Source organism: Streptomyces sp. NPDC107498, assembly GCF_055582805.1.
This window is the reverse complement of the sequence record NZ_JBVJPE010000025.1, coordinates 1-57124: the sequence shown is the minus strand read 5'-3', so window position 1 is coordinate 57124 and position 57124 is coordinate 1. Positions and strand designations below refer to the sequence as shown.

The window sequence follows — 57124 nt, the reverse complement described above, 5'->3', positions numbered from 1 at the left end:
ACCTCGGGTGACCAGTCCTCTTCGACGTCGGGTGACCAGTCGTCGTCCACCTCGGGCGATCAGTCCTCTTCGACGTCGGGTGACCAGTCGTCGTCCACGTCGGGTGACCAGTCGTCCTCGACGTCGGGCGATCAGTCGTCGTCCACCTCGGGTGACCAGTCCTCTTCGACGTCGGGTGACCAGTCGTCGTCCACCTCGGGCGATCAGTCCTCTTCGACGTCGGGTGACCAGTCGTCGTCCACCTCGGGCGATCAGTCGTCCTCGACGTCGGGTGACCAGTCGTCGTCCACCTCGGGTGACCAGTCGTCGTCCACGTCGGGTGACCAGTCCTCTTCGACCTCGGGTGACCAGTCCTCCTCGACCTCGGGTGACCAGTCGTCGTCCACGTCGGGCGACCAGTCCTCGTCCACCTCCGGTACGTCGGGCACGTCCGGCACGTCCGGCACGTCGGGCACGTCCGGCACGACCGGGAGCGGCTCCAACGGCACCGGCGGCTCCGACGGTGGCACCTGCACCGTCGACCTCGACGGCGCCGAGTGCGTGGACACCCCGAACAACACCGACCCCGACCAGGGCGGCTCGCAGCCGGTCCAGCAGGGTCAGGCGAAGGAGGAGCTCGCCGAGACCGGTGCGGCCGAGACCTCGTTCCTGGTCATCGGCGCCGCGACCATGATCGCCGGCGGCATCGGCTTCCGCATGCTGCCGCGTCTCGTCGGCGGTGGCCGCGCCGCCGTCTGAGGCATTCGCCCGGACGCGTGATGCATGACGAAGGGCCGGAGAGCGAGCTCTCCGGCCCTTCGTCATGCATCCGGCTCGGTCTACACCGTCTGAACGGCCGCGAGCAGCGCGATCGCCGCGAGCAGCGCGATCGCCAACGTCAGCAGCATCGCGGGGGACGGCCCCTGAGGGGTCAGACGCTCCCGGTTCGCGCGGCAGACGGGACAGCGGCCCTCGGCGACCGGGGCCGCGCAGTTGGCGCACACCAGTCGGTCGTAGGTCATGCGCTCTCCTCCTCCCGCACGGGGGTACACACCAGGACAACGCCCGGGGGGGTCGGGACGTTCCCCTACCACTGTGCCAGCTCCGCGGCGTTTCGGCGCGCCCCACCGGATTGCCCGGCTTCCGTCCGGAGGGGCGAAAAGGATAAACGTCGCAAGCCAGGACCGCGACTGCGCAGGCCATCCCCGGTCGCGTAAGGTCACGCACACCTACTCCCGGCCGACCGTGGTGCATCCGTGATCCGATTCGACAACGTCTCCAAGTCCTATCCGAAGCAGAGCCGCCCCGCGCTCCGGGACGTCTCCCTGGAGGTCGAGAAGGGCGAGTTCGTCTTCCTCGTCGGTTCCTCCGGCTCCGGAAAGTCGACTTTCCTGCGACTGCTCCTGCGCGAGGAGCGTGCCAGCCAGGGCCAGGTGCACGTCCTCGGCAAGGACCTGGCCCGGCTCTCCAACTGGAAGGTGCCGCAGATGCGGCGTCAGCTCGGCACCGTCTTCCAGGACTTCCGCCTGCTGCCCAACAAGACCGTGGCCGAGAACGTGGCCTTCGCCCAGGAGGTCATCGGCAAGCCGCGCGGCGAGATCCGCAAGGCCGTGCCGCAGGTGCTCGACCTGGTCGGACTCGGCGGCAAGGAGGACCGGATGCCGGGCGAGCTCTCCGGCGGTGAGCAGCAGCGCGTCGCCATCGCCCGGGCCTTCGTCAACCGGCCGATGCTGCTGATCGCCGACGAGCCCACCGGCAACCTCGACCCGCAGACCTCCGTCGGCATCATGAAGCTGCTCGACCGGATCAACAGGACAGGGACCACCGTCGTCATGGCGACCCACGACCAGAACATCGTCGACCAGATGCGCAAGCGCGTCATCGAGCTCGAGAAGGGCCGTCTCGTCCGTGACCAGGCGCGCGGCGTCTACGGATACCAGCACTGACGGCGGGGGAATCAGAACACCATGCGCGCTCAGTTCGTGCTCTCCGAGATCGGTGTCGGTCTCCGGCGCAATCTCACGATGACCTTCGCCGTCATCGTCTCCGTGGCCCTCTCGCTCGCCCTCTTCGGCGGCGCGCTGCTCATGCGCGAGCAGGTCAGCACGATGAAGGACTACTGGTACGACAAGGTCAACGTCTCCATCTTCCTCTGCAACAAGGCGGACGCGACCACGGCGGCCAAGTGCGCCAAGGGCGCGGTCACCGGCCAGCAGAAGGAGCAGATCGAGGCCGACCTCAGGAAGATGGACATCGTCGAGAACGTCCAGCACGAGTCGGCCGACCAGGCGTTCAAGCACTACAAGGAGCAGTACGGCGACACCGCCATCGCCTCCGTGGTGACGCCGGACCAGATGCAGGAGTCGTTCCGGGTCAAGCTCAAGGACCCGGAGAAGTACAAGGTCGTCGCCACGGCCTTCGCCGGCCGGGACGGCGTCGAGTCGGTCCAGGACCAGCGGAACATCCTGCAGAACCTCTTCGACCTGATGAACGGCATGAACATCGCCGCCCTCGGCGTCATGGGCCTGATGCTGATCATCGCGCTGATGCTGATCGTCAACACGGTCCGCGTCTCGGCCTTCAGCCGCCGCCGCGAGACCGGCATCATGCGGCTCGTCGGCGCGTCCAGCTTCTACATCCAGATGCCGTTCATCATGGAGGCCGCCTTCGCCGGACTCCTCGGAGGCGGCGTCGCCTGCGTGCTGCTGCTCGTCGGCCGGTACTTCCTGATCGACCACGGCATCGCGCTCGCCGAGAAGATGCAGCTGGTCAACTTCATCGGCTGGGACGCCGTCCTCGCCAAGCTGCCGCTGGTGATCGCCATCGGGCTCCTCATGCCCGCCGTGGCCGCCTTCATCGCGCTGCGCAAGTACCTGAAGGTGTGACAAGTCACCCCTGACAGCGGATGGCGTCGTACGGCCAAAGCCCGTGCGGCGCCATCGTCTTGTCCTAGAGTGGGCGACATGCCGGCCGGCACCGACGACCTCTGCACCCGGCCCCGCGGAGTGCTCCGTGGGGCCGTTCTGACGTTGGTCTTCACCGGCGTCCTCGCCACCGCCGCCGCCACCGGCGCGCTGCCCCGGCAGGAGCCCGCGGTGAAGGCGGCGCGCGCGTCCGGCGGTGACGAGGGGGCGGCCGCGGGCGGCACGACCGTCGACAGGGCCGCTCTCGCGCGGGCCGCCGCCGCGGCCATGGCCGACGGGAAGTCGGGGGAGAAGGCCGCCGAGGAGTTCGTCAGCCGCAGCGGGGACCGCTGGGGCGCGGTGTACGACAAGAGGGAGTACGCCGAGTTCGAGCAGGCCCTCGACGGCGCCTACACCGGCGTCGGCCTCTCCGCCGGACGGTCCGGGACGGGCGGCGTGCGGGTGACCCGGGTCCAGGCCGGCGGCCCCGCCGACCGGGCCGGGCTGCGGACCGGCGACCGGCTCGTCGCCGTCGACGGGCGCCCGGTCGACGGGCTCTCCGTCTCCGAGGCGGTCTCCCTGCTGCGCGGGGACGGCGTTCCCGGCTCGGCCGTCGTGCTGCGCGTCGAGCGCGGTCGCGCGGCCTGGACGCAGACCCTGCACAGGGCCCGGCTCGCGACGGACCCGGTCACCGTCCGCCGCCTCGACGACGGGGCCGTACTGATCCGGGTCGCCGCCTTCACCAAGGGCGCGGGCACGCGCGTGCGTGACGCGGTGCGGACCGCCCCGGCCGGCGCCGGGGTCCTCCTCGACCTGCGGGGCAACTCGGGCGGTCTGGTCACGGAGGCCGCCGTCGCCGCCTCCGCCTTCCTCGACGGCGGGCTCGTCGCCACGTACGACGTGGAGGGCGAGCAGCGGGCCGTGTACGCGGAGGGCGGCGGCGACACCGGCAGGCCCCTGGTGGCGCTGATCGACGGGGGCACGATGAGCGCGGCCGAGCTGCTCACCGGCGCGCTCCAGGACCGGGGCCGGGCGGTGACCGTCGGCTCGCGGACCTTCGGCAAGGGGTCGGTCCAGATGCCGAGCGCGCTGCCCGACGGCTCCGTCGCCGAGCTGACCGTCGGCCACTACCGCACCCCCGCCGGGCACGCCGTCGACGGCCGTGGCATCACTCCGGACCTGGCGGCGGGGGAGGGGGCCGAGGCGCGGGCGAGAACGGTATTGAGTGGCCTCGGAGGGGGCTCGTAGTGCGAAAATGACCGCACTATGGCAAAGGGACTCGTGAACGTGCAGGGCAAGCCTGCCAAGAAGAACCAGGACAAGGCGCCGGAGCGCAAGCTCATCGCGCAGAACAAGAAGGCGCGGCACGACTACCACATCATCGACACCTACGAGTGCGGTGTGGTGCTCATGGGCACCGAGGTGAAGTCGCTGCGCATGGGGCGGGCCTCGCTGGTCGACGGCTTCGTCCAGATCGACGGCCACGAGGCGTGGCTGCACAACATCCACGTGCCCGAGTACATGCAGGGCAGCTGGACCAACCACCACGCGAAGCGGAAGCGGAAGCTGCTGCTGCACCGGGCCGAGATCGACAAGCTGGAGTCGAAGTCGCAGGAGACGGGTCACACGATCGTGCCCCTCGCGCTGTACTTCCTGAACGGCCGGGTGAAGTGCGAGATCGCGCTGGCCAAGGGCAAGAAGGAGTACGACAAGCGCCAGACCCTGCGGGAGAAGCAGGACACGCGCGAGACGAACCGGGCGGTCGCGGCGGCGCGGCGGAAGCAGCGGGCCGCGCAGAGCGCGTAGTGCCCGGCGCCTCGCGCCGTCAATGCGCTGGCAACCGCACCCGTCGGTCACGTACCATGGGTGCTGCACCCCACCGAGGGTGCGTCTTTTGAAAAAACAACATGGGGATGATCGGTTTCGACAGCGGATGTCGAAGCAGTGGGAAGCGTGTCGAGGAAGCGGCAATGATCTCGTAAACCATATGTCGCAACCAATAATCGCCAACACCAAGAGCGATAACTCCCGCTTCGCCCTCGCTGCCTAATTTTAGGTAACGAACAGAAGCCTCTGTGAGGAGCGTCAGCCCGGGGGTGGTCCCGACCCGGATCCTGGCGTCATCTAGGGATCTAAACCTCCTGCCCCGGTCACGGGGGCAGGGGGGAAATCAAACAGTGACTGAGCCCGTTCCGGACTTGTCTGGGTGATCCGGAGGGCTGAGAAACTCGTACCAGACTGCACACGGAGAAGCCCTGATTCCGCACCGTTGGACGCGGGTTCGATTCCCGCCATCTCCACTCATCCCATGTGGGCAGAGGCCCGGTGGTCGTTCGCGACCGCCGGGCCTTCGTCATGCCCGTGCGCGGGAGTCCCGGCCCGCTCCGGTCGTCGTGCACAGGGTCAGGGCCACCGCCGCCGCCGTCACCGGGAGCAGGAACCCGAAGGACGCGAAGGGTGCGTGGTCGGCGGCCCAGCCGCCGGCGGCGGAGCCCGCCGCGACGCCCGCCAGGAGGGCCGTCACGGCCAGGGCCATGCCCTCGTTGAGCTGTGCCGTCGGGGCGAGGCGCTGGATCAGGCCCATGCCCGTCACCATCGTCGGGGCCGTCGCCATGCCCGCCAGGAGGAGGCCGCCGGCCAGGGCGAGCAGGGAGCCCGTCGAGGCGGCGAGCAGCGGCATCGCCATCAGGACGGTCATCGCGGCCAGACAGGTGCGCAGACGGGCGGTGCGCCGGGCGCGGCCGTAGAGGAGGCCCGCCGCGCAGGAGCCGGCCGCCTGGAGGGCGAGGACCGGTCCCGCGACGGGGCCGTCCACGTACGCCAGGGCGACCACCTCCATGGAGCCGAAGACGGCGCCCGTTGCGAGGAGGACCGCGAGCAGCGACGCCATGCCGGGGGCGCGCAGCGGGGAGCCCGCGGTCGTGCGCGGGGCGACCGGCGGCTCGGTGGAGCGCTGGGCGGCGAAGACCAGCACGCCGGAGAGGAAGAGGAGGCCCGCGGTGAGCGTGCCGGCCTCGGGGAAGAGCGCCGAGCACAGGACGGCGGCGAGCACCGGGCCGAGCATGTAGCAGAGCTCGTCGGCGGCCTGCTCGAAGGCGTTGGCGGTGTGCAGCGCGTCCGGGTCGTCGCGGAGGAGGTGCGCCCAGCGGGCCCGGGACATGCCGCCCGTGTTCGGGGTGGTGGCGGTGACGGCGGTCGTGAGGAAGAGCGCCCAGGCGGGGGCCCGCTCGTGGACGCAGAGCAGCAGCACCAAGTGGCCCAGGACCGCGTAGGCGGTGGCCGGGACCGCGATCCTGGCCTGGCCGTACCGGTCGACGAGCCGGGCGATCAGGGGGCCGGTGACGGAGCCGACGGCGAGGTTGGTGGCGGTGACCGCGCCGGCCAGGGCGTAGGAGCCGTACGCCGCGGCGATCATGATCACGGCGCTGACGCCGAACATGCCCATGGGCAGCCGGGCGATCAGGTTGCCGGCGGTGAAGGCGCGGGTGCCGGGGCGGGAGAAGAGGCGGAGGTAGGGGTCGACGGGCTTCGCGGGGGCGGCCGGTCGGTGGCGGGGGACGGGGACGGGGACGGGGACGGGCCGGTAGCGGGGGGCGAGGGCCGGGCCCGCCGGGGTGAGGGTGAGGTCCGGTTGCGGCATGGACCAAGGCTCCGTCGGTACGGCCCCGCCGGTCCAACACCTGATCGGTGGCCATTCACGCACCTGTGTTGTTGAATGCGGCGGTGGCGACCTCCTCCTACGACATCGACCCCCGTCTTCTGCGCGCCTTCACCGCCGTCGCCGAAGAACTGCACTTCACCCGGGCCGCCGCCCGTCTCTACGTCGCGCAGCAGGCGCTCAGCCGCGACATCCGGCGCCTGGAGCGGGAGTTGGGCGCGGAGCTGTTCGTGCGGACCACCCGGCAGGTCGCCCTCACCCCCGACGGCGAGCGCCTCCTCCCGCACGCCCGCCGGGTGCTGGCCGCCCACGACGAGCTGGGCGACGCCTTCCGGGCCGCGCCCCGGCCGCTCCTCGTCGACCTCAACAGCCCCGACCTCGTCCAGGAGCGCATCCTCCTGCGCGCCCGCGAACTCGCCCCGGAACACGAGCTGATGGCCCGCTACGAGAGCGGGCTCACCGGCGCCGCGCAGTCCATCCTCGCCGGCCGGCTCGACACCTCCTTCGGCCGGTACGGAGGACTCGACGCCCGGCTCAGGGCGCGGCTCGACTCCCAGTTCGTCCGGTACGAGCGGATGGCCGTCATCCTTCCCGAGGACCATCCGCTCGCCGGACTGCCCGAGGTGCCGCTCGGCCGGCTCGCCGGGGAGCGGGTCTACGCCGGCGCCGGGAACGACCGCACGTCCGAGTGGACCGACCTCGCCGCCCGTCTCTTCGCCGGCCGGGACATCGAGATCGCCCCGCCCGCGCCGCTCGCCGTCGGCAAGGAGGAGTTCCGCCGGCTCATGGCCAAGTACGGCAACGCGGTCCTCGCCGTCGTCGACTTCCCGCCCATGCCGGACTGCGTGACCCGGCCCCTCGTCGACCCCGTCCCCCTCTCGCCCGTGAGCCTGGTGTGGCGCAAGGGGCTCCGCCACCCCGGCCTGGACGCCCTGCGCCGGGCGGCGGCGGAGTTGGGCGGCCGGGAGGGATGGCTCACCCGGCCGCCCGGCGCCTGGCTGCCGGAGGGGGAGCCGGGGCTGCCCGCCCGGACCGGGGCGCTCACAGGGGGCCCGTCCACCGGGTGAGAGCAAGGTTCCGCCACCGTCACCTCACGGCACCGGACTGAAACGCGCCCTTCCTAGCGTCGGTCGCATCAGGGATCCGACTCCGTGGAGGTGCGAGATGGGTGGCCGCTGGATCGAACGCTGGGAACCGGAGGACGAGACCTTCTGGCGCGAGGGGGGAGAGCGGATCGCACGGCGCAACCTGCTCTTCTCCGTCCTCTCCGAGCACGTCGGCTTCTCGATCTGGAGCCTCTGGTCGGTCATGGTCCTCTTCATGGGCCCCCGGTACGGGGTGGACCCGGCCGGCAAGTTCTTCCTCATCGGCACCGCCACCTTCGTCGGCGCGCTCGTCCGCGTCCCGTACACCTTCGCCGTCGCCCGCTTCGGGGGCCGCAACTGGACGGTCTTCAGCGCCCTGCTGCTCCTGCTGCCCACCGGCCTCGCCTTCGCGGTGATGCACCCCGGCACCCCGTACGCCACCTTCGTCCTCGTCGCCGCGCTCACCGGCGTCGGCGGCGGCAACTTCGCCTCCTCGATGACCAACATCAACGCCTTCTTCCCGCTGCGGAGGAAGGGCTGGGCCCTCGGCCTCAACGCGGGCGGCGGCAACATCGGCGTTCCCGTCGTCCAGCTCGTCGGCCTCCTCGTCATCGGCACCGCCGGAGCGGTGCACCCGAGGATCGTGCTCGGCGTCTACCTGCCGCTGATCGTCGTCGCCGCCGTCTGCTCCGCGCTCTTCATGGACAACCTCGCCCCCGTGAGGAACGACACCGGGGCGGTCCGGGAGGCCGTGAAGGCCCGCCACACCTGGATCATGGCCTTCCTGTACGTCGGCACCTTCGGCTCCTTCATCGGCTACAGCTTCGCCTTCGGCCTCGTCCTGCAGACCCAGTTCGGCCGCACCCCGCTCCAGGCCGCCTCGCTCACCTTCGTCGGCCCGCTGCTCGGCTCGCTCGTCCGGCCGGTCGGCGGCTCCCTCGCCGACCGGTACGGCGGCGCCCGCATCACCCTGGGGACCTTCGCCGCGATGGCCGTCGCCACCGCCGTCGTGATCCACGCCTCCGTCGTCGAGTCCCTCGCCGTCTTCCTCGTCGGCTTCATCGCCCTCTTCGTCCTCAGCGGCCTGGGCAACGGCTCCACGTTCAAGATGATCCCGGCGATCTTCCTCGCCCAGGGCCACCGCGAGGGCCTCGCGGGCGGGGCCGCCGAGTCCTACGGACGACGGCTCTCCGGCGCCTCCATGGGGCTCATCGGCGCGGTCGGCGGGGTCGGGGGCCTCGGCATCAACCTCGCCTTCCGCCAGTCCTTCCAGACCGCCGGCACCGGCACCGCCGCCTTCGTCGCCTTCCTCGCCTTCTACGCGGCCTGCATGGTCGTCACCTGGGCGGTATACCTTCGGTCCCCCGCCACCGCCCCCGGGACCGCCGAGGCGGTCACGGATCCCGAGCCCCGGCCCGGCTACGCGCGGGTGTGATCCCCGATGCCCGGCGCGTACCGTAACGACCAGGAAATACGGGCGAACCCGGACCGTCACGCATCCCCGTCAGGCTCAGACCCCATGGACGAGCAAGAACACGGCCCCCTCGCCGGCTTCACGATCGGCGTCACCGCGGCACGACGCGCCGACGAGCTCATCGCGCTGCTGCGCCGGCGCGGCGCGGCCGTCGTCCACGGCCCCGCGCTGCGGATCGTGCCCCTCGCCGACGACACCGAACTCCTCGCCGCCACCAAGGAGCTCATCGGCCGTGCCCCGGACGTCGTCGTCGCCACCACGGCGATCGGCTTCCGGGGCTGGGTCGAGGCCGCCGAGGGCTGGGGACACGGGGAGGAACTCCTCGCCGTCCTGCGCGATGTCGAACTCCTCGCCCGCGGCCCCAAGGTCAAGGGGGCCGTACGGGCCGCCGGACTCACCGAGTCCTGGTCGCCCTCCTCCGAGTCGATGGCCGAGGTCCTCGACCGGCTCCTGGCGGAAGGCGTCGAGGGCCGGCGCATCGCGCTCCAGCTCCACGGGGAGCCGCTCCCCGGCTTCGTCGAGGCGCTCACGGCCGGCGGCGCCGAGGTCGTCGGCGTTCCCGTCTACCGCTGGATGCCCCCCGAGGACCTCGGACCGCTCGACCGGCTCCTCGACGCGACCCTCGCCGGCGGACTCGACGCGGTGACCTTCACCAGCGCGCCGGCCGCCGCCTCGTTGTTCTCCCGCGCGGCGGAGCGGGGCGTACGGGACGAACTCGTCGCCGCGCTCCGGCACGACGTGCTCGCGGTGTGCGTGGGGCCCGTCACGGCCCTGCCGCTCCAGGCGGAGGGGATCGACACCCACCAGCCGGAGCGCTTCCGGATCGGACCGCTCGTCCAGCTCCTCTGCAAGGAACTGCCCGCCCGCTCCCGGGTCCTGCCGGTCGCCGGGCGCCGGCTGGAGGTCCGGGGGCACGCGGTCCTCGTCGACGACGTCCTGCGGCCCGTCCCGCCCGCCGGAATGGCCCTCCTCGGGCTCCTCGCCCGCCGCCCCGGCTGGGTCGTCTCCCGCGCCGACCTCCTCCGGGCGCTGCCGGGGGCGGGGCGCGACGAGCACGCCGTGGAGACGGCGATGGCACGGCTCCGGGCGGCCCTCGGCACGCCGAAGCTGATCCAGACGGTGGTGAAGCGGGGGTACCGGCTGGCGCTGGATCCCGCGACGGAGGAGAAGTACGACGGCTGAGGGCGCGGGTGCGGGCCGGACGCCGGCCCGCACCCCCGTCCGCGGAGTGGTTCGCGGGCGGCCCGGTGCTCCGCCGTCCCGCGGCGCGGGCCTCCTCGGGTCAGGGCCGGGTGGCGGCTTCGCTGTCGGGGTGGAGGACGAAGACCTGGTCGAGGCCCACGACCTTCAGGACGCGGAGGGTGCGGGCGGGGACGGCGGCGAGGGCGATGTCCGCCCCGGCGGCGTGGGCGTGCGCGCGGGCGGCGAGCAGGGCGGTGATGCCGCTGGAGTCGCAGAACTCCATGTCCGCCAGGTCCAGCACGAGCCGCCCGCCCGGCCGGAGGGCGACGGTGGTGAGCGCCTCCTTCAGTCGGGCGGCGGTGGCGTAGTCGAGTTCACCGACGACCCCCAGGACGGGGCCGGTCGCGGCGTCGTGGGTGGTGATCCTCAGCGGTGTCATTCCGGGTTCTCGGTCGGGGGGACGCCGAGGGCGAGCAGCGCGGTGTCGTCGTCCAGGCCGTCGCCGAAGCCGTCCAACAGGACGGTCAGGGCCTCGACGACCTCGTGGGGCGGTCTCCCCGCGTGGCGGGCGGCGAAGGCGCGCAGGGCTTCGTCTCCGTACAGGTCGGTGCGGTCGTGGCCGGTCCGGGCCTCGGTGAGGCCGTCGGTGTACAGCAGGAGCGTGTCACCGGGGGCCAGGGTGGTGGTGGCGGTGGTGAAGGGGGCGGTGGGCAGGATGCCGACGAGGAGGCCGCCCGGGGTGGGGAGGAAGTCGGTGGTGCCGTCGGCCCGCAGGAGGAGGGCCGGCGGGTGGCCTCCCGAGGCGATGCGGACGGCGGCGTGCCCGGTGGCGGGGTCGGGTTCGACGACACCGAAGACGGCGGTGCAGTACCGCGGGTCGCCGCTGCTGTAGCGCTCGTGGAGCACGGTGTTGAGCGTCGTCAGCGCGGCCACCGGGTCGGGGTCGTGCAGTGCGGCGGTGCGCAGGGTGTAGCGGGTCAGCGAGGTGACGGCCGCCGCCTGGGGGCCCTTGCCGCACACGTCGCCCAGGAAGAAGGCGAAGCGTTCGCCGCCGAGGGGGATGACGTCGTAGAAGTCGCCGCCCAGGCGGTCGGGAGAGGCCGTGCGGTAGTGGGCGGCCGCCTCCATCCCCGGGATCGGCGGCAGGGTGTCGGGCAGCAGCGACGCCTGGAGCACGGCGAGGGCGTCCTGCAGCCGGGCGCGGTCGGCCTCCGCCTCCCGGCGGGCCTGTTCGGCGTCCTTCCGGGCCCGCAGGAGCTCCTCCTCGTAGGCGCGGCGGTCGCGGGCGTCGAAGACGGTGGTGCGGATCAGCAGCGGTTCGCCGGAATCGCCGTACTTGATCGCGGAGGAGACCAGCACCGGCAGGCGGGTGCCGTCGGCCTGTCTCATCTCCAGGGCGATGCCGCCGATCTCGCCCCGCATGCGCAGCAGCGGCGCGAAGTGGGTCTCGTGGTACAGCTTGCCGCCCACGGTCAGCAGGTCGGTGAACCGCATCCGGCCCGTCACCGCCTCCCGCTCCAGACCGAGCCAGCCCAGGAGGGTGGCGTTGACCTTCGCGACGGTGCCGTCCAGCAGGGTCGACAGGTACCCGCACGGAGCGCTCTCGTACAGTTCCTCGGCGCTGTCCTCGAGGAGCGCGGCGAACGCGACGTTCGCCGCCTGCTCGTCGTCGGCGCCGTGGGGCTCGGGCTGCTGCCCGACGCGGCACATCACCGCAGTTCCGCCAGGAAGCGGGTGATCGCCTCGTTGGTGGCCTCCGGCGCGGACAGGTGGGGGCAGTGGCCGGTGGCGTCCAGCGTGACCAGGGTCGAGCCGGGGATCGCCCGGTGGACGAAGGCGCCGACCTCCCGGGGGGCGATGACGTCCTGGACGCAGTCCAGGATCAGGGTCGGCACCTCCACGCCCTTCAGGTCGTCCCGCGAGTCCGACAGGAACGTGGTCCGGGCGAAGACGCGCGCCATCTCGGGGTCGGTGGCGCAGAAGCTGGTGGTCAGTTCCTCGCCGAGCTCGGGCCGCTCCGCGTTCCCCATGATCGCCGGCGCCATGGCCGCCGACCAGCCGAGGTAGTTCGACTCCAGGGACGCCAGCAGTTCGTCGATGTCCTCGGCGCTGAACCCGCCGCGGTACCCCTCGTCGTCGATGTACCGCGGCGAGGGGGCGACCATCACCAGCGCGCCGATCCGCTCCGGAGCCATGCCGACGGCCAGCACGCCGACCATCGCGCTGACCGAGTGCCCCACGAACACGGCGTCCCGCAGGTCGAGCGCCTCGCACACCTCCACCACGTCCCGGGCGTAGCCGTCCAGGGAGGAGTACCGCTCCGGGGAGAACGCGGTCGGATCCGACCGCCCCGAGCCCACGTAGTCGAACATCACCACCCGGTGGTCCGCCTCCAGGGCCGGCACCGTCAGCCGCCACATGTTCTGGTCGCAACCGAACCCATGGGCCAGTACCACCACGGGCCCGTCGGGATTCCCGGTCACCGTGATGTTGTTCCTGCGTTCGATATCCATACCTGCACCCTCTCAGACCCTCGCCTCCGCTCCTCCCTGCCCCGGATGGATCCCCCCATCCCCCACCCGGCGCCTCCACGTGCGATCCGGGCGGCCTCCGGCGGATCCCGCACGACGATCCCGCGGCCGGGAGCCGATCGAGCCTGACACGGTCCCTCCTCGTGGCGTACGCTCGACGGCTGCCCAGTGCACGTGAGAAGGGGGCCTTAGGTGGCCGCGCAGGAAGCCGTGGACACGGTCAGAGACCGTGAGATCGGTGTCGAGCAGGAACATCTGGATCAGGTCTACCGCCGTCTGGAGGAGAAGATCCACGAGGCGGAGTTCCTGATGAACGACGCCGCCCAGCGGGGCCAGGTCGGCACGCCCGGCGCGCTCGCCGAGCGCGACGCCCAGGTCTTCCGGGCCGGCATCCACCTCAACCGGCTCAACAACGAGTTCGAGGACTTCCTCTTCGGCCGGATCGACCTGCTGTACGGCAAGGACGGGAAGAAGGGCCCCGACGGCGCCTACACCTCCGTCGAACCCGCCGAGGACGCCGTACGCCCCGACAACACCGCCGACATCGGCGAGACCCTCCACATCGGACGGATCGGGGTGCTCGACTCCGACTACGCGCCGCTCGTCATCGACTGGCGCGCGCCCGCCGCCGCGCCCTTCTACCGGTCCACCCCCGTCGACCCCGGCCGGGTCGTGCGCCGCCGCGTCATCCGTTCCAAGGGCCGCCGGGTCCTCGGCGTCGAGGACGACCTCATGCGCCCCGAGCTGCGGGCCGCCCTCGACGGGCGCGAGCTGCCCGTGATCGGCGACGGCGCCCTGATGGCCGCCCTCGGCCAGGCCCGCAGCCACACCATGCGGGACATCGTGTCCAGCATCCAGGCCGAGCAGGACCTGGTCATCCGGGCACCCGCCGCCTCCGTGACGTACGTCGAGGGCGGGCCGGGGACGGGGAAGACGGCGGTCGCGCTGCACCGTGCCGCCTATCTGCTCTACCAGGACCGGCGGCGGTACGCGGGCGGCATCCTGATCGTCTCCCCGACCCCGCTCCTCGTCTCGTACACCGAGGGCGTCCTGCCGTCCCTCGGCGAGGAGGGCCAGGTCGCGATCCGCGCCGTCGGTTCGCTGGTCGACGGCGCCGAGGCCACCGCGTACGACGAACCGGCCGTCGCCCGGATCAAGGGTTCCTCCCGCATGGTGCACGTGCTGCGGAAGGCGGCCCGGGGCGCCCTGGAGAACCCCGGGGCACCGCAGCTGCTGCGCGTCGTCGCCTTCGGGCGGCGCCTCGAGCTGGAGGCCGACGAGCTGCGCCGCATCCGGCACAACGTCCTCGGCGGCACCGCCCCCGTCAACCTGCTCCGGCCGCGCGCCCGCCGGCTGCTCCTCGACGCGCTGTACGCCAAGTCCGGCGCCGTCGGCCGGCACAGCGACCCCGAGCTCGCCGCCGAGCTGCGCTCCTCCTTCGACGAGGACGTGTCGACCGAGGACTCCTTCCTCGGCTTCCTCGACGCCTGGTGGCCCGAGCTCGACCCCCGCCAGGTCCTCGACGCCATGGCCGACGAGCGGCGGCTCGGCCGCTGGGCCCGCCGCATCCTCAACCCGGGCGAGGTGCGGCGGCTCGCGCGCTCGCTGCGCCGCCGGGAGCCGTCCGTCCACGACGTCGCCCTCCTCGACGAGCTGGGCACGCTGCTCGGCGCCCCGGCCCGGCCCCGCAAGAAGCGGGAGTACGACCCGCTGGACCAGCTCACGGGGCTGGAGGAGCTGATGCCCGTACGGGAGGAGACCCAGTGGGAGCGGGCCGAGCGGCTCGCGGCGGAGCGCACCGAGTACGCGCACGTGATCGTCGACGAGGCCCAGGACCTGACGCCCATGCAGTGGCGGATGGTCGGGCGGCGCGGCCGGCACGCCACCTGGACGGTCGTCGGCGACCCGGCGCAGTCCTCCTGGTCGGACCCGGACGAGGCCGCGGAGGCCCGGGACGAGGCGCTCGGCTCGCGGCCGCGGCGCCGCTTCGAGCTCACCGTGAACTACCGGAACCCGGCGGAGATCGCCGAGCTGGCCGCCAAGGTGCTCGCGCTCGCCATGCCGGGCAAGGAATCGCCCCGGGCGGTCCGCTCGACGGGCGTCGAGCCCCGGTTCGTGGCCCTCGGTGAGGGGGCGGATCTGGCCGAAACCGTACGTTTCGAGGCCGAGCGGCTGCTCGGCGAGGTGGACGGGACGGTGGGCGTCGTCGTCGCCATGAACCGGCGCGCGGAGGCCGCCGGCTGGCTCGCGGGGCTCGGCGACCGGGTGGTGGCGCTCGGTTCCCTGGAGGCGAAGGGCCTGGAGTACGACGCGACGGTGGTCGTCTCGCCCGCGGAGATCGCGGACGAGTCCCCGGCCGGCCTGCGGGTGCTCTACGTGGCGCTGACCCGGTCGACGCAGGCCCTGACGGTGCTCTCGGGCGACCGGGACGTGCCGGACGGGGCCGGGGTGCCGGATCTGCTGCGGGACTGAGCGGTCGGCGCGGCGGGGGCCGGTCCGCTCCGCCGCCCGGGGCTGATTTCAGGTCAACCTGCGGTGCTGGAATCACCGAGCAGGGTGGTTTGTTAGCCTTGTCGTGGCACCGGCTCGATCCAAGCCCCCGGGCCCAACCTTCGTCCCTCAGAGGGACCACTTGCCGCGAGGCGAGCATGGCGGGTCGGTGCCACTTAGACGTACGTACGAAGTTGAGGCCCCTGTCACCCCAGGTGACGGGGGCCTCTTCTGTTTCCCCATGACTTCTCGTATGGTGGAAACTACTTTCCGAAAACAAAATGACCGTATTACCTGCTACCGGCAGGTAGGTGCGACCATCGGAGGGCGCCGCCAGGCAACCAGCCGGGGCGGCGTAGCAACGAAGCTCAGGGAAAGCAGAGGAACTCGGCCATGGCAACGGCGCCCAGCGTCTCGTACTCGATGACGGTCAGGCTGGAGGTTCCCGCCAGCGGGACCGCGGTCTCCCAGCTCACCACGGCGGTGGAGTCCCACGGCGGATCCGTCACCGGCCTCGACGTGACCGCCTCCGGCCACGAGAAGCTCCGCATCGACGTCACCATCGCCGCCACCTCCACCGCGCACGCCGACGAGATCGTCGAGCAGCTGCGCGGCATCGAGGGCGTCGTCCTGGGCAAGGTCTCGGACCGTACGTTCCTCATGCACCTCGGCGGCAAGATCGAGATGGCGGCGAAGCACCCCATCCGCAACCGTGACGACCTCTCCATGATCTACACCCCGGGCGTCGCCCGCGTGTGCATGGCGATCGCCGAGAACCCCGAGGACGCGCGCCGCCTCACCATCAAGCGCAACACCGTCGCGGTCGTCACCGACGGCTCCGCCGTCCTCGGCCTCGGCAACATCGGCCCGATGGCCGCGATGCCGGTCATGGAGGGCAAGGCGGCCCTGTTCAAGCGCTTCGCCGACATCGACGCCTGGCCGATCTGCCTCGACACCCAGGACACCGACGAGATCGTCTCGATCGTCAAGGCGATCGCCCCCGGCTTCGCGGGCATCAACCTGGAGGACATCTCCGCGCCCCGCTGCTTCGAGATCGAGGCCCGGCTGCGCGAGGCCCTCGACATCCCCGTCTTCCACGACGACCAGCACGGCACCGCGATCGTCGTCCTCGCCGCCCTCACCAACGCGCTGCGCGTGGTCGGCAAGGGCGTCGGCGACGTCCGGGTCGTCATGTCCGGCGCCGGCGCCGCCGGCACGGCCATCCTCAAGCTGCTGATCGCGGCGGGCGTGAAGCACGCCGTCGTCGCCGACATCCACGGCGTCGTGCACGCGGGCCGCGAGGACCTCGTGGACGCCCCGGCGGACTCGCCGCTGCGCTGGATCGCCGACAACACCAACCCCGAGGGCGTCACCGGCACCCTGAAGCAGGCCGTCGTCGGCGCGGACGTGTTCATCGGCGTCTCGGCCCCGAACCTGCTCGGCGCGGAGGACGTCGCCGCCATGGCGGAGGGCGCCATCGTGTTCGCGCTCGCGAACCCCGACCCGGAGGTCGACCCGGCCGTCGCCCGGCAGACGGCCGCCGTCGTCGCCACCGGCCGCTCGGACTTCCCGAACCAGATCAACAACGTGCTGGTCTTCCCGGGTGTCTTCCGCGGTCTGCTCGACGCCCAGTCCCGTACGGTCAACACGGAGATGATGCTGGCGGCGGCCTCCGCCCTCGCCGACGTCGTCACCGAGGACGAGCTGAACCCGAACTACATCATCCCGTCGGTCTTCAACGACAAGGTCGCGGGCGCGGTCGCCGGCGCGGTCAGGACCGCGGCGAAGGCCGCGGGCGCGGGTGCGGCGCCGGGCGGGCGCTGACGGCGCGTCGCGATTCGCGGAGCCGTAAACCCGCCTTTAGGGTGGCTTTTCGGCTCCGCGCGGTTTTCGCGGTGTCGACACAACGTCACCACCACGGGAATCCGGCGCTTTTCGTGTGACCCGAGGGGGTGCCGGATTGGCGTTCCCGCCGCTGGTGGGGGCAGGATGCGTGTTTGGGCGCGAGGGTCTGTCATGTGACCCGGGTCCGGGGACTGTCCGAGGGCCCTGGCAGCATCGGCTTCGCTGTACCCAATCGCGCGGCTTCCGCCGCGTGGCACGCCTCACAGGCAAGAAGAACACGGGAGTAACAACATGAACCGCAGTGAGCTGGTGGCCGCCCTGGCCGACCGCGCCGAGGTGACCCGCAAGGACGCCGACGCCGTGCTGGCCGCTCTCGCCGAGACCGTCGGTGAGGTCGTCGCCAAGGGTGACGAGAAGGTCACCATCCCCGGCTTCCTGACCTTCGAGCGCACCCACCGTGCCGCTCGCACCGCGCGCAACCCGCAGACCGGCGACCCGATCGACATCCCGGCCGGCTACAGCGTGAAGGTCTCCGCGGGCTCGAAGCTCAAGGAAGCCGCCAAGGGCAAGTAAGGCGGCCTGTAGGCGCAGAAAGGGCGGCCACCCTGTCAGGGGGTGGCCGCCCTTTCGTTCGTGCGCGTACGGGCCCGTGGGGGCCCGCAGCGCCTGGCGGGGACCGTACGGCTCGAGGCGGGGACCCGTACGGCTCAAGGTCGGGGCCCGTGCGGCTCGAGGCGGGGACCACGTGAAGGCGGGACCCGTGCGACGCGAAGGCGGGGCCCCGTGTGCCGCACGGGGCCCCGCCTTCGCACCGGTCGGAGGTGAGCCGGTCAGACCAGCGCGCTGCCCGGCAGCTCGACCTTCGCGCCGAGCTCGACGAGCTTCTCCATGAAGTTCTCGTAGCCGCGGTTGATCAGGTCGATGCCGTGGACCCGGGAGGTGCCCTGGGCCGCCAGCGCCGCGATCAGGTACGAGAAGCCGCCGCGCAGGTCGGGGATGACCAGGTCGGAGCCCTGGAGCTTCGTCGGGCCGGACACGACCGCGGAGTGCAGGAAGTTCCGCTGGCCGAAGCGGCAGTCGGAGCCGCCCAGGCACTCGCGGTACAGCTGGATGTGCGCACCCATCTGGTTCAGCGCGGAGGTGAAGCCGAGCCGGGACTCGTACACCGTCTCGTGGACGATGGAGAGGCCGGAGGCCTGCGTCAGGGCCACGACCAGCGGCTGCTGCCAGTCCGTCTGGAAGCCGGGGTGCACGTCCGTCTCCAGGTGGATCGCGTTGAGCGAGCCGCCCGGGTGCCAGAAGCGGATGCCCTCGTCGTCGATCTCGAAGGCGCCGCCGACCTTCCGGTACGTGTTGAGGAAGGTCATCATCGAGCGCTGCTGGGCGCCGCGCACGTAGATGTTGCCCTCGGTCGCCAGCGCCGCCGAGGCCCAGGAGGCCGCCTCCAGGCGGTCCGGGAGCGCCCGGTGGGTGTAGCCGTCGAGGCGGTCGACACCGGTGATCCGGATGGTCCGGTCGGTGTCCATCGAGATGATCGCGCCCATCTTCTGCAGGACGCAGATCAGGTCCTCGATCTCGGGCTCCACGGCGGCGTTCGACAGCTCGGTGACGCCCTCCGCGAGGACCGCCGTGAGCAGCACCTGCTCGGTCGAGCCGACCGAGGGGTACGGGAGGCGGATCTTGCAACCGCGAAGGCGCTGCGGGGCCTCCAGGTACTGCCCGTCCGCCCGCTTCTCGATGGTGGCGCCGAACTGGCGCAGCACGTCGAAGTGGAAGTCGATGGGCCGGCCGCCGATGTCGCAGCCGCCGAGGCCCGGGATGAAGGCGTGGCCGAGGCGGTGCAGCAGCGGGCCGCAGAAGAGGATCGGGATGCGCGACGAGCCGGCGTGGGCATCGATGTCGGCGACGTTCGCGGACTCGACGTGCGTCGGGTCGAGGACGAGCTCGCCGGGTTCCTCGCCCGGGCGGACCGTCACTCCGTGCAGCTGGAGCAGCCCGCGGACCACGCGGACGTCACGGATGTCGGGAACGTTGCGCAGGCGGCTGGGGCCGCTGCCGAGCAGGGCGGCGACCATCGCCTTGGGCACGAGGTTCTTCGCGCCGCGGACGCGGATCTCGCCCTCCAGCGGGGTTCCGCCGTGGACAAGCAGGACATCGTCTGTGCCGGTCATGAATCTCGCGTTCCGAAAGTGGGGTCCGACGGGTGGCCAGAGAAAAGGGTAAGGGGCCATGAGACCCCGATCGGGTGTCTCATGGGGCCTGTCAGATGTAATGAATTCGGCACAACACCCTCTGTTCCCGCGATCTTGCGGAGCGTTACCGTCCGCTTGCCTTCGAGGGGCGGTCCGGCGCCGCGACCCCGTCCGTTCCGAACTGCGGTGGGGCCCGTCTTCCCGCCATCCCGTCCGACAACCCCCGCGAACGCCGAAGATGCGGGATCATGTGTCGCATGACCGAGGTGTCCTCGCTCACAGGACGGCTGCTCGTGGCCACCCCCGCGCTGGCGGATCCGAATTTCGACCGCGCGGTGGTCCTGCTGCTCGATCACGACGACGAGGGTTCGCTCGGCGTCGTCCTCAACCGGCCCACGCCGGTCACCGTCGGCGACATCCTCGCCCCCTGGGCCCCCCTCGCCGGCGAACCGGACGTCGTCTTCCAGGGCGGCCCCGTCTCCCTCGACGCGGCCCTCGGCGTGGCGGTGATCCCCGGCGACGAGGGCCCCCTCGGCTGGCGGCGGGTGTACGGCGCGATCGGCCTGGTCGACCTGGAGGCCCCGCCCGAGCTGCTCGGGCCGGCCCTCGGCTCGCTGCGGATCTTCGCGGGCTACGCGGGCTGGGGCCCCGGCCAGCTGGAGACCGAGCTCGACGACGGCGCCTGGTACGTGGTCGAGTCGGAGCCCGGAGACGTCTCCTCGCCGCACCCCGAGACGCTCTGGCGGCAGGTGCTGCGACGGCAGCGCGGCGAGCTCGCGATGATCGCCACGTACCCCGACGACCCGTCCCTCAACTGAGCCCCGGCTTTCAGTACCCTTGGCGGTTATGAGCACTCTCGAGCCCGAGCGCGGGGCAGGTACGGGAACCCTCGTCGAGCCGACGCCGCAGGTGTCCCACGGTGACGGCGACCACGAGCGCTACGCCCACTACGTCCAGAAGGACAAGATCATGGCGAGCGCCCTCGACGGCACGCCCGTCGTGGCGCTGTGCGGAAAGGTCTGGGTGCCGGGGCGCGACCCCAAGAAGTACCCGGTCTGTCCGATGTGCAAGGAGATCTACGACTCCATGGGCGCCGGCGGCGGCGACAAGGACAAGGGCGGCAAGGACAAGTAAGGCGGTCCTGACGTCGGAGCGGCCCTCCCGCGGCCCCCGGCGCGCGCACTCCGGTGCGCGCGACGGGGGCCGTTCCGCGTCTCACCTCCGGGGAGATGAGGGCGGGAAGGGCCGGTGAGGCGGGCGAAGTGGTCGAGACCTCTTGTCGGCCCGCCCGGAACGCCCCTAGTCTCACGCGTGTTGTGCGGTGCGAAACGCTCATTGCACATGATGCAACGGATGTGTGAGGACTGACGCGATGCCCCTCCCGCTGGACCTGATCCCGGCGCCCCTGTCCGCCGAGTGCCGGAGCGGCGCCCCGGACCGCCGCCCGCTCGACGCGCGGACCACGCTCGACGTCGGCCCGGGCACCGAGGCCACCGCCCGCTGGATCCGCGCCGCGCTCGGCGCGGCCACCGGGCTGCCGCTCGCCGACGGGACCGGGCCGCAGGCGATCCGGCTGAGGATCGCCGGGGAGACGGCCGGAGGGCGCGGGCCGGAGGCGTACGGCCTGACCACCGAGGACCCGGACGCGGCCGTCGTCATCGAGGGCGGCGGCCCGGCCGGGGTGTTCTGGGGCGCCCAGACCCTCCGTCAGCTCCTCGGCCCCGACGCGTACCGCAGGGCGCCCGTACGGAGGGACCGGGCCTGGGACCTCCCGCGCGTGACGGTCGAGGACGCCCCCCGCTTCGGCTGGCGCGGGATGCTGCTCGACGTCTCCCGGCACTTCCTGCCCAAGGACGACGTCCTGCGGTACCTCGACCTGCTCGCCGCCCACAAGCTGAACGTCCTCCACCTCCACCTCACCGACGACCAGGGCTGGCGCATCGAGATCGAGCGCCACCCGAGGCTCACCGAGATCGGCGCCTGGCGGGCCCGCACCAAGTGGGGCCACCGGGCCTCGCCGCTCTGGACGGAGACCCCCCACGGCGGCTTCTACACCCAGGACGACATCCGCGAGATCGTCGCGTACGCCGCCGAGCGGCACGTCACCGTCGTCCCCGAGATCGACCTCCCCGGCCACGCGCAGGCCGCCATCGCCGCCCACCCGGAACTCGGCAACACCGACGTCGTCGACACCGCGGCCCTCACCGTCTGGGACACCTGGGGCGTCAACCCCAACGTCCTCGCCCCGACCGAGGCCGTCCTGCGCTTCTACGAGGGCGTCTTCGAGGAGGTCCTCGACCTCTTCCCGTCCACCTTCGTCCACGTCGGCGGCGACGAGTGCCCCAAGGACCAGTGGAAGGCCTCCCCGGCCGCCCGGGCCCGCATCGAGGAGCTGGGGGTGGGCGACGAGGACGGCCTCCAGTCCTGGTTCATCCGCCACTTCGACCGCTGGCTCGCCGCCCGCGGCCGCCGCCTCATCGGCTGGGACGAGATCCTGGAGGGCGGCCTCGCCGAAGGGGCGGCCGTGTCGTCCTGGCGGGGGTACGCGGGCGGGATCGCCGCCGCCGAGGCCGGCCACGACGTCGTCATGTGCCCCGAACAGCACGTCTACCTCGACCACCGCCAGGCGCCCGGCGAGGACGAGCCGGTGCCCATCGGACACGTGCGCACCCTGGCGGACGTCTACCGCTTCGAGCCCGTCCCGCCCGGACTCGCCCCGGAGGCCGCCGCCCACATCCTGGGAACCCAGGCCAACGTCTGGACCGAGGTCATGGAGAACCGCTCGCGCGTCGACTACCAGGTCTTCCCGCGCCTCGCCGCCTTCGCCGAGGTCGCCTGGTCCGCGCTGCCCGCGCCGGAGGCGCGCGACCACGCCGGTCTCGAGCGCCGCATGCGCACCCACTACCGGCGCCTGGACGCCCTCGGCGTCGACTACCGCCCGCCCACCGGGCCCCGCCCCTGGCAGCGGCGGCCGGGCGTCTCCGGCCGACCCCTGGAGGGCACACCCCCGAACGTGTGAGGGCCCCCTGTCCCCCCGTCACCCAAGAGCGGCGAAACGGGAGTCACCGTCACAGCCGGGGCGTCCCGGACGGAACAGTCCTTCGCGGACCCTCGCTCCGGACTGCTCGGAAGATGTGCCAGAGTTGCCACGTCCGGCCTGTGAGCACGTACGGTACGCCCACACGCAGGCGCGACGGCCGGGCACAGTCGGGGACCGCCGGGACACCGGGAAGGGGCAGCGGGTTGACCACGCACGCACCACAAACAACGCAGTCCGTGACGCTGCCCGCCTCGCTCGACGAGGCCGTGGCAGCCCTCACGGCCATGCCGGCCGCCGTGCCCGTCGCCGGCGGCACCGACCTCATGGCGGCCGTCAACAAGGGCCAGCTCCGCCCCGCCGGGCTCGTCGGCCTGAGCCGCATCAACGAGATCCGCGGCTGGCAGTACCAGGACGGGCACGCCCTCCTCGGCGCGGGCCTCACCCACGCCCGGATGGGCCGCCCCGACTTCGCCGCCCTCATCCCGGCCCTCGCCGCCGCCTCGCGCGCGGCCGGACCGCCCCAGATCCGCAACGCGGGCACCCTCGGCGGCAACGTCGTCACCGCCGCGCCCACCGGCGACTCGCTGCCCGTCCTCGCCGCCCTGGAGGCCGACCTCGTCGTCCTCGGTCCGCTCGGCAGCCGCGAGATCCCCGTCTCCCACCTCCTCGCGGGCCGCGACCTGCTCGCCCCCGGCGAGCTCGTCGGCTTCGTCCGCGTCCCGCTGCTCCACGCCCCCCAGGTCTTCCTCAAGGCCACCGGCCGCACCGGCCCGGCCCGCGCCACCGCCTCCGTCGCCGTCGTCCTCGACCCCGCCCGGCGCGGGGTGCGCTGCGCCGTCGGCGCCGTCGCGCCCATGCCGCTGCGCCCCCTGGAGGCCGAGCGCTGGATCGCCTCGCTGGTGGACTGGGACAACGACCGGGGGCTCGCTCCGGAGGCGCTCGCGGCGTTCGGCGAGTACGTCGCCGCCGCCTGCATCCCGGACCCGCCGGGCGACGAACAGTTGCCTCCGGCCGTACTGCACCTGCGGCGCACGGTCGCCGCACTCGCCCGACGGGCACTGGGGAGGGCACTGGCATGAGCGACGAGCACACGGACCGGACGGGCGGCTGGGAGCCGCTCCCGCAAAGCGAGGGGTACGACGGCGACGCGACCGCCTTCGTCCAGCTGCCGCCCGACTTCATGCTGGACGGCGTCCCCCTGGAGGCGCCGGGCCACGGCTACGTACCGCCGATGATCACCCCGCTCCAGCCGCTCGCCCCGGCCGCGGCGACGGACCCGGCGGCGACGGGCACCTGGACGGTGCACGTCCCGACGGAGGCGCAGCAGACGCAGTACTTCGAGGGATACGAGGGGTACGAGGGGGGCGGGTACGGGGAGCGGGACGGCTCGTTCCAGGACGGCTCGCACCAGGGCGACTCGTTCCAGGGCGACTTGCACCAGGGCGAATCGCACCAGGACGGCTCGTTCCAGGGCGGCTCGTTCCATGACGGTCCGCTTCCCGGCGGGGAGCACTTCCAGCCGCCGGCGTACGTCGAGAACGCCGTCGAGTACGTCGAGGACCCGCAGGCGACGGCCGAGTGGCGCTTCGACGGGGCCGTGGCGCCCGCCGCCGACCCGGGCTCCACGGGCCAGTGGCGGATCCCCGTCGCCCCGGACGCGGCCGCGCAGGCGGGGCCGGGGAAGCAGGGGGCGCCGGGGGCCCCCGAGGAGGCCCCGGCGCCCGTCGCCCCGTACGCCGAGGCCCCGGCGACGCTGCCGGGCGGCGCGCCCGCGCCCTGGGTGCTCCCCGAGGAGCCGACGGCGACGCACGAGGCCCTGCCGGACGCCGGGCCGGAGGCCGTGCCGTCGCCCGCTGGGGAGACCGATCGGGAAGCCGTCCCGGAGGCGACTCCCGAGGCCGTGCGGGCGCCCGCTCCGGACGAGGAGGCCCCCGAGGCCCCCGTGCCGGCCGCCGAGGTCGACGCGGTGACCGTGGTCGACGCGGACGTCGTCGACATCACGGGCGTCACCGGCATCCCGGACGTCACGGACAGCACGGACAGTGACGAGCACCCCCACACCTCGTACATGCTGCGGGTCAACGGGACCGACCGCCCCGTCACCGACTCCTGGATCGGCGAGTCGCTGCTCTACGTCCTGCGCGAGCGCCTCGGCCTCGCCGGGGCCAAGGACGGCTGCTCGCAGGGCGAGTGCGGCGCGTGCAACGTGCAGGTCGACGGCCGGCTCGTCGCCTCCTGCCTGGTGCCCGCGGCGACCGCCGCCGGGAGCGAGGTGCGGACGGTCGAGGGCCTCGCGGTCGACGGCGAACCCTCCGACGTGCAGCGGGCGATGGCCAGGTGCGGCACCGTCCAGTGCGGCTTCTGCATCCCCGGCATGTGCATGACCGTGCATGACCTCCTGGAGGGCAACCACGCCCCCACGGAGCTGGAGACCCGCCAGGCCCTCGCCGGCAACCTCTGCCGCTGCTCCGGCTACCGCGGCGTGCTCGACGCCGTCCGGGACGTCGTCGCCGAGCGCGAGGCCGCCGCCGCGGCCGTCTCGCCCGAAGCGGCCGACGAGGTCCGCGTCCCGCACCAGATTCCCCACCCGCACGACGGAGGCATGGCGTGAGCAGCGACGCGACGACCGCGGCTCTGGACACCCCCGATCAGGAGCAGGCCACGCGCGGAATCGGCGCCTCGCTCCCGCAGGCCGAGTCACGGGCGAAGACCGAGGGCACCTTCCCGTACGCCTCCGACCTGTGGGCCGAGGGGCTGCTCTGGGCCGCGATCCTGCGCTCGCCGCACCCGCACGCGCGGATCGTGTCGATCGACACCGCGGCGGCGGCGGCCATGCCGGGCGTACGGGCCGTGGTGACGGCCGCCGACGTGCCGGGCGCGGCGACCTACGGCCGCCGGGTCGCCGACCGGCCCGTCTTCGCCTCCGACCTGGTCCGGCACCACGGCGAGGCCCTCGCGGCCGTCGCCGCCGACCACCCGGACACGGCGCGCCTCGCGGCCGCGGCGATCGCCGTCGAGTACGAGCTCCTCGAACCCGTCACCGACCCGGAGAAGGCGTTCGCGGCGGAGCCGCTGCACCCCGACGGGAACCTGATCCGGCACATCCCGCTGCGCTTCGGCGACCCGGAGGCGGCGGGCGAGGTCGTCGTCGAGGGGCTGTACCGGATCGGCCGCCAGGACCCGGCGCCGATCGGCGCGGAGGCGGGCCTCGCCGTGCCGCGCCCCGACGGCGGAGTGGAGATCTACACCGCCTCCACCGACCCGCACACCGACCGCGACCTGGCGGCCGCCTGCTTCGGCCTGCCGCCCGAGCAGGTCAAACTGGTCGTCACGGGAGTCCCCGGCGCCACCGGCGACCGCGAGGACCCGGGCTTCCAGATCCCGTTGGGCCTCCTGGCGCTGCGCACCGGCTGCCCGGTCAAACTCACCGCCACCCGCGAGGAGTCGTTCCTCGGCCACGCCCACCGCCACCCCACCCTGCTGCGCTACCGCCACCACGCGGACGCGGAGGGCCGCCTGGTGAAGGTGGAGGCGCAGATCCTGCTCGACGCGGGCGCGTACGCGGACTCGTCGTCGGAGTCCCTCGCGGCGGCCGTGGCCTTCGCCTGCGGCCCGTACGTCGTCCCGCACGCCTTCGTGGAGGGCTGGGCCGTCCGCACCAACAACCCCCCGTCCGGCCACGTGCGGGGCGAGGGCGCGATGCAGGTGTGCGCGGCGTACGAGGCCCAGATGGACAAGCTGGCCGCGAAGCTGGGCGTGGACCCGGCCGAGCTGCGCATGCGGAACGTGATGGCGACCGGCGACATCCTGCCGACCGGCCAGACGGTGACCTGCCCGGCCCCGGTGGCCGAACTCCTCGCCGCCGTACGCGACTTCCCGCTCCCCGCCCTCCCCAAGGACACCCCCGAGGGCGACTGGCTGCTGCCCGGCGGCCTGGAGGGCGCGGGCGAACCCGGCGCGGTGCGGCGGGGCGTGGGCTACGCGCTCGGCATGGTGCACATGCTGGGCGCCGAGGGCACCGACGAGGTCTCGACGGCCACCGTCCGCGTCGTGGACGGGGTGGCGACGGTCATCTGCTCGGCGGTGGACACCGGTTCGGGCTTCTCGACGCTCGCCCGCCAGATCGTGCAGGAGACGCTCGGCGTCGACGAGGTGCACGTCGCCCCCGTCGACACCGACCAGCCGCCGGCGGGACCGGCCGCGCACGGCCGCCACACGTGGGTGTCGGGCGGGGCGGTCGAGCGGGCCGCGAAGATGGTCCGCACGCAGCTCCTCCAGCCGCTGGCGCACAAGTTCGGCATGTCGACCGAGCTGCTCCAGATCACGGACGGCAAGATCACCTCGTACGACGGAGTCCTCTCGACGACCGTCATGGAGGCGATGGACGGCAAGGAACTCTGGGCCACCGCCCAGTGCCGCCCCCACCCCACCGAGCCCCTCGACGAATCCGGCCAGGGCGACGCCTTCGTCGGCCTCGCGTTCTGCGCGATCCGCGCGGTCGTGGACGTGGACGTCGAACTCGGCGCGGTGCGCGTGGTGGAGATGGCCGTCGCCCAGGACGTCGGCCGCGTGCTCAACCCCGCCCAACTGGCCGCCCGCATCGAGGCGGGCGTCACGCAGGGCGTCGGCGCTGCCCTCACGGAGAACCTCCGCACGGCCCGCGGTCTGGTCCGGCACCCCGACTTCACGGGGTACGCACTCCCGACATCCCTGGATGCCCCGGACATTCGCATCGTGAAACTCGTCGAGGAACGCGACGTCGTGGCCCCCTTCGGCGCGAAGGCGGCGAGCGCCGTCCCGGTCGTCACCTCACCCGCCGCAGTGGCCTCAGCCGTGCGAGCGGCGACGGGCCGCCCGGTCAACCGCCTCCCGATCCGCCCCCAGGCGGCGGTCGCCGTGCCCAATTCGTAACCGTGTGATGTCCGTTGCTTGTGCAACCCGGAGGTGCGCACTGTCGTCGTTCCTGACTACAGTGAACTTCTAGACTTGTGCGGTACACGGCATGGTGGTTCACCGGGGGAGGAGCGCGAGCATGCTTGCTGCGATGGAAGGAATGGCGTCCGGGATGCGGACGCAGGCCGTCAAGTACAGCGCCGACTCCATGCAGAAGTTCAAGCAGGGTGTCGACGAGCTCATCACGCAGCTCAAGGGATCCGACGCGAACCCCGGAAAGCTCAAGGCCGACCCGGTCACCCGTACCCAGTTCGGCGGGGGCGGGGCCGCCTGGTCCGAGGCGCAGAGCGCCTATGCGGCCTACGACGAGGTCCTCGGCAAGCTCGTGGAGCTCTCCGGCCTGCTCAACGACTGCCTGGAAGGACTCGGGATCGCGGTCGTCGCCTCCAAGAACGGCATGGAGGAGATGGACGACGACATCAAGCGCAAGATGATCCAGATCCACCAGCGGACGTACGACGCCAAGGAGAAGGCGGACAAGGAAGCGGGCCGCAGCGCGCCGGAGAGCGAAGGCAGCACGGGCGCCGAGGGCGACAGCTCCCTCAAGTAGGCGGGAGCGGACGGAATTTCGGGGACACGGGGAAGAGGCGAGAGATGAGGCCTGCAGAGGGCGGCGGAGGCGGCGGAACCAACTTCGCCGGTATGACGCACGAGCAGATGCTGGCGTGGCTGGACGAGGCGAGCAGCTACTACGTCGGTGACGCGGCACGGCGGTTGAAGTCCGTGTCGGACCAGATGGCCACGATCGCCGGCGACCTGCGCGCCAGCATGAGGAACATGGACTGGGAGGGCGAGGCCGAGAAGGCCTTCGTCGAGTGGGCCACCAACGTGGCGAACTCGACCATGCTGCTCTCGGACTACGCCGAGCGTGGATCCGTCTGCATGGAGGACAACTCCACCGCCATCGCCGCGGCGCAGAGCGCCATGCCGCGCTACACCTCCCAGGCGTCCGCCAAGGAGAACCTGGACGCGGCGCTGAAGTACCACAACGACCCCGACGCGCAGACCATCGCCCGCAACGCGCGCGCCTCGATGGCGGACAGCGACGAAGCCGCGGCCATCAAGGCCAAGGAAGAGGCGAACCGGCAGGCGGCGGCGGACGAGATGCGCCGTCTCTCGTCCGCCTACGAGTGGTCGAGCTTCCGGATGAAGAGCGAGGTCCCGCCGACCTTCCCGCCGCCGCCGGGGGCGTTCGTGCCGGAGCGTGTCGACGGGATCGACGACAGCTCGTACATCGGTTCCACTCAGCAGAGCGGCAGCCGCTCCACCGGCACGGGCGCGAGCACGGGCCCGGACACGGGTACACACACGGGCACGCACACCACCCGCTCGCAGTCGGACACCCACTCCACGACCGACACGACCACGACCACGCCGACGGACGACACGACCCGTCCTCCGCACGTGATCAAGCCCGAGGTCCGGCCCGACGTCCCCGTGGACCTCGGCATCGACAGCACGGACACCCTGCCGAAGCCGACCACGCCCGGACCGACGACGCCGACACCGGGCGGTCCGCCGCCGATCACCAGGCCGGACGGCGGCACGCCCCCGTTCGTGACCCCCGGCATGCCTCCGCTGTCCGTCAAGGGCGGTCCGGGCCCCTTCGGCCCCACTTCGCCCGTCACCGGCGGCACGAGCAACCCCCGCGGCCCGGTGACCGGTGGCCTCCGCACCGGCCCCGGCACGCCCCGCGAGGGCATCAGCGGCGGCCGCGCGGTCCCCAGCACCACGGGCCGGCCGCAGACCGGCATCCCGCGCAGCACCGTCATCGGCAACGAGCCCACCGGGCAGAACCGGACGGGCATGGGCCGCGGCATGGGCGGCGCGCACGGCATGGGCGGCGGCTCCATGGGCGGCACGTCCGGCCAGAACGGCATCACCGGCGGTCGTCGCCTCGCCGGCGAGACCGGCGGTGTCGTCGGCGGCAAGGCACAACGCGCCGGTGCCACGGGCGGCGGGAAGCCCTTCACTGCCGGTGGCTCGGGTCTCGTCCGCGGAAACGCGGCGAAGCCGGGCGAGCGCGAGGAGCAGAACGGAGAGCGTCCCGACTACCTGGTCGAGGACGAGGAGACCTGGCAGCAGGGGCGCCGCGTGGCGCCGCCCGTCATCGACTGATCGGCGCGAGGAAGCAGATGCGTACCAGCAGTATTCGTCGGAGTCGTGCCCGAGCGGCCGCCTCGGCCGCCTTGGGGATGCTGCTGGTGGGCATCGCTTCCGTCCCCGCCCACGCGGAGAACTTCCGGGACCAGCAGTGGCACCTGGACGCCATGGGCGCCGAGGAGATCTGGCAGCTCAGCACCGGTAAGGGCGTCACCGTCGCGGTGATCGACGCCGGTGTGGAGAAGGACAATCCGGACCTCCGGGGCCAGGTGCTCGAGGGAAGGGATTTCGCGCTGGAGGAGTCGGGTGACCAGTTCACCGACTACACCGGCCACGGTACGGGGATGGCCGGCCTGATCGCCGGTACCGGAGCGAGGGACGGCGGGAACGGGGCCTTCGGTCTGGCGCCGGGCGCCAAGATCCTGCCGGTGCGCGTTCCTGGACTCCAGGCGGGTGACCGCAGCATGGACGTCGGTAACGAGGAGTTCAATCGCGTCGTCCCTCCAGCGATCAAATACGCGGCTGATTCCGGTGCCGAGGTCATCAACATCTCCCTGGCGGTCACCGAAGGGTCGCAGGCACTCACCGACGCGGTGAAGTACGCGCTGGGCAAGGGGTCTCTCGTCTTCGCCGGCGTGGGGAACAGTGGCGACAAGGGCAACCCCATCGAGTACCCGGGCGCGACGCCCGGTGTGGTCGGTGTCGGCGCCGTAGACCAGAAGCTGGTGCACATCCCGATGTCCCAGCACGGCCGTCAGGTCGACATCGTCGCCCCGGGCAAGGACACGGTGCACGCTTGTGGTGGTGGTACGGGCATGTGCAAGTCCACCGGTACCAGTGACGCCACCGCCCTCGCCTCCGCCGCCGCCGCGCTGCTCTGGTCGAAGCACCCCGACTGGACCAACAACCAGGTCCTGAAGGTCATGCTCAACACGGTCGCCAAGCCCAAGGGGGGCGAGAAGCGCAGTGACTTCATCGGTTACGGCGCCATCCGTCCGCTCCGTACGCTGAAGACGCCCGGCGATCCCGGCCCGGCCGACGTCCGGCCGATCGACGACCTCAACGAGACCGCGTCCGCGGCCCCGACCGCCACACCCACCGACCTGCCGGCGGCCGGCCCGGTGCCCGAGGAGCCCTCTCCCGCCCCGGCCCCCCAGGCGGCCGCCGAGGACGACGGCGGTGACACCGGCCTCTGGATCGGCCTCGGGATCGGTGCTGCCGTCCTGCTCGGTGCCGCCGTCGCCGTACCCGTACTCCGGTCGCGGCGGGGCTGAGTCCGACCCCCTGCCGTCGGCCGTCCGTAACTCACTCATGGGGAAGTAGATGTCGTTCGACGAGGAGTGGAGCCAAGTCCGCAGCCAGAGCGCGGCGATGAGGCTCAACAGCGTGCCCGCCGAGGGTGGCGGTGGTGGTGGCGGTGCCAGTGACTACAAGGTGACCTCCGCCGACCTCAAGGCCATCGGCAACGAGGCCCAGGAGCTCTTCCACTGGTTCGAGCGGGACGCCTTCCACGCGGGCGCCCAGACCGACGCCGCCGCCAAGGGCCTCGACGGCGACGGGTTCCTGACCGGCTCGGCGATGTGGACGATGTGGGACACCTGGCGGGGCCAGGCCGAGGCGCTCCTCAGCGCCTGCGCCCACATCCACAACCACCTCGAGGACACCGTGGTCAGCCACGCCAACCACGAGGAGACGCTCATCACGAACTTCTCCATGTCCGAGATAGACAAGCACTTCAACTGAGCCGGAGCCGGTGACGGCCACGACGGCCGCGTACGGCTGACGAGGGAAACAGATGCTGAAGTTCGACCAGGTCCTCCACGCCCACCTCAGCGGCCTCAAAGAGGCCGTCACCGTCTGGTCGGAGGCGGTCTCCAAGCTGGAGAAGACCAAGGAGAAGGCCGACGGCCTCCAGGGCAAGGCCGACAAGGCCGACTGGAAGGGCGAGAACGCCGGCGTGACCCAGGCGTTCGTCCGCAAGACCGCCAAGGAGTTCGGCGACGCCCTCACCGAGGCGAGCAGCATCCGCAACATCCTCAGGGACGCGGAGAGCGAGTTCCAGGCCGCGAAGACCGAGCTGGAGAAGCTGGTCGCGGAGGCCCCGGGCAAGGGCATCCGCATCGACCAGGACGGCGTCGTCAGCTATCTGATCCACCCCGACCGCCGTTCCAAGGACTACGACGGGCCCAAGCCCGAGCAGGCCGACTTCGAGGCGATGCGGTCGGCGATCAAGGCCGCGATCGACCGGGCGAACAACGCCGACGACGTCGCCTCCCGTGCCCTGCGCGGACTCGTCGGCAGCGACAAGATGAACTTCTCCGGCACGAACTACGACTCCCTCAAGGCCGCCTCGAAGGCGCAGGACGCCGAGGACGCGCACGCCGCCTACGAGCTGTACAAGAAGGGCGACGACGCCACCCCCGAGGAGATCGACAAGCTCAACGCCCTCTTCAAGTCCAACCAGAAGGACCCGTACTTCGCCGAGAAGTTCGCCCTGGAGGTCGGGCCGAAGGGCAGCATGGAGTACTGGGCCGACATGGGCGATCCGAGCGACGGCTCCCGCCTCGGCGTCGACCACCGCGACAAGCTGAAGGAACTCCAGACGAACTGGAGTCTGACGCTCGCCACCGCGACCCATTCCACGAGTCCCGAGATGGAGCAGTGGAAGGCCGACGTCATCAAGGCCGGCAGCGAGCCGATCCAGACGCGCGGCACCAGCCCGTACGGCTTCCAGGTCATGAGCAACCTGATGCGCGTCGGCGACTACGACGACAAGTTCCTGAAGGACTACGGCACCGGCCTCGTCGTCACCGAGCGCAAGATGACCGGCGACGGACGCCTGCCCGCCGACCGGGCCTGGCACCAGCTGACCGGCGGTCCGAGCCACCTGAACTGGATGGGCGGCGACCTGGGCAACGACCCCATGGTCGGGTTCATGGAAGGCCTCGGGCACAACCCCAAGGCGTCGACGGACTTCTTCAACGGCGACATCGACCTCACGCCCGAGAACACCAAGGACGACAAGAAGCTCGACCCGTTCGACTACTTCACCAAGGACCGCGACTGGCCCGAGGAGATCAACGACAAGGGCGACCGGACCAAGGAACCGGGCTACAACGCGCTCGGCCACGCCCTGGAGTCCGCGACCACCGGCCATCCGTACGACGCCGAGGCCGAGGGCCTCAAGGACGTGCGGACCAAGGAGAACGCGGAGGTCATGCAGAAGGTCGTCGAGCGGTACGGCAGCGACCCCAAGTACATGCACGAGCAGCCGGGCATCGACGACAGCCTCGGCAAGATGGGCGCCGCCTACATCGACGAGCTGAACCGCTCCCTGGAGACGGACAGCGACACGACGATGGAGGAGAAGCGGAACTCCCCCTTCGGCTTCAACGACGGCAAGGGCGGGTCGCGGTTCGGCTCCGAGTTCGACACCGGCCTGCTCTGGAACCGCGGCGACGCCGTCAACTTCATGGGCATCGTGGCGCAGAGCGAGACCGGTCACTCCACGCTCTCGGCGGCCGAGTCGCTGTACACGACGAGCGTCCTCGACCAGGTGGGCCCCAAGCCCGGCTCCACCTTCGACGACCGGGACCTCACCGACGCGCGGACCACGCTCCGGATCGGGTCGGAGACCCAGGGAATCCTCGACGAGTCGCGCATGGCGCAGATCGACAAGGACTACGAGAAGGACTCCGAGGAGCACAAGAAGGCCGTCGGCAGGACGACCGAATGGGTCAAGTTCGGCGTCGGCGCTGCGGCGGCCGGCGGCATCGCGGCCCTGACCGGCGGCGCCGGTGGCGTACTGGTGCCGCTGGCCGCCGAGACGGTGGGCGGTGCGGTCACGACCGTCATCGGCATGGAGGCCGACGACATGGCGGAGAAGTACGAGAAGGACGAGCTGCTGAAGAAGAAGTCGGACGACCTCTCGGACGAGGCACTGGCCATGGGCAAGGAGAACGCGCTCCGCCCCGGCATCGCCTACGCCAACGCCCCCGGCTGGAGCGAGAAGGACCGCAACTACCTCGACGAGGAACTGGTCAAGTACGTCCGGGACTCGCGCATGCACGCCCGCGACAACTCGCTGCCCGACCCGTACGAGAAGAAGTGAGGCCCGTGCGATCCGTACTGACCAGGGTGGGAGCGGCCCTCGCCGTCGCCGTCGTCCTCACCGGATGCGGCGGCGGCGACGGCGGGGAAGCCCCGAAGGAACCCGAGGGGCTGACGGCGGCCGAGGCCTGTGGCGGTTTCGCCGAGGACGCCCCGGCCGCGGCGGCGCTCAAGGCCGTCCTCGGCGGCGAGCGCTTCGAGGACGACCTGTCGAAGCCGGAGAAGGCCCTCGACGGGCTGCGCGAGGACGCCGCCGCGCCCTGGGCCGACTCGTACCGGCCGCAGCCGGTGACGTACTGCGGCCTCCAGGCCGCGGACGAGGCGGCGAAGGACCTCGAGATCGAGGTGAACGCGGTGGGGAAGGGCCCGTACCTGGGCCCGGAGCTCGCCGAGTCCGTGACCTCGTACGCCACCGGGATCGAGGCCTTCTCCTCCTCCACCCTCGGCAAGCTCTACTTCTCGTGCCGGCTCAAGGCGCCCGCCCGTCCGATCGTCGTCGAGACGGCCGTCCGGGGCCCGGCGGGCGCCGAGGAGACGGACACGGAGCAGCGCACCCGCCTGATCACCCTCGCCAACGCGGCGGCCCGGGACGTCTCGGCGAAGCTGGGCTGTGCGGGGGACAGGCTGGTGAACGGCGTGCCGACGCGCGCCGCGAAGTCCTCCTGAGAAGCTTCTCCCATGCGCCTCACCGCCCACAGGATCCTGCTCCCGGCCGCCGCCCTCGCCATGGCGGCGGCCGGCTGCGCCCCGGGAAGCGACGACGCCGCGCCCGCGGGGCAGTCGGCCGCGGAGGTCTGCGGGGGCTTCGCCGAGGAGCCCGAAGCGGCCTCGGCCCTCGAGGCCGTCGCCGGCAAGGGCGTGCGGCTGACGGCCGACCGGTCCGAGCCGGACAGGGTCCTCGACGAGCTGCGGAAGGCGGCGCGGACGCCGCAGAGCGGCAAGCGGCGCATGGAGGGCATCCCGTTCTGCACGCTGGAGGCGGCCGGGGACGAGAAGAACGTCCTCACCGTGACCCTCCGCGAGGCGCTCGCCGTTCCCACGGGCGAGGCCGCGAAGGCGTCCGTGACGGCCTACTCCACCGGCCGCCTGGCGACCTCGTCCGACCTCTTCGCCTCGGTCTACTTCACCTGCCGCACGCCGGCGCCGGCCCACGAGATCGTCCTCGACGCCGAGCTGGAGCGCGCGGACGAGAACGGGGCCGACCACGCGGGCATCAGGGACGAGCAGATCACCCTGGCCAACGCGGCGGCCCGGCACGTCGCCGCCGAGCTGGGGTGTGCGGGGACGGGGCTGGTGACGGGGGTGCCGGCGAAGGCACGGCCGTGAGGGGGCCGCTCACACCCCGAACACCGGCATCGCTCCGATCCGGCCGGCCCGGGCGATGAAGACGCGGTTGCCGCCGCTCGCCAGCTGGTAGGTGCCGGTGCGCAGCATCTTGACGCTGAAGAGGCGATCGCCGGACACCTTGTGAATGACCTCGACGGAACTGTCGTCGGGGGAGTGGACCCAGACCGTCGTGCCCTCCACGGCCGGTGGGCTGACGCTGCCCTCGCCGTAGCCGTCCAGCACCTCGGACCACTTCAGCTCCGGGAGGTCGATCTCCGGGATGGTGCCGAGACGGGAGACGGTGTACGCGTCGATCGCGACGACGAGGTCGCCGTCGGCGGTCGGGGTGCCGTAGCCGGGGTACGAGGGCATGCGCAGGGTTTCCTGTCTCCACAACTCGTCGCCGCGGTCGAGGCGACGGGCCATGAGGATGCGGCCGCCGAGGTAGACGGTGTTGTTCTCGCCGATCGCCGGGGCCTGGCCGTCGGTGCCCTGCTTCGCGATCTCCCACGCGGTCTTGCCGTTCCCGGTGTCGAGCGCGGTGACACGGCCGTCCCTGCCGTGGACCACGAGCCGCTGCCTGCCCACGGCCGCCTTCGCCGGACCGCGGTAGGAACGGGGTGAGGTCATCGGGCGGGACCATGCCGTGGCCAGGGTCCAGGCGTTGACGGCGCGGAGTCGGTCGTCCTTCGTCACGAGGTAGACATGGGTGTCGTCGGCGGCGAGGACGGCCTCGACGTCGTTGCCCGTCCGCCAGACGGGAGCCCCGGTGGAGGCGACGAAGGCGCTCAGCGCGCCCTCCTCGTCGACGCCCACGACCATCCGGTCGGCGACCGAGACGAAACCGGCGTCGGCGTCGAGCTCCTCGGCCCGCCACCGCTGCCTGCCGCTCGTGACGGAAAGGGCCAGGAGGCCGCCCTCCTTCGCCTGGACGACCACCACGTCCCGGACCGGGAGGGGAAGTCCACCCCCGGGAGCCATCACGTCGAGCGGCCCCCACAGAGGCTTCGGGACCTCCCCCGGCTCGGTGTCGACGGCCGAGACGAACGCGGCCTCCGGAGTCGCCGCGGCGGGTGGAACGTCGGCGGTCGGCGACTTCCCCTCGCCCTGGCTCAGCCACCAGGCGCCCGCCCCGCCGCCCGCGCCCAGGACGGCCACGCCCACGGCGGCACCGGTGAGGAAGCGGCGCCGGGACGGCGCGGAGGGCACGGCGGTGTCCTCGGGAGCCGCCAGGCGCTTCGTGGCCGTCTCGCGCCGTTTGACGTCCTCGGCCAACGGGCCCCTGCGCCAGGCGCGGTCGGCGCCCTTCGGCGGGGCGAAGGCCTCCGCGATCCGCGGAGGAGCCGGTCGGAACGCCGGGTCCTTCGCCAGACACGGGCCGATCAGCTCCTGGAACTCCGCCGGCACCAGGCTCAGGTCCGGTGCCCCGTGCACGACCTCGTACTGGACCGCCGCCACGTGCGCGCCGTCGAAGGTGCGCCGTCCGCTCGCCGCGTACGCGAGGACCGCGCCGAGCGAGAACACGTCCGAGGCCGGTCCGACGCGCTGACCGAGGACCTGCTCGGGAGCCCCGTACCCCGGGGTGACCGGGATCTGGCCCGTGGTGGTGAGGGTCATGCCGTGCTCGGGGCGCGCGATGCCGAAGTCGATGATCCGCGGGCCGGTGGAGGTGAGCACGATGTTCGCGGGCTTGAGGTCGCGGTGGACCAGTCCCGCCGCGTGGATGTCGTGCAGGGTCCGAGCGAGCCGGGCGGCGAGGGCGCGGACCGTCGGCACGTCCATCGGGCCGTAGGCGCGGACGGCCTCGTCGAGCGTCGGGCCGGCGAGGAACTCGGCGGCGATCCACGGCCGTCCGCCCTCGGTCTGCGCGCCGAGGACCCGGGCCACGCCCTTGCTCGTGACGGCCCGCGCCATGTCGGCCTCGCGGACGAACCGCTGCGCGAGGTGCTGGTCGTGGGCGAGTTCGGGGCGCAGGACCTTGACGGCGGCGGGCGCTCCGCCGCCGTCCCGGCCGACGTACACCTTGCCCATGCCACCCTCGCCGAGGACGCCGAGGAGCCGGTACGGGCCGAGTCGGAGCGGGTCGCCGGCGGCGAGGGGCTGTGTGGTCACGGGGTGTTCTCCGGGGCAGGGGGCGGGGCCGGTCGGTGGCCGGGGACGGGGCGACATGCCGGACGGGCGTCCGTCAGGCGTACGGGATGGCCATGACGGACGTTGCTCCCGCCCCGATGATCCTGGTCCGCTCCTTGTCGACGACGTAGCGGCTGGCGTCGGTCGGGAACACCCACTCCGAGCGTTTCGACAGCATCGGGACCGCGCTCAGCCCGCCGCGGACGGGGGCGTACACGTACGTGTCGCCGGCCACGGGGGTGGCGAAGTAGTCGGGGGTCAGGGTGCGGCCGGAGGGAAACTCCGCCCAGAACAGCGTGCCCTTCTTGCCCAGGACGGCCACGAGCCCGGGAGACTCCCTCCGCTCCTGGGCGTAGATGATGCCGTTCCGCCCGACGGCCGGCAGGCCGAAGTAGGTGGAACCGGAGCCGTACTCCCAGGCCGTTCCGCCGTCGGTCAGGCGCAGGGCGCGGAGCCGGTCGCCGCCGATGTACACGTGCTGCTCGTCGATCGCGAGCTGGCCGGGCTTGTAGTACCGGGAGTCGCTCAGGGCGATGTCGCGCTGCCAGAGCCGGCGGCCGGTGCGCAGATCCCGTGTCTGGACGACGAAGGTCTCCAGGTCGCCACTGTTCTTGCCGAGGACCAGCCGGTCGCCGACGACCCGGGAGAGCCAGGGGCGGACGCCGTCCCACTCGTACGCCTGGCGCCACTTCTCCTTGCCGGTGAGGAGGTCGACGGCGATCAGGTGCCAGCCCTTCTCGTTCGCGTCCGGGTCGGTCTCCTTCCTGCCCCGTCGCGAGGCCGCGAAGAGCATGCCGCCGGAAGCGGTGAGGAGTTCGGTGCCCGAGTACGACCCGTCGAAGCCCTTGACGACGATCTGCGGCGCCTTCTCCTTGCCGGTGCGGGGATCGAGCGTACGGATCTGCAGGGCGCCCGGCCCCTGGTAGGGGCCGTCGGACAGATAGAAGGACGTGCCGTCGGTGGTGACCTGCCGGGGCTCCGTGACCGCCTTGTCGGACCACAGCACGCGGCCGTCCTTCAGGTCCAGTGCCCGGAAGGAGACGGTCTCCGCGAAGCCCACGACATCGCCGGCGAGCAGCGGCGTGGTCGCCTCCTCGCGGTCGAGGGACGAACCCTTCCACAGGGCCACCGGCGACCCGTCGGCGGCCGTCGAGGCGGGGACCGCCGTGGGGCCCGCAGGGGTCGGGGCGCCGCCGTCGGCCTCCGGAGCGGTCCGCGACCCCAGCCACGCCCACACCCCCGCGCCCGCGCCCGCGAGCCCGATCAGCGCGGCGCCGCCCGCCGAGAGCAGACGGCGGCGCGAGAGCGGGGTGTCCGGGACCGTCTCCGTCGTCGCGGACCGCGCCGGTGCCGGCAGGCGGTGGGGCGTGTGCAGCCAGACGTCCGTCGCCCGGCGGGCGATGTCGGCGAGGAGGAGGGGCGGCAGGTGGTCCGCGAAGTCGCCGTGGCCGTCGTGGAGGTGGTCCGTCAGGGCGCCCGTGGTGGGGCGGGACGAGGGGTCCTTGGCGAGGCAGGCGGTCAGGAGCGGAAGCAGGGCCTCCGGGACGCCGGTGAGGTCGGGTTCGGCGTAGCGGACGCGGTAGAGGAGGTCGGCGGGGGAGCCCGTGCCGAAGGGACCGTGGCCGGTGGCGGCGAAGACGAGGACGCCGGCCAGGGCGAACACGTCGCCCGCCGCCGTGTGTTCCTCGCCGCTCGCCTGCTCCGGCGACATGAAGGCGGGCGTGCCGGCCGCCGCCCCCGTACGGGTGAGGCGGTCGTCGCCGGCCGCGCGGGCGATGCCGAAGTCGATGATCTTCGGGCCGTACGCGGTGACGAGGACGTTCGAGGGCTTCAGGTCGCGGTGGACCACGTCCGAGGAGTGCAGCTGGGCGAGGGCCCCGGCGAGTGCGGCGCCGAGGGCGCGGACGGTCGGTTCGGGGAGCGGGCCGCCGAGGGCGACGGCGTCGTCCAGCGGCGGGCCGAGGACGTACTCGGTGGCCAGCCACGGCGTCTCGGCCAGCGGGTCGGCGTCGACGACGGCCGCGCCGTGCCGCGCGCCGATGATCCGCGCCGCGTCCGTCTCCAGACGGAAGCGGCTGCGGAAGGCCGGGTCGGTCGCCAGGCGCGCGTGCACGGTCTTGAGGGCGACCGTACGGCCGCCGGGCGTGCGCGCCAGGTAGACCGTGCCCATGCCGCCGGAGCCGAGGCGGGCGAGGAGTCGGTACGCGGCGACGGCTACCGGGTCGTCGTGGGTCAGGGGCGACAGCATGAGGTCAGGTCCGGGGAGAGGTGTCGGTGGGGAGTTCGGCCGCGAGGAGTTCGGACGACTGGCGGGCCAGCGCCGCCACCACCCGGCCGGGCAGCCAGCCGGGGGTGAGCAGGGTGCCGGCCGAGTCGAGGACCGTCCGGTGCGGGGTGGGCGGCGCGAGGGCCGCCGTCAGGCCGGCGGCGGTCGGGCGGTCCGCCGGGTCGCGGGCCAGGCAGGAGGAGACCACCGGGCGCAGGCCGGGCGGGAGTTCGTCACGTTCGGGCACGGTGTGGCCGGTCGCGGCGTACGCGAGGACCGCCCCGAGGGCGTGGACGTCACCCGGTGGCCGGGGGCGGCCGCCGGTCGCCTGCTCGGGGGCGAGCGCGCCCGGGTCGAGGCCCGGCAGACCGGTGCGCGGCTCGCCGTCGGCGGAGGCGGCCCGCACCGCGCCGAAGCAGGTCAGCCGGGGGCCGTCGGCGGTGAGCAGGACCGCGGCGGGGGAGACCCCGGCGTGGGTGAGGTCCTGGGCGTGCGCGGCGGCGAGCGCCTCGGCGAGGGCGGCGCCCACGGCCCGTACGGTCGTCTCGGGCAGCGGCCCGCCGTGGACGGCGAGGGCCACGGGGAGGGGGAGCGCGGGGAGGTAGGGGGTCGCGTACCAGGGGGGTTCGCCCGGTGCGGCCAGGTCCGTCACCGGCGCGATCCAGGGGCCGAGGAGGCGGCGGGCCGCGTCGGCCTCCGTGGCGAAGCGGACCGGGTCGGCGCCGGGCAGCGGGGCGCTCAGGAGGACCGTGCGCTCCCCGTCGGCCGTACGGGCGACGAACCGGCGGCAGGGGACGACGGAACCGGCCCGGCCGGGCCGGGCGGGCGGGTCGAGGCGGGTGATCAGCCGGTACGGGCCGATCCGGCGCACGGATTCCTCCCGCGTGCGCGACTGCTCCACGTGTACGTCCCCCCGTTGTTCCACGGGGACGTTCCCCGCCGTTCCGGCCCCCCGTGACGACGGGGCGGGACGAGCCTACCGAGGGGGGAGGGGAGGTCCGTGTCCGGGAGAGCGGCGGCCCGGTCCGGGGCGGGCGGCCGCGGCCTGGAACGTCCGGGCTGTCCGAGTTGCGAAGGTGAAGTACGCGTGTGGGCGCCGTGACGATCTCGCGCATGCGGTATTTCCGGTCCAGGGCGCGCTCGAACGGGCGCCCGAAGGCTAGGATCGCGGTGCTTCCCCGGCCGTGAAACTTGCTGGGGCGAAGCCGGAACGATCAACGTGACGAGGTCGCGGAAGCAGCGGGGGGAGAACATGTCGTTCGAGCAGGAGTGGGCGTCCGTACGGACCGCGCCGACCGCCGACGTGAGCACGAGGCTCCATCAGGTCGCCCCGGAGCCCGGCGGTGGCGGCGGGGGCAACGCCGACCTGAGTGTCGACCAGGACAAGCTCGGCGCCATCGGCAGCGCCGCGTACGCCCTGCACGGCCGGCTGGTCAAGGACGGCAACCACGCCCGTACGAGCACGACGGAGGCGGGCGCGGGCCTGGCCGGTCACGGCTTCCTCACCGGCTCCGCGCTGACGACCGTCCAGGAGACGTGGAGCTCGCGGCTGAACACGCTGCTCGACGCCTGCGCCAACATCTCCAACCACCTGGACTACAGCGCGGCTTCGCACGCGAAGGAAGAGGCGGACATCGCGGCCGCCCTCTCGGCGTCCAGGATCAACGAGTACTTCACGTAGGCGGGGGACCTGCTGTGCTGACTTTCGACAACGTCTACCAGGCGCCGCTCGACAGGATGAAGACCGCGGCCGACGACTGGGCCGCGATGAAGGGCAAGCTCGACACCCTCGCCCAGGACGCGCGGTCGACGATGGCCGCGAAGGCCAGGGACGACTACTGGCGCGGGGTGAACGCCGAGGTCACCAAGCCCTTCGTGGACAAGACGGCGAAGGAGTTCGGCGACGCCGCCAAGGCGGCCGACGGCATCCACAAGGTCCTGGAGGACGGCTACACCGCCTTCAGGAAGGCGAAGGACGACCTCAAGGAGATCGTCGAGACGGAAGCCCCCGCCAAGGGCTTCCGGGTGAGGTCCGACGGCACGGTCGAGGCCGTCGAGCCGCTGTCGCAGACCAAGGACCAGGGGATGCGGCACGACCCCGACTTCCAGGAGATGGTCCGCAAGGAGCGCGCCGACATCGAGGCGATGCAGCGGCGGATCGACGCGATCGTCGAGACCTGCGACGACGCCGACGTCTCCTGCTCCAACGCGCTCAAGGCCGACATCACCGGCGACCGGCACGACTTCAGCGCCCCGAAGTACACCGGCCTCGACGCCGAGGAGGCGCAGCGCGCCGTCGACCTGGCGAAGAAGGGCCGGGACATCTCGCACGAGGAGCTGATGCGCCTCAACGAGCTGCTCAAGGACAACAGCGGCTCCCAGGAGTTCTCCCGGACCTTCTACGACGGCATGGGCCCGAAGGGCGCGCTGGAGTTCTTCGGCCAGCTGTCCACGGACACGTACGACTACACGAAGGTCGACAAGCAGCGCCTCGCCGACGTCCAGGAGCTCCAGAGGAACATGGGGCTCAACCTGGCGACCGCCACGCAGGGCGGCGACGCGTGGACCGAGAAGTGGTCCGCGGACATGCGCAGGCTCGGCACGGAGCGCATCCCGCTCGCCAAGTACGACAACAACCCGGCCTTCGGCTACCAGTTGCTCGGCGGCATCATGCGCTACGGCGACTACGACAAGAAGTTCCTGGTCCCGATCGCGGAGCACGTCACCCAGCTCCACGCGAAGGACCCGTACCTCTTCGCCGACAGCAAGCCGTTGATCGGCGGCGGCCTGCAGAACCAGTACAACCCGTCGGGCGTCAACGGCTCCGGCTTCGACCCGATGATCCCGATGCTGGAGGCGCTGGGGCACAGCCCGGAGGCGGCGAAGGACTTCTTCACGAAGGAGCCGACGTCGTACAACCAGGACGGCACGGTGGGCGGGACGGTCGACCTGGACCCGAAGAAGGAGGACAAGCAGGCCAATTACCTGGACTTCTTCGCGAACAAGGATTACACGTTCTTCCCGGACATCGAGGGACACAACCCGGACGACCTCACTAAGACCATGGGGTACATGCCGGACGCCCTCGGTCACGCCCTGGAGGCGGCGACGCTGGGCCACGCCTGGGACGACCCGACGCCGGAGCTGAAGCGGGACGAGACCACGGCCACGATCATGAAGGATGTCGTCGCGAAGTACAGCGAGGACGCCGAGCTGCTCAAGAAGTGGCAGCCGACGATGGCCGACAGCCTCGGCAACATCGGCGCCGGCTACATCGACGACCTCAACTGGGCCCTGGACAAGAACACTCCGGACAGCGCCTTCCACCCGACGAAGGAGACGGCGGCACACCCGGTGCTCGGGCAGGACGCGGCGATCAAGTTCCTGAGCACCCTCGGCCAGCACCCGGACGCCTACGCCACGGTCTCCACCGCCGAGCGCCTGTACACCACCAGCGTTCTCGAAGCGCAGGTCGGCCCGGACGGCAGGATCGACGAGGGGCACGCCCGGGGCGCCGCCTTCACGGGGGCCACTCTCCAGGGCCTGCTCGACCAGTCCCGCGGGGACCAGGTCGAGGCCGAGGGCATGAAGAAGCACGAGGAGTACGAGAAGGCGCAGGAGGCCAAGGCCGGCTGGGTGGAGTTCGGCGCCACGGTGGGCGTCGCCGCCGGCGTCGCCTTCCTGCCCGCGACCGCCGCCGTCGGTGCGGCCGCCGTTCTCATCCCCCTCGCGGTCGACTCCGGCTCCGGTGCCATGGAACAGCTGGCCGGGCAGGTCATCGGCGACTGGTCGGACAAGTCGATCGAGGATCACAAGGACAAGACCGAGGACCAGATCCACGACGACAACGCGGCCATGTACACGGCCGGTCGGTACAGCGCGGAGTCCCCGATGGAACGGTTCCTGTCCGAGCACCGCAGCCAGGTGAGCAGCGATTTCCGTCAGGACATGATCGAGTCCGTGAGCAACGGCTACTTGAAGGGCAACGCCCACGCCAGGCAGACCGGCAACGCCCCCGAGACCGGCTGATCCGCCGTCGCCCCGACCCCACCAGGAATCCCGAGGAACACGATGAGAAGAGTGTCCGCGTCCGTATCGACCGCGCTGGCCTTCGGGCTGCTTCTCACCGCTTGCGGAGGCGGAGGTGGTGGCGAGGACGAGCCGCAGGTCGCGCAGAAGTGCGACGGCACGCTTTCTCCGGCGGCGGTCGGAGAGCTGGAGACGGTGCTGGGCACGGAGGGGTACCACTCGGAAGGCATCGGCCTGGAGCGGACGGCGGAGGCGCTGATCGAGGACCGGGCGAGGGGGGGCCGTCCGCCGGGGCATCCGGCGATGTGCACGGTCGTCACCGACGCCGACTCCCGGCTCGGTGCCAGGATTGACGTCCTGCTGTCCGAGAACGCCAGCCTGTACGACGACGGCACCAAGTGGACGGCGGGGGGCCGGCACCTCTACGGGGTGGGCCGTGAGGCGAACACGGACAACAAGTCGGCGTACCTCTTCGTGGAGTGCACCAGCCCGCAGCTGAAGGGGTCGGACAAGGAACCGGCCCTCATCGGGGCCAAGTTCGAGTTCGAGAAGCCGGTGAAGACCGCCTATCCCCCCAACACCCCCGCCACCCGCCGGGCCTACCTCACCGTCCTCCACTCCGTGACGCTCGCCGTCGTGAGGAAGCTGGGCTGCGAGGGCGACGCGGGGCTTTCCGAGGAGCCCGTCCTCACCGAGAAGAGGTGGCGCGGCGAGCAGGAGCGGGGCGGCGGGCCCTCCGTCAGTCCTCGGCCGTCCGGGCGGCCGGGGACAGCTGGGACAGGAGCAGGGTCGCCGCGCGGGTGATCAGGGCCGCGAGGAGGATCGTCCCGAGGCCCTCGACGTGCAGGTGGCCGATCTTCGGGCCCAGCCAGGACAGCAGCCACCAGATCAGGGCGTCCTGGACGAAGCCGGCGAGGCCGAGGGCCAGGAGGACGGGGAGCGGGACGCGGCCCGAGGGGCCGATGGAGACCAGCTGGGTGAGGACCGTCATGACGAGGGCCGCCATCAGGACGGCGAGGACCGCGTCGACGGTCTCCGCGCCGCCCAGGGTGATGCCGGGGAGCAGGCCGCAGGCGAGGCCCACGCCGATGAGGACGCCCAGTCTGCGTCTGCCCTGATCGTTCATGGGCGGACTGTCGCACACCGGGCGGCGCGCTGTGAAGATCTCGTGAGCCCCGCGAAGGGACCCGCTCGGAGACCGTGATCGGAATCGAACCGACGTAACTCGCTTCGCAGGTTCGTCCGTGCTGGTCGGCAGGCGAGTCGTTGCCGTTCACCTTCGTTCGCCTCCGTACCACCGCCCGATGCGTGAACCGTTGTGAACGGCTTCGGACGGGGGTGAATGAGACGGAAACCGAGACGGAGTACCGCCCGGTTGACCTGTGCTCCTATCCCTGGCTTTTTCGGCGTTCGACGTGGGGCGGATCGCTGACCGTCACGACGGCGATGAAGTGATCCGCCCGGCGGAAGAAGTCCGCCGGCGCTCGACCAAGGTTGTCGAGATTGCCGGGAATGAGAGTAATCCCCTGAATCGGGGTTTATGGCATTTTTACGGGTAGGGGAAGGATAAGCACCGTTCCTTTGGAGGTCATCATGGCGTCGACCCATCACGCGCCCATCGAAGAGCATCCCGACCTGATGGAGCTGCGGGCCCGGCACGACCGCGCCGCCGCCACTCCGCGGGCCCAGATGATCGAGGCCCTGGCCCTCGTCACCGGTCTCTATCTCGCCGCGTCCCCGTGGATAGTCGGCTTCAACGGTTTCACCACCCTCGCCGTCACCAACCTCATCGCCGGCATTGCCTACATGCTGCTTCTCGGCGGCCTCGGCAACTCCTACGAACGCACCCACTCCATGGCATGGGCCGCCGCCGCCATCGGCATCTGGACCTGTGTGGCCCCCTGGGTCGTCGCCGGGGACGTCGCCCACACCCGCTCCATCACCAGCAACCTCATCACCGGCGCAGTCGCCACCCTCCTCGCCCTCGCCGCCGCCTCCGCGGCCCGGGGTCACTCCCGCGACGGGCGCGGCGGCTCCGGCGCCCGAGGACACCGCGGGATGCCCGGCGACCACTGACACCGTCGGCGGACGGCCATGATCACGGCGCCGGACCCACCATGAAAATGGAGAGGCGGATGTTGCGCCCGCGACCCCATTGCAACTCCGGCGCAATGCGTCAGCGGCTGACCAGTACCGCCGGCCGGGCACGTCCGCTGCCACGCTGCCGGCCGACTGAGACGGGACGGCCCAGAGGGCGGCACTCCCGAAGGAGTGCCGCCCTCTCGTTCTGCCCGGTCAGAAAGGTGGAGACCGTGGCGGGAATCGAACCCGCGTAACTCGCTTTGCAGGTTTGTCCGTGCTGGTCGGCAGGCGAGTCGTTGCCGTTCACCTTCGTTCGCCTCTGTACTGCTGCCCGATGTGTGGACCGTCGTGAACGGCTCCGGACGGGGGTGAATGAGACGGGAACTGAGACGGAGTACCGCTCGGTTGGCCTGCGCTTCCATCCCCGTTCTCGGGAACAAAGCCAGGACTCCCTAGTGTCGGTGTCTCACATGTGAGACACCGACAGACGCGGTCTTTGGGGAGAATCGGGCTGTGAGTGTCGCACCACGCTGCCGGGCCCTCGGCTCCGGCCCCGACATTCCCGACCCTCCGCGACCCACGCGCCCTGACCGCCGCCGAGCACGCCGCGGCCGGTGAATGGACCGCCGCCCCCGCCCCCGCGCTCCTGGGGGCGCCTCGGCCCGCCCGGTGCCGTCTCGGTGGTGGGCCGACCGACCCGGCACCCCGCCGCGCCCGTGGGAGCGGCGGCAGTCCGTGCTGATACGGCGTGCGCGAGTGCGGCCCGGCGCCTAAGGGCACACCCCGGACAGTACTGCCGGGCCGCCCCGCTTGATGGTTCCGCCACGGCCTCTCACGTGCAGTCCAACCAGATCGGCATATTCCGGGGACTCTTGTCAGTGTTCACCCATACGATGCGCTCGTACGCCTCTACATGGAGTAAGGAGCGCGAATGCCGAAGCGTGTATTCGTCAGTTTCGACTACGACTACGACAAGTTCCTCAAGGAGGCGCTGATCGGGCAGGCCAAGAACCCCGACTCGCCCTTCGAGGTCCATGACTGGTCGATCAAGGAGGCGTCGCCGGACTGGAAGGTCAAGGCGCGTGCCAGGATCCGGGCCTCGGACATCGTCATCGTCATCTGCGGCGATCACACGGACAAGGCCGTAGGCGTGGCCATCGAGCTCGCCATCGCCCAGGAAGAGGGGGTCGACTACTTCCTGCTCAACGGATACAACGGCCAGGCCGGCAAGAAGCCGACCACCGCCAAGGCCAGCGACAAGGTCTACAACTGGACCTGGCCGAACCTGAAGACCCTCGTCGGGGGCGGTCGGTGACCGAACCGTCTGAGGCGAACAGACGAGCTGAGGTCCTGGAGCTGTACAAGCTCGCCGTCGAGATGGCCGACCGCATCTCCGCGCGACGCGGAACCGCTAACGCTTTCTTCCTGTCCGTACAGACCACATTCGTCGGCCTGATCGGCTTCGGCTTCCCCAAGCTCGCCGAATCCCCCTGGTGGGCATCTGTAGCCGTAGCCCTGGCCGGAGTCACTCTGTCGGCCACCTGGTGGCTGCAACTCCGAAGCTACCGGGAGCTCAACACCGCGAAGTTCAAGGGCATCAACAAGATCGAGGAACGCCTCCCGGTGAAGATCTTCGCGGACGAGTGGGAAGAGCTGAAGAGCGATCCGATCACCGGCTGGCGCAAGCGCTACGCAGAGCTGGGCGACTCCGAGCGAGTCGTTCCCGTGGTGTTCGCAGCGGTACATGTGCTGCTACTTGTGGGCACACTAACCACGTGACCTACCTTGATCCGCTCGCCGACCTGATCCGGTCCTGCCTGCCCCCCGAAGCTGAACCGCCGCCAGACTCAGATGATCTGTTCCGCATCTATGCCGTGCTGCTGAAAGCCAAGGGGGAACAGGTGACTGACGAGGACGTCCACAACGCCTGGTCCGCCTGGATGCAGTCGGTGGACAGCTCACACCAGGCACTAGTGCCATTCCACGACCTCCCCCCGGAAACGCGCCGCTTCGATGCCCCCTATGCACAGGCCATCCGAGTAGCGGCCCGCCAGATGCAGTAAAAGAGACCCCTGGACCGGGCACGGGGGTCGGGGAGAATCGACCGGTGAGCAACGCGCGACGCCGCCCCGGCCCCGACGTTCCGAGCCGGCCGCCCGCGACCCGCGCGCCCGGACCGCGCCGAGCATGCCGCCGACCTGCCAGTTCGCCAGAGGCTCCGGCCTCAGCCACCGGGGCTCGGCTCGATTTCACAGAAGTTGTGCCAGAGCCCGTTCTCGTGAACAAAGCCAGGAAGCGACTTGCTCAGCGTGGGCTTACACCTCTCCGAGAGCCGTCAGGTGATCAGCAAAGCTGTCTGTGAGACTGGAGAGAACCGCTTGCCCCTTCTCGGCCGTGGCTTGAGAGGGGAAGCCGATGACCCCGGACTTCGTGTACTCCTTCATGCCCAGCGTGAGCAGGAACGGACGGTCGCTTGCGTCGTGGTCGGCTCCCTCGTAGCCGGGGCGGACGAGGGCGGGCTCTGAGTGGAGCAGGATCGAGGTCTCGATCTCCCCGGCATGCATGTCGTCGTGGGCGCTGCTGGACAGGCCAGCGTGCTCGCGTGCTCGGTTCCACTCTCGGCCCTGCGGGAAGAGGCTCATCCGCGGCTCGGTGAGGTTGGCCTCCTGCACGATGTTGGACAGCACGTAGTTGCCGCCGTGAGCGTTGACGAGGACGAGCTTTCGCACTCCGGACGCCTCCAGGGAGGCGGAAATGTCGCTGATCACGGCATGCAGAGTGCGCGCGCTGATGCTGACGGTGCCAGGCCATGTCCCATGCTCGTGGCTGCACGCGATGGTGATCGGGGGCAGAGCGAGGACGGGATAGACGGCGGCGAGTTCGCGAGCGATGACGCAGGCGATGGCCGTGTCCGTGATGAGGGGCAGGTAGGCGCCGTGCTGCTCGTACGACCCGATGGGCAGCACGGCCACACGGGGGGCCTGGTTCTGTACATCGACGGTGGTGACGGTGGGAAGCAGGTTCACGGCTCTCCTCTGGTCGAGTCAGCTGCCTTTCATAGTGCCCAATAGGTGGTTGAGATCGGCAATCTCGACCAGCTTCCGCCAGCGGGCGAGGAGGGGCTGAAGCCGTAGAAGCTCAGCGAGGATCCGTGCGGATCCGGTGGATTGAGCGATCGCGGCGGCCTCTGATGCGGCGCCGTAGGCGCCCTCTACGTCTTCAAGTTGAGCGTATGCGGTTGCGAGGCGAGCCAGGGCAAGACCACGGTCACGCTGCTGTTCGGCCGGCCACCGGGCGAGGCTCGCCGCTAGTGTCCGCAAGGCCTCCTCCGGGCGCCGCAGCTGCAAGGCGCAGGTCGCCGCCTCCATGTCGATGTACGAGACGGAGCAGTACGGAGCCAGCCCGGCAGGATCCATCTCGTGATCAGCGAGCGTCCGGGCTTCGTCAAGCGCCCGCGCCGAGTCGTCGGGGTGTTCCAGCAGGGCCTCGGAGTAGGCGCGCGCCCGGAGGGCCACAGCGCGGACGTCGGGGGGTAACTTCTGTGCTTGCTTGAGGGCCGCGTTCGCCAACCCGACCGCGTATCCGGCCTGCCCGGCCTCCGCCGCGATGTTGCTGCGGCGCTGGAAGACGTACGCGCTCAAGGTCGGGTCATCCAGTTCGGCCGCGTAGTCCAATGCCCGGTTGGTCCAGAGCATGGCGGACTGGGAATCCCCCGAATCCTGATGGAGCCAACCGAGAAGTTCCGAGTACCGGGCACCTACGCGGATCGCCTCGTCCCGCAACGGACCTTGTGCCTCCTTGCAGAGCTCTTCGATGAGCGGCATCTGGCTCTGAACGGCCGGCACAAGGAACCGTGGCCCAACCACCGGTTCCGCCTGGATGTGCTGGACAAACACGGATTTCAAGTACTCGATGGCTTCAGGCGTGGCCTTCAGCGCTGCCGCTCGTGGAGCAGGCAGCGAGGGCAGCTGGTCCAGCTGAGAAGGCGCTGATTCCACCGCAAACCCAAGCTCCTTACGGGTCGCCTGGTACACCTCGCAGAACAGGGCCTGATACTCCGGGCCTGGGTCCCGTCGGCCGTTTTCGAACATCGAGATCTGTGTCTTCAGGCTGCTACGGGACGGGAGCTGGATCCCAAGTCGTAAGGCTGCGTCCGCCATCTCGTCCATGAGTACAGCTTGGGGCCACCCCCGCGCGGTTCGAGCTGCTTGCAGCTTCGTCTTCATCGCTCCCCCAAGTCAGGTAACGCGGCAGGCCCACATGATGCCCAATCGCGCCCCTGACGTGGGGAGTTAACAGGTAACAGCGGCTGACTGTTAACCCTGTCCGCTGTGGATCGACGCGAAATGCGGCCTACTGGTTCTTGTCAGACGGGCTGGTTGGAACGGCTTCGAGTCGCTCCACCCGGCCCTGAAGGTCACTGAGCTGGGAGGTGAGCAGAGCGACATGGTCCTGAAGTTCCCGCAGGCTGAGCGCGACGTCCTGGGCGGTCTGGCTGCCCTTTTCCGGGTCCAGGACGTAAGTCCCGCTGCCCTGCCGGCCCACGACGAGGCCGTCCTCGGCGAGCTGCTTGTAGGCGCTCTGGACAGTCATGAGCCCGACACCGAGATGCTTCGCCACCCCCTTGGCCCCGGGAAGCTGTGTGCCTGCCGGGTACACGCCGTCGCCGATGTCCTTGCGGAACTTGGCGGCGATCTCCTTGGCGTTCGGGGGCTTCTCCGGGTTCCAGTCCATACGTAGAGCCTAACCAACCTAGGTCATTCCCATCACGTGCCACGGGGAGCTTGACCCCAGGCAAGCTACCTAGGTAACTTCATCTCAAGCGAGTTACCTAGGTAACTCGAACGGGTCTCGTATGTCTGGATCCGCAGTTCAGGGCGGGGACGCTGCAATCCCGCTAAAGGCCAGGTGGAACAGGGTTTCGGCCCGTACTGGCGAGGTGGCCCGGTGACCGCGAGCAACGGCCGGAGAGTGGGGACACAGGTCCCCCTTGCAGTGCTTGTTCCTGTCCACCTGACCCGAGGGGGTGCTCATGTACCGACGAAGACCCCGGGGCGTCCGTCCGTGCCTGACCGGCATGGCGGCGATGCCCACCGCGTCCCCCTGATCCGCCGCTTCGGCGCACCGGGCTATCCGGTGATTCGCGGATGTCAGGTCACCTGCGCAGCGGTGCTGCGGCCGGTTGCCTCCTCCGCCCGTCCGGACCTCGTTCGCGGGGTGCCGTACGGGCGGGGCCGAGGGGAGCCGGAGATCCCTGGTTCCAACGGCGAGAGCCCCCGGAGCGGCTACTCCGGGGGCTCGGTTCGGGCCGTTCCTGTCTGAGAGGAACACACCCAATGAAGTCCATCATCACACTCCCCGCCACCAGCGGGGCCCTGGCGTTCGACGGTGAGCCGTCGGATGCGGAGCTGGACGCGGTCGAGCTGGAGATGCCGCTGATCCTGGCGGAGGTCGACCTGCTGGACGCGGAGATCAAGACGCTGGACCGGCCGGCCACGGGGCTGGACGAGCGGCGCATCCGCCGGGCCCGCAACCGGGTCCTGGCCGAGCGCCGGGACCTGACCAACCGCGCCGTCGCGCTGCGGGCGGGCGGTGCGGCGTGAGGGCCCGGACGCTGGCGGACCTGTCCGCCCCGCTGCTGGCGCTGCGGCTGCTGGCGGTGGAGTTCGCGCACCTGCCGGCGCCGTGCGTGGAGGTCTCGACGCTCTACCCGGAGCGGCTGGAGCTGACGTTCCACGACGACCTGACCGGGTTCGAGGCATGGCGCGAGGCCCTGAACATCGCGCCCGAGGGCGTCGTTCACCGCGTTCAGGCCGGCGGCCGGACCCGCGCCCTGCGCGTTCATGGGACGTTCGCCGGAGCCCAGGTGACGCTGGTCGGCTACGCGGAGGTCCCGGCCGTCGAGCCGGTGCTGGCGGGTTCGGGGGCGGTGTCGTGAACGGTGTTCAGATCCGTTCAGCGGAGCGCGCCCTGTCGGTCGGCACCTGGCTGATCGTGGCCGGGGCGATGCTCTACTCGATCCTCACGGTCACCCCGCTGATGCGGGCCCACACCCCCCAGGACTGGCGGTGGGCCGCCCCGATCCTGCCCCTCGTCGTGGACGCGGCGGTCGTCATTGTGGTCCGGCTGGACTCGGTCCTGGCCCGCCTGGGCGGGCACGGCGGCCGGTGGCCGGTGGTGCTGCGGTGGATGACCGGCGGCATGACCCTGGCCCTGAACATCGCCGACTCCGCCCTGGCAAAAGACCTGGTCGGGGTGGCGGTGCATGCGGTGGCGCCGCTGCTGCTGATCGTCACGGCCGAGACCGGATTGGCCTACCGCGCGGCCATCACCAGCGCGCTCACGGCCATCCAGGACCGTGAACGGGCCGAGGCGGCGGCGCGGGAGCAGGCCGCCGCCGAGCGTGCCGAGGCGGCCGAGCGCCGTGCCCGTGAGGCGCGGGAGTTCGAGGCCCGGATGGCCCGTGAACAGCGCGAGCACGAAGCCGCGCTCGTCCGTGAACAGGCCGAGCGGGAGGAGCGCGCCCGGCGCGAGGAGCGGGAGCGGCAGGAGGCGCAGGAGCGGGCGGAGCATGAGGCCCGTGAACGCGCTGAACGCGAGCGTGAACAGCAGCGGCTGGAGCGTGAACGCCATGAACGCGAGGCCGCCGCGCGGATGGAGAAGGAGCGCCGGGAGCGCGCAGAGCAGGCCGCGCGTGAACAGCGGGAGCGGGAGGAGCGGGCCGAGCGTGAACGCGCCGAACTTCTGGCCGCCGGGCCCGCCCAGGAGAAGCAGGGCGAGGAGAAGGCCCGCCGGACGGTAGCCGCGGCGTTCGCCGCCGGACTGCCGGTCCGGCAGGCGGCCGAGCTGTGCGGCTGGTCCACGGGCTGGGTCACCGCCCGCTACCAGGAACTGCGCGAGGCGCCCGCCGCCCGTGCCCTTGAGGCGGCCGGCCGGTGAGTGCGATCCCCGTCTACCGCTGGCGCCTCGCGCCGGAGGGGTTGGCGACGTTCCGGCAGCTGCGGGCGCTGGGGCTGCGGCCCGGCGGTCAGCCGGTGGTGGCCCAGCTCGAACGCCCCCGCCGCCGGCGCGGTCCGCTGGTCGCCTTCCTCTACCGCATCGACCTGGCCCGCCCGGTCCGTCCGATGACCCCGGCCCGGTGGGCGGCCCTGGAGCGGGCGAACGCCGCCCGCCGGATCTGCCCCGCCTGTGGGCGGGATGCCGGATATCGCATCCCGCCGTCGCTCGGCATGTGCGTCCCGTGCGCGGACGCCCCTCAACTCGCTGCTTGACCTGGAGGTTTTCTCGTGGAGAGCAACACCGCACAGGGCACGCACATGTACGTGCTGTCCCTGCAGAACCGTCAGATGAGTGCCTGCACGATCTCCGGCACCTACACCCCGGCCCCGTGGGACACCCGGTTCGACATCCTCAACCGGCTCCGGCTCGACGCGGTCCGCCAGTACCCGTCGATGGAGGGCTCCATCGTCGTCTACTTCGCTCTGGAGATGAACGAGCTGACCGGTCAGGGGGTGGACCGGTGACGGACCTCAGCACCGAACCGATCCTCACGGACCCGGCCCCGCTTCCCCCGGCCGAGCCGTCCCCCGGCCCGGCCGAGGAGACCCCCGCCCCCGTGGGAAAGCCGTCCGTGGAGCACACGGCGGGCGGCTGGCCGGTCGTCCCCCTCGCCCTGACCGGCGCGAACGCGACGGTGACGCTGCTGGCCGGGGCCGCGCTGGTCGGCGGACCGGTCGCGGCGGCCGTCGCCGTGACCGGCGCCGTCGTCCTGGGCACCACCACCGCCCGCACCAACAAGACCGCGAAGCAGGCCCGGCAGGCGAAGGCGGGCAAGAACAGCGCCGGCTCGGCGGGGAGGTCGGCCGGTGGCTCGCGCGGCGGGCGCGGCGGTGTCCCGGCCCAACCCCGGCGCGGCTCCGGCTCCGCCGCCGGGGGCAAGTTCGGGAAGCGGGCCGGAGCGTCTGCCGCGTCGGGCCGGAGTGCCCGGTCCGGTGCGCTGCGGTCCGCCGGCACACCGGCGGGCGTGGGCAGCCGGAAGACGGGCCTGTCGAAGAGTGCCGGGCCGCGTGCGGCCGGGACCGGCGCGTCGCCGTCCGGCGCCTCGTCCCCGGTGAAGCCGCGGGGCGGGATCGGGCAGGTCAAGGCGCTGCGCGAGCAGGCCCGTTCGGCGTCACCGTCGAAGGCGGGGCGACGGGCGGAGACGACGGCGGCCCGCCGTCAGATCGCCGACGCCCGCCGGGCCGCCAAGAACGATGCCCGCACCACGGCCGCTGCCAAGAAGGGCCCACTGGGCCGGGCGGTCGGCAAGGCCGCCGGCCGCCTCGGCACTGCCCGGGGCACGGCCGTAGGACGGCTGCGCAAGACCCGCGACCAGCAGGCGGCCGGAAAGGTGGCCGCGCAGCGCTCCGAGGTCCGCAAGGCCCCGGCGCGGGCGAAGGCCCGCAAGGCGCTGTGGAAATCGGCCGCCCGGTTCCAGGGCCGCCGCCTGCTCGCCGCGCTCCTCGCCGGGGCGCTCGGCCTCCTCGGCCTGGTCACCACCCCCCTCGGCCGGAAGCTCGGCTGGGCGTGGCTGCAGCACCCCGGCCGCCGCCTCTACGCCCGCCTCATGAAGCAGGCCCTCGCCGAGCGCGAGGACCGGGACGAGGCCATCCGCGAGCAGCGCGAGCAGGACGAGGCCGCCGCCGACGCGGCGGCCGAGCAGGACGGCGAGCAGATCGGGGACACCGCCGAGCGTCCGGCCGGCCTCGTCCCCACCACCCCCACCAGTGAGAGCACCGAGGGAGAGATCGTGTCGGGTTTCCGGTTCGAGGAGTACGCGGCGGAGATGGAAGCCGCCGCCAACAGCTATGAGCCCGAGAACGCCATGGAGATTCTCGCCATGGTCGAGGGCCTCCCGGCCGCGCTGACCAGCGTGGCGAACGTGATGAAGATCCTGGCCGAGCGCGCCGACTCCGAATTCCCGCTGGAGAAGGAGGTCGCCGACGGCTTCAACGACATCTTCGGCGCCCTCATGTCGGCGGTGGCGGTCGCGGAGGACATGGGGCCGCTGTTCCGCACCGCGCACGAGCAGGACATCGCCCGCCACGAGGACCCGCGCAACGGGCCCGAGGCCGAGAAGGGATGGAACGTCTGACCATGGCACCCACCACCGCCCACAGCACGGGGCCGGTGTGGGACTGGGCGGCCGGTCACGGACCCGTGACCGGCGCCCTGTCCGCCACCACCGGAGCCCTCGCCCTGGCCACCACCGGCGCCGCCACCGGCATGCCCGCCGGATGGGCCCTCGCGGCCGGCGCCGCCGGAGCCCTCGGCCACACCGTCACCAGCCTCCGCGAACGCCTGGCCGCCCGCACCATCGCCATGCGCGCCGCCTCCTGGCTCCTGGGCGCCGGCTGGACCACCTGGGCCATCACCACCGGCCCCCTGACCTGGACCGCCCTCGGCTCTCTCGCGACCCTCGGGGTCGGCATCGGCGCCGCCGCCCGCTCCACCCTCCTCCACGAGGAGGCCCGCGAACTCGAGTCCCTCGCGGCGGCCGAACGGCAGGTCGCCCGCGAGCTGTCGGCCGAGCGGCGGGCGATCGCCGCGGAGTGGGTCGACCGCGTCCAGCGGGTGTGCGGCGGCATCACCATCCGGGTCCTGGCGGTGGAGATGTGGCCGACCGGGACCGGCTTCACCATCGACGCCGAACTCCCGCCGGGCGGGGTGACCTACGAGCGGATCGCCCAGTACGCGCCGCAGCTGTCGGCCGACGCCCGGCTGCCGCACGGCTGCACCGCCACCGCCTCCCAGGGCATCGACCAGGGCCGCGTCCTCATCGACGTCACCACCGTCAACGTGCTGGCCGGGGAGATCGAATACCCCACCGACTACAGCCCCCTGTCGATCCACACCGGCCTGCCCTGGGGCGTGCGCCCGGACGGCCGGGAGGTGCGGGCCTACCTGCGCGAGCAGTGCGCCCTGATCGTCGGGCCGACCGGGTCGGGCAAGACGAACTTCGTCCACGACGTCCTGGCGTCCTTCGCCCGCGCCACCGACATGCTGACCTGGGTCATCGACCTCAACGCCGGATCGGCCGGCCTGCCCTGGGTCCGCCCCGCCCTCAACAACACCGGCGGGGAACCGGTGCGGCCCGGGATCGACTGGCTCGCCGCCTCCTACGAGGAGGCCATGCTCATGCTGGACGCGGCGCTGCGGGTCGGCAAGCACCGCAAGGTCGCCTACCAGGACCTCATGGCCCGCGCGAACACCGACCTGCTGCCCGTCTCCGCACAGATCCCGCAGATCATGCTCGTCATCGACGAGGGCGCCGAGATCCTCGCCAGCTCGGATCCGCAGATGCGCAAGCTCGCCGGGAAGATCCTGGAGGTCATCCGGCTCCTTCGCGCGATGGGCCTGCGCACCGTCCTGACCGCCCTGGGCGCGACCGGGTCGGTGCTGGGCAACCTGATGATCCGCCGCGAGGCCAAGGCCCGGGTCTGCCTGACCGGCGGGGAAGTCGAGGGCATGGACCTGTCCAAGGTCTTCCCCGGCGCCCGCGGCCTGAAGGTCACCCAGGCCCCCTACAAGGGCGCCGGGTTCATGGGCACCCCGGAGTCCCCGGCCGGCCTGTTCAAAGCCTGGCGGATCAAACCGAACCAGATCGCCGACATCGTCCGCGCCACCAGCTCGCTCCATCCCCGGCTGGACGAGGAGTCGGCCAAGGCGGCCGGACCGGACTACGCCCGCCGCTGGGACGCGGCCCGCATCGCGTGGATGGGCGACACCCTCACCACCGCCTCGGCCGCACCGGCCGTCACCGAGGAAGCGCCGAAGCGGCCCGGGCTCAACCTCTCCGCCCACCGCGACCGGCAGCCGCCCGCCCCGGCGGCCGAGCTGGACGCGGACGCGCTCGCGGCCAGGCTCATGGCCGAGATCGACGCCCAGTTCGGCACCACCCCCGAACCCGGCACCGAACCGGACGGCGAGCAGCCGCCCGCCGGGCTGAACCTCTCCGCCCTCCGCAAGGACCGCGAGGAGCAGAGCGGCCCGGACTGGCTGCCCACGGCGATCGCCGCGATCCAGGCCGCCGGGCCAGACGGCATGAAGCCGTCCGCCGTCGCCGACACCGTCGGACGCAGTCGCCACGCCGTCCGGGCCGTGCTCAAGGCGGCGGCCGAGCGGGGCGAACTCGTCTACCGCGACCGGGGTCCGCACTCCGTCTACGTCCACCCCGACCACGCCTGACCGCCCGTACAGAGAGCTACTGGACAGTGGCCACTGGAAACTTTCCACTAGCCACTAGAAAGGCCCTCTACTGGACAGCAGGGGCCTTGAACTGGGCTGTTTCCACTATCCAGTAGCCACTGTCCACTGACCACTAGACCCACACAGCGTCACCGACCCGAGCGGGCGGCACCTCACCGAGAGGCGCCGCCCGCCGCCGTTGAAGGGACCGCATTGTGCACGCCGACACCCCCTATGAGATCACCCCCACCACCCCCTACGCCGACCCGTACGAGCGCCCCGCGACGGTGCGGCGGCCGGTGATCCTCCCGTCGGAGATCCCGCCCGGCGTCGACTGGGTCACCCTCCCCAACGGGGTCCGCACCCTCGCCTACACCCACCCCGCCCCGGCGCTCGCCCCGGCCCTGGCCGGGCAGCCGATCCCGGCGTGGGCCAAGACCACCGCCCTGCTCGCCCCCACCGTCGGCGGCGGGATCGCCGCCGCCGGCATCGGACTCTCCTACGCCGCCCCGGGACTCAT

52 protein-coding genes, 1 other RNA gene and 1 pseudogene are annotated in these 57124 nt (G+C 71.8%); 40 read left to right on the top strand and 14 right to left on the bottom strand.

What is annotated here, in order from left to right:
- Positions 1-251: 251 nt before the first annotated feature.
- Complete coding sequence (locus ACZ66Z_RS31660; protein WP_469938971.1) at positions 252-488, bottom strand: hypothetical protein; 237 nt, start codon at positions 486-488, stop codon at positions 252-254.
- A gap of 52 nt (positions 489-540) precedes the next feature.
- Between ACZ66Z_RS31660 and ACZ66Z_RS31655 the strand changes: the two genes are divergently transcribed.
- Positions 541-738, top strand: coding sequence for an LPXTG cell wall anchor domain-containing protein (locus ACZ66Z_RS31655; protein WP_469938970.1), 198 nt, complete (start codon positions 541-543; stop codon positions 736-738).
- A gap of 80 nt (positions 739-818) precedes the next feature.
- On the opposite strand, the gene ACZ66Z_RS31650 is transcribed toward ACZ66Z_RS31655, so the two are convergent.
- A complete protein-coding gene (locus ACZ66Z_RS31650) occupies positions 819-1001 on the bottom strand; it encodes a hypothetical protein (RefSeq protein ID WP_469938969.1) in 183 nt (60 codons plus the stop codon).
- 234 nt (positions 1002-1235) lie between these two features.
- On the opposite strand from ACZ66Z_RS31650, the gene ftsE reads away from it, so the two are divergent.
- From ftsE to ssrA, 5 genes are all read left to right on the top strand, one after another.
- Positions 1236-1925 (top strand): cell division ATP-binding protein FtsE, encoded by a 690-nt coding sequence (ftsE, locus tag ACZ66Z_RS31645; RefSeq protein ID WP_469938967.1) that lies wholly within the window; start codon positions 1236-1238, stop codon positions 1923-1925.
- Positions 1926-1946: 21 nt separating this feature from the next.
- Positions 1947-2864: a permease-like cell division protein FtsX gene (ftsX, locus tag ACZ66Z_RS31640; RefSeq protein ID WP_469938965.1), complete on the top strand. Its 918-nt coding sequence runs from the start codon at positions 1947-1949 to the stop codon at positions 2862-2864.
- Positions 2865-2942: 78 nt separating this feature from the next.
- Positions 2943-4130, top strand: coding sequence for a S41 family peptidase (locus tag ACZ66Z_RS31635; RefSeq protein WP_469938963.1), 1188 nt, complete (start codon positions 2943-2945; stop codon positions 4128-4130).
- Between the two features lie 18 nt (positions 4131-4148).
- The gene (gene smpB, locus ACZ66Z_RS31630; RefSeq protein ID WP_469938961.1) at positions 4149-4688 is read left to right on the top strand and encodes an SsrA-binding protein SmpB; all 540 of its coding nucleotides are present in this window, start codon (positions 4149-4151) and stop codon (positions 4686-4688) included.
- A 103-nt stretch (positions 4689-4791) separates the two neighbouring features.
- Positions 4792-5185, top strand: a transfer-messenger RNA (tmRNA) gene (gene ssrA / locus ACZ66Z_RS31625).
- Between the two features lie 50 nt (positions 5186-5235).
- Here the strand turns inward: ssrA and ACZ66Z_RS31620 are convergent.
- Positions 5236-6522 carry an MFS transporter gene (locus tag ACZ66Z_RS31620; RefSeq protein ID WP_469938960.1) on the bottom strand — a complete coding sequence of 429 codons (1287 nt, stop codon included), beginning with the start codon at positions 6520-6522 and terminating at the stop codon, positions 5236-5238.
- An 83-nt stretch (positions 6523-6605) separates the two neighbouring features.
- On the opposite strand from ACZ66Z_RS31620, the gene ACZ66Z_RS31615 reads away from it, so the two are divergent.
- From ACZ66Z_RS31615 to ACZ66Z_RS31605, 3 genes are all read left to right on the top strand, one after another.
- Positions 6606-7607: a LysR family transcriptional regulator gene (locus ACZ66Z_RS31615; RefSeq protein WP_469938959.1), complete on the top strand. Its 1002-nt coding sequence runs from the start codon at positions 6606-6608 to the stop codon at positions 7605-7607.
- A gap of 97 nt (positions 7608-7704) precedes the next feature.
- Entirely contained in the window at positions 7705-9060 is a 1356-nt protein-coding gene (locus tag ACZ66Z_RS31610; RefSeq protein WP_469938958.1) for a nitrate/nitrite transporter, read from the top strand.
- Between the two features lie 84 nt (positions 9061-9144).
- Positions 9145-10281: a uroporphyrinogen-III synthase gene (locus ACZ66Z_RS31605; protein WP_469938957.1), complete on the top strand. Its 1137-nt coding sequence runs from the start codon at positions 9145-9147 to the stop codon at positions 10279-10281.
- A gap of 100 nt (positions 10282-10381) precedes the next feature.
- Here the strand turns inward: ACZ66Z_RS31605 and ACZ66Z_RS31600 are convergent, their stop codons facing one another.
- Genes ACZ66Z_RS31600 through ACZ66Z_RS31590 form a run of 3 tightly spaced genes read right to left on the bottom strand, consistent with a single transcriptional unit; the run spans position 10382 to position 12794 of the window.
- The gene (locus ACZ66Z_RS31600; protein ID WP_469938956.1) at positions 10382-10720 is read right to left on the bottom strand and encodes an STAS domain-containing protein; all 339 of its coding nucleotides are present in this window, start codon (positions 10718-10720) and stop codon (positions 10382-10384) included.
- Entirely contained in the window at positions 10717-11991 is a 1275-nt protein-coding gene (locus ACZ66Z_RS31595) for a PP2C family protein-serine/threonine phosphatase (protein WP_469938955.1), read from the bottom strand. Before ACZ66Z_RS31595 ends, ACZ66Z_RS31600 begins: the two co-directional genes overlap by 4 nt.
- Complete coding sequence (locus tag ACZ66Z_RS31590; RefSeq protein ID WP_469938953.1) at positions 11991-12794, bottom strand: alpha/beta fold hydrolase; 804 nt, start codon at positions 12792-12794, stop codon at positions 11991-11993. The genes ACZ66Z_RS31595 and ACZ66Z_RS31590 overlap by 1 nt, the downstream gene beginning before the upstream one ends.
- Positions 12795-13004: 210 nt before the next feature.
- Here ACZ66Z_RS31590 and ACZ66Z_RS31585 point away from each other — a divergent pair, with 210 nt between their 5' ends.
- From ACZ66Z_RS31585 to ACZ66Z_RS31575, 3 genes are all read left to right on the top strand, one after another.
- Positions 13005-15284 carry a HelD family protein gene (locus ACZ66Z_RS31585; RefSeq protein WP_469938952.1) on the top strand — a complete coding sequence of 760 codons (2280 nt, stop codon included), beginning with the start codon at positions 13005-13007 and terminating at the stop codon, positions 15282-15284.
- Between the two features lie 411 nt (positions 15285-15695).
- Positions 15696-17126: an NAD-dependent malic enzyme gene (locus ACZ66Z_RS31580; protein ID WP_469938951.1), complete on the top strand. Its 1431-nt coding sequence runs from the start codon at positions 15696-15698 to the stop codon at positions 17124-17126.
- Between the two features lie 312 nt (positions 17127-17438).
- On the top strand, positions 17439-17720 hold the full coding sequence (locus ACZ66Z_RS31575; protein WP_015033921.1) for an HU family DNA-binding protein: 282 nt from the start codon (positions 17439-17441) through the stop codon (positions 17718-17720).
- A gap of 257 nt (positions 17721-17977) precedes the next feature.
- On the opposite strand, the gene murA is transcribed toward ACZ66Z_RS31575, so the two are convergent.
- Complete coding sequence (gene murA / locus ACZ66Z_RS31570) at positions 17978-19318, bottom strand: UDP-N-acetylglucosamine 1-carboxyvinyltransferase (RefSeq protein WP_469938949.1); 1341 nt, start codon at positions 19316-19318, stop codon at positions 17978-17980.
- Between the two features lie 278 nt (positions 19319-19596).
- Here murA and ACZ66Z_RS31565 point away from each other — a divergent pair, with 278 nt between their 5' ends.
- The 13 genes from ACZ66Z_RS31565 (at position 19597) to ACZ66Z_RS31505 (ending at position 34871) form a co-directional block, all read left to right on the top strand.
- Positions 19597-20157, top strand: coding sequence for a YqgE/AlgH family protein (locus ACZ66Z_RS31565; protein ID WP_469938948.1), 561 nt, complete (start codon positions 19597-19599; stop codon positions 20155-20157).
- Between the two features lie 28 nt (positions 20158-20185).
- The gene (locus ACZ66Z_RS31560; RefSeq protein ID WP_015033918.1) at positions 20186-20473 is read left to right on the top strand and encodes a DUF3039 domain-containing protein; all 288 of its coding nucleotides are present in this window, start codon (positions 20186-20188) and stop codon (positions 20471-20473) included.
- Between the two features lie 238 nt (positions 20474-20711).
- Positions 20712-22358 carry a beta-N-acetylhexosaminidase gene (locus tag ACZ66Z_RS31555; protein ID WP_469938947.1) on the top strand — a complete coding sequence of 549 codons (1647 nt, stop codon included), beginning with the start codon at positions 20712-20714 and terminating at the stop codon, positions 22356-22358.
- 224 nt (positions 22359-22582) lie between these two features.
- Positions 22583-23458: an FAD binding domain-containing protein gene (locus ACZ66Z_RS31550; RefSeq protein ID WP_123452814.1), complete on the top strand. Its 876-nt coding sequence runs from the start codon at positions 22583-22585 to the stop codon at positions 23456-23458.
- Entirely contained in the window at positions 23455-24990 is a 1536-nt protein-coding gene (locus tag ACZ66Z_RS31545) for a (2Fe-2S)-binding protein (protein ID WP_469938946.1), read from the top strand. Before ACZ66Z_RS31550 ends, ACZ66Z_RS31545 begins: the two co-directional genes overlap by 4 nt.
- Positions 24987-27290: a xanthine dehydrogenase family protein molybdopterin-binding subunit gene (locus ACZ66Z_RS31540; RefSeq protein ID WP_469938945.1), complete on the top strand. Its 2304-nt coding sequence runs from the start codon at positions 24987-24989 to the stop codon at positions 27288-27290. Before ACZ66Z_RS31545 ends, ACZ66Z_RS31540 begins: the two co-directional genes overlap by 4 nt.
- A gap of 121 nt (positions 27291-27411) precedes the next feature.
- Positions 27412-27882 (top strand): hypothetical protein, encoded by a 471-nt coding sequence (locus ACZ66Z_RS31535; protein ID WP_469938944.1) that lies wholly within the window; start codon positions 27412-27414, stop codon positions 27880-27882.
- A gap of 92 nt (positions 27883-27974) precedes the next feature.
- Positions 27975-29450, top strand: a complete 1476-nt coding sequence (locus ACZ66Z_RS31530; protein ID WP_469938943.1) for a hypothetical protein — start codon at positions 27975-27977, stop codon at positions 29448-29450.
- 77 nt (positions 29451-29527) lie between these two features.
- Positions 29528-30709, top strand: a complete 1182-nt coding sequence (mycP, locus tag ACZ66Z_RS31525; RefSeq protein WP_469939012.1) for a type VII secretion-associated serine protease mycosin — start codon at positions 29528-29530, stop codon at positions 30707-30709.
- A 49-nt stretch (positions 30710-30758) separates the two neighbouring features.
- The gene (locus tag ACZ66Z_RS31520) at positions 30759-31178 is read left to right on the top strand and encodes a hypothetical protein (RefSeq protein WP_469938942.1); all 420 of its coding nucleotides are present in this window, start codon (positions 30759-30761) and stop codon (positions 31176-31178) included.
- Between the two features lie 52 nt (positions 31179-31230).
- Positions 31231-33546, top strand: coding sequence for a hypothetical protein (locus ACZ66Z_RS31515; protein WP_469938941.1), 2316 nt, complete (start codon positions 31231-31233; stop codon positions 33544-33546).
- 5 nt (positions 33547-33551) lie between these two features.
- The gene (locus ACZ66Z_RS31510; protein ID WP_469938940.1) at positions 33552-34211 is read left to right on the top strand and encodes a hypothetical protein; all 660 of its coding nucleotides are present in this window, start codon (positions 33552-33554) and stop codon (positions 34209-34211) included.
- Positions 34212-34223: 12 nt separating this feature from the next.
- Positions 34224-34871 (top strand): hypothetical protein, encoded by a 648-nt coding sequence (locus ACZ66Z_RS31505; RefSeq protein WP_469938939.1) that lies wholly within the window; start codon positions 34224-34226, stop codon positions 34869-34871.
- Between the two features lie 9 nt (positions 34872-34880).
- On the opposite strand, the gene ACZ66Z_RS31500 is transcribed toward ACZ66Z_RS31505, so the two are convergent.
- From ACZ66Z_RS31500 to ACZ66Z_RS31490, 3 genes are all read right to left on the bottom strand, one after another.
- Complete coding sequence (locus ACZ66Z_RS31500) at positions 34881-36983, bottom strand: serine/threonine-protein kinase (protein WP_469938938.1); 2103 nt, start codon at positions 36981-36983, stop codon at positions 34881-34883.
- Between the two features lie 73 nt (positions 36984-37056).
- Positions 37057-39249, bottom strand: coding sequence for a protein kinase domain-containing protein (locus ACZ66Z_RS31495; RefSeq protein WP_469938937.1), 2193 nt, complete (start codon positions 39247-39249; stop codon positions 37057-37059).
- A gap of 4 nt (positions 39250-39253) precedes the next feature.
- Complete coding sequence (locus ACZ66Z_RS31490; protein ID WP_469938935.1) at positions 39254-40168, bottom strand: protein kinase family protein; 915 nt, start codon at positions 40166-40168, stop codon at positions 39254-39256.
- Positions 40169-40519: 351 nt separating this feature from the next.
- Here ACZ66Z_RS31490 and ACZ66Z_RS31485 point away from each other — a divergent pair, with 351 nt between their 5' ends.
- The 3 genes from ACZ66Z_RS31485 to ACZ66Z_RS31475 are packed head-to-tail and all read left to right on the top strand — an operon-like array spanning position 40520 to position 44100.
- Complete coding sequence (locus ACZ66Z_RS31485; RefSeq protein ID WP_469938934.1) at positions 40520-40948, top strand: hypothetical protein; 429 nt, start codon at positions 40520-40522, stop codon at positions 40946-40948.
- A gap of 14 nt (positions 40949-40962) precedes the next feature.
- Positions 40963-43296: a hypothetical protein gene (locus ACZ66Z_RS31480; protein WP_469938932.1), complete on the top strand. Its 2334-nt coding sequence runs from the start codon at positions 40963-40965 to the stop codon at positions 43294-43296.
- Between the two features lie 51 nt (positions 43297-43347).
- Entirely contained in the window at positions 43348-44100 is a 753-nt protein-coding gene (locus ACZ66Z_RS31475; protein WP_469938930.1) for a hypothetical protein, read from the top strand.
- On the opposite strand, the gene ACZ66Z_RS31470 is transcribed toward ACZ66Z_RS31475, so the two are convergent.
- A complete protein-coding gene (locus ACZ66Z_RS31470) occupies positions 44036-44422 on the bottom strand; it encodes a phage holin family protein (RefSeq protein WP_469938929.1) in 387 nt (128 codons plus the stop codon). The two genes, ACZ66Z_RS31475 and ACZ66Z_RS31470, sit on opposite strands and share 65 nt — an antisense overlap.
- A gap of 467 nt (positions 44423-44889) precedes the next feature.
- Here ACZ66Z_RS31470 and ACZ66Z_RS31465 point away from each other — a divergent pair, with 467 nt between their 5' ends.
- The 4 genes from ACZ66Z_RS31465 (at position 44890) to ACZ66Z_RS31450 (ending at position 47441) form a co-directional block, all read left to right on the top strand.
- A complete protein-coding gene (locus ACZ66Z_RS31465) occupies positions 44890-45372 on the top strand; it encodes an SPW repeat protein (RefSeq protein ID WP_469938927.1) in 483 nt (160 codons plus the stop codon).
- Positions 45373-46309: 937 nt separating this feature from the next.
- Positions 46310-46693 (top strand): TIR domain-containing protein, encoded by a 384-nt coding sequence (locus ACZ66Z_RS31460; RefSeq protein WP_469938926.1) that lies wholly within the window; start codon positions 46310-46312, stop codon positions 46691-46693.
- Positions 46690-47157, top strand: a complete 468-nt coding sequence (locus ACZ66Z_RS31455; RefSeq protein ID WP_469938924.1) for a RipA family octameric membrane protein — start codon at positions 46690-46692, stop codon at positions 47155-47157. Before ACZ66Z_RS31460 ends, ACZ66Z_RS31455 begins: the two co-directional genes overlap by 4 nt.
- Positions 47154-47441, top strand: a complete 288-nt coding sequence (locus ACZ66Z_RS31450) for a DUF7701 domain-containing protein (RefSeq protein ID WP_469938923.1) — start codon at positions 47154-47156, stop codon at positions 47439-47441. Before ACZ66Z_RS31455 ends, ACZ66Z_RS31450 begins: the two co-directional genes overlap by 4 nt.
- Positions 47442-47693: 252 nt before the next feature.
- Here the strand turns inward: ACZ66Z_RS31450 and ACZ66Z_RS31445 are convergent, their stop codons facing one another.
- The 3 genes from ACZ66Z_RS31445 to ACZ66Z_RS31435 form a co-directional block, all read right to left on the bottom strand.
- Positions 47694-48404: a creatininase family protein gene (locus tag ACZ66Z_RS31445; RefSeq protein WP_469938922.1), complete on the bottom strand. Its 711-nt coding sequence runs from the start codon at positions 48402-48404 to the stop codon at positions 47694-47696.
- Between the two features lie 18 nt (positions 48405-48422).
- On the bottom strand, positions 48423-49547 hold the full coding sequence (locus ACZ66Z_RS31440) for a hypothetical protein (RefSeq protein WP_469938920.1): 1125 nt from the start codon (positions 49545-49547) through the stop codon (positions 48423-48425).
- Positions 49548-49731: 184 nt separating this feature from the next.
- Positions 49732-50112: a GntR family transcriptional regulator gene (locus ACZ66Z_RS31435; protein ID WP_467022914.1), complete on the bottom strand. Its 381-nt coding sequence runs from the start codon at positions 50110-50112 to the stop codon at positions 49732-49734.
- A gap of 602 nt (positions 50113-50714) precedes the next feature.
- Between ACZ66Z_RS31435 and ACZ66Z_RS31430 the strand changes: the two genes are divergently transcribed.
- From ACZ66Z_RS31430 to ACZ66Z_RS31395, 8 genes and pseudogenes are all read left to right on the top strand, one after another.
- Positions 50715-50981, top strand: a complete 267-nt coding sequence (locus ACZ66Z_RS31430; protein WP_466921848.1) for a DUF6284 family protein — start codon at positions 50715-50717, stop codon at positions 50979-50981.
- Positions 50978-51316 carry a hypothetical protein gene (locus ACZ66Z_RS31425; RefSeq protein WP_469938918.1) on the top strand — a complete coding sequence of 113 codons (339 nt, stop codon included), beginning with the start codon at positions 50978-50980 and terminating at the stop codon, positions 51314-51316. The genes ACZ66Z_RS31430 and ACZ66Z_RS31425 overlap by 4 nt, the downstream gene beginning before the upstream one ends.
- The gene (locus ACZ66Z_RS31420; RefSeq protein WP_469938916.1) at positions 51313-52317 is read left to right on the top strand and encodes a DUF2637 domain-containing protein; all 1005 of its coding nucleotides are present in this window, start codon (positions 51313-51315) and stop codon (positions 52315-52317) included. Before ACZ66Z_RS31425 ends, ACZ66Z_RS31420 begins: the two co-directional genes overlap by 4 nt.
- On the top strand, positions 52314-52649 hold the full coding sequence (locus tag ACZ66Z_RS31415) for an RRQRL motif-containing zinc-binding protein (protein WP_469938915.1): 336 nt from the start codon (positions 52314-52316) through the stop codon (positions 52647-52649). Before ACZ66Z_RS31420 ends, ACZ66Z_RS31415 begins: the two co-directional genes overlap by 4 nt.
- Positions 52650-52664: 15 nt before the next feature.
- Positions 52665-52901, top strand: coding sequence for a hypothetical protein (locus tag ACZ66Z_RS31410; protein ID WP_469938914.1), 237 nt, complete (start codon positions 52665-52667; stop codon positions 52899-52901).
- Positions 52898-54511, top strand: coding sequence for a hypothetical protein (locus ACZ66Z_RS31405; protein ID WP_469938912.1), 1614 nt, complete (start codon positions 52898-52900; stop codon positions 54509-54511). The genes ACZ66Z_RS31410 and ACZ66Z_RS31405 overlap by 4 nt, the downstream gene beginning before the upstream one ends.
- A 2-nt stretch (positions 54512-54513) precedes the next feature.
- Positions 54514-56604, top strand: a complete 2091-nt coding sequence (locus tag ACZ66Z_RS31400) for a hypothetical protein (protein WP_469938910.1) — start codon at positions 54514-54516, stop codon at positions 56602-56604.
- A 215-nt stretch (positions 56605-56819) separates the two neighbouring features.
- A pseudogene (locus ACZ66Z_RS31395) lies at positions 56820-57124 on the top strand (hypothetical protein); the annotation flags it as partial.

Coding starts and splice junctions, on each gene's coding strand:
- ACZ66Z_RS31545 (WP_469938946.1), top strand. CDS start 23,455: ATGAGCGACGAGCACACGGACCGGACGGGCGGCTGGGAGCCGCTCCCG.
- ACZ66Z_RS31430 (WP_466921848.1), top strand. CDS start 50,715: ATGAAGTCCATCATCACACTCCCCGCCACCAGCGGGGCCCTGGCGTTC.
- smpB (WP_469938961.1), top strand. CDS start 4,149: ATGGCAAAGGGACTCGTGAACGTGCAGGGCAAGCCTGCCAAGAAGAAC.
- mycP (WP_469939012.1), top strand. CDS start 29,528: ATGCTGCTGGTGGGCATCGCTTCCGTCCCCGCCCACGCGGAGAACTTC.
- ACZ66Z_RS31530 (WP_469938943.1), top strand. CDS start 27,975: ATGACGCACGAGCAGATGCTGGCGTGGCTGGACGAGGCGAGCAGCTAC.
- ACZ66Z_RS31495 (WP_469938937.1), bottom strand. CDS start 39,249: ATGCTGTCGCCCCTGACCCACGACGACCCGGTAGCCGTCGCCGCGTAC.
- ACZ66Z_RS31465 (WP_469938927.1), top strand. CDS start 44,890: ATGGCGTCGACCCATCACGCGCCCATCGAAGAGCATCCCGACCTGATG.
- ACZ66Z_RS31605 (WP_469938957.1), top strand. CDS start 9,145: ATGGACGAGCAAGAACACGGCCCCCTCGCCGGCTTCACGATCGGCGTC.
- ACZ66Z_RS31470 (WP_469938929.1), bottom strand. CDS start 44,422: ATGAACGATCAGGGCAGACGCAGACTGGGCGTCCTCATCGGCGTGGGC.
- ACZ66Z_RS31565 (WP_469938948.1), top strand. CDS start 19,597: ATGACCGAGGTGTCCTCGCTCACAGGACGGCTGCTCGTGGCCACCCCC.
- ACZ66Z_RS31535 (WP_469938944.1), top strand. CDS start 27,412: ATGCTTGCTGCGATGGAAGGAATGGCGTCCGGGATGCGGACGCAGGCC.
- ACZ66Z_RS31575 (WP_015033921.1), top strand. CDS start 17,439: ATGAACCGCAGTGAGCTGGTGGCCGCCCTGGCCGACCGCGCCGAGGTG.
- murA (WP_469938949.1), bottom strand. CDS start 19,318: ATGACCGGCACAGACGATGTCCTGCTTGTCCACGGCGGAACCCCGCTG.
- ACZ66Z_RS31485 (WP_469938934.1), top strand. CDS start 40,520: ATGTCGTTCGAGCAGGAGTGGGCGTCCGTACGGACCGCGCCGACCGCC.
- ACZ66Z_RS31555 (WP_469938947.1), top strand. CDS start 20,712: ATGCCCCTCCCGCTGGACCTGATCCCGGCGCCCCTGTCCGCCGAGTGC.
- ACZ66Z_RS31620 (WP_469938960.1), bottom strand. CDS start 6,522: ATGCCGCAACCGGACCTCACCCTCACCCCGGCGGGCCCGGCCCTCGCC.
- ACZ66Z_RS31560 (WP_015033918.1), top strand. CDS start 20,186: ATGAGCACTCTCGAGCCCGAGCGCGGGGCAGGTACGGGAACCCTCGTC.
- ACZ66Z_RS31520 (WP_469938942.1), top strand. CDS start 30,759: ATGTCGTTCGACGAGGAGTGGAGCCAAGTCCGCAGCCAGAGCGCGGCG.
- ACZ66Z_RS31400 (WP_469938910.1), top strand. CDS start 54,514: ATGGCACCCACCACCGCCCACAGCACGGGGCCGGTGTGGGACTGGGCG.
- ACZ66Z_RS31610 (WP_469938958.1), top strand. CDS start 7,705: ATGGGTGGCCGCTGGATCGAACGCTGGGAACCGGAGGACGAGACCTTC.
- ACZ66Z_RS31515 (WP_469938941.1), top strand. CDS start 31,231: ATGCTGAAGTTCGACCAGGTCCTCCACGCCCACCTCAGCGGCCTCAAA.
- ACZ66Z_RS31435 (WP_467022914.1), bottom strand. CDS start 50,112: ATGGACTGGAACCCGGAGAAGCCCCCGAACGCCAAGGAGATCGCCGCC.
- ACZ66Z_RS31460 (WP_469938926.1), top strand. CDS start 46,310: ATGCCGAAGCGTGTATTCGTCAGTTTCGACTACGACTACGACAAGTTC.
- ACZ66Z_RS31600 (WP_469938956.1), bottom strand. CDS start 10,720: ATGACACCGCTGAGGATCACCACCCACGACGCCGCGACCGGCCCCGTC.
- ACZ66Z_RS31650 (WP_469938969.1), bottom strand. CDS start 1,001: ATGACCTACGACCGACTGGTGTGCGCCAACTGCGCGGCCCCGGTCGCC.
- ACZ66Z_RS31635 (WP_469938963.1), top strand. CDS start 2,943: ATGCCGGCCGGCACCGACGACCTCTGCACCCGGCCCCGCGGAGTGCTC.
- ACZ66Z_RS31595 (WP_469938955.1), bottom strand. CDS start 11,991: ATGTGCCGCGTCGGGCAGCAGCCCGAGCCCCACGGCGCCGACGACGAG.
- ACZ66Z_RS31580 (WP_469938951.1), top strand. CDS start 15,696: ATGGCAACGGCGCCCAGCGTCTCGTACTCGATGACGGTCAGGCTGGAG.
- ftsX (WP_469938965.1), top strand. CDS start 1,947: ATGCGCGCTCAGTTCGTGCTCTCCGAGATCGGTGTCGGTCTCCGGCGC.
- ACZ66Z_RS31590 (WP_469938953.1), bottom strand. CDS start 12,794: ATGGATATCGAACGCAGGAACAACATCACGGTGACCGGGAATCCCGAC.
- ACZ66Z_RS31440 (WP_469938920.1), bottom strand. CDS start 49,547: ATGGACGAGATGGCGGACGCAGCCTTACGACTTGGGATCCAGCTCCCG.
- ACZ66Z_RS31505 (WP_469938939.1), top strand. CDS start 34,224: ATGCGCCTCACCGCCCACAGGATCCTGCTCCCGGCCGCCGCCCTCGCC.